We start from the raw sequence: 56024 nt of genomic DNA on the forward strand, positions 1-56024 counted from the left end.
GGCGCTGCTCGGCATCGGCTTCCGCGTCTTCTGGCTCAAGGCGCCGCGCTGGCTCTACGTGCCGCTCTACATCGCGCTCGGCTGGGCAGCGATGATGTACATCGTCGACCTCGTCAACGCGAACGTCGCGATGATGGTGCTCGTGCTCGTCGGCGGCGTCGCCTACACCGTGGGCGCGGTGTTCTACGCGCTCAAGAAGCCCAACCCGGCGCCCGGCGTCTTCGGGTTCCACGAGCTGTTCCACGCGTGCACGGTCATCGCGTTCCTGTGCCACTGGACGGCGATCCTGCTGATCGTGCTGGATCCGGCATACGTCTGATCGTCGCTGGTTTCGACACGGCGCTGCGCGCCTACTCAACCAGCGGGGTGATCCGGGTGACCGCTGGTTGAGTAGCGCCGAAGGCGCGTGTCGAAACCAGCTCGACGTCTACTGCTTCTCGTCGTCCTTCTCGGCGGCAGCCGCCTCCTCTGCGTCGAGGCGCTCGGCGATGAGGGCGCGGTTGTTCACACGGCGGATGCGGCGCGTCAGGCTCACGAGCAGGAGGATCGTCGCGACGATGAGGCCGAGCGTCACCAGGAACCCCACGACGCCGGGCGTGACGAGGTTCGCGTCGACGCCGCTCGTCGGGCTGGGGGTGGGCGTCGCCGCCCAGAGGAGAGGGAGCACGGTCGGCCTTTCCGAAGCGAATAACCTGGGATCAAGCGTAATCGGCCCCCGGAGCACCCCATGACCCAGAACCTCGACGAGAGGTACGGCCGCACCCCCGCCCACCGGGCCCGGATGCGGCTCGTGGCGATCGCCGCGGCCGCGGGCGTCGCGGTCGTGGTCGTCGCGTGGGTCGTCTGGGTGGGCCTGCTCGGGCCGTCGGCGTCGATCGAGGCGAAGGACGTCGGATTCGGCGAGCTCACCGACACCTCGGTCGAGGTCCGCTGGCAGCTGACCGCCCCCGCGGGCGCCGAGGTCTCGTGCGCCGTGAAGGCCGTGAGCGAGAAGCACGCCGTCATCGGATGGCGCATCGTCGAGGTTCCGCCGTCGGACGAGGCGACCCGCCTGCTGCGCGCGACGCTGCGCACGAGCGAGCAGGCCGTGGGCGGCTCGGTGCACCGCTGCTGGCTCGCCGACGACGCCGCGGCGGCGGATGCGGTTCTCACCGATCTGTCCTAAGCTTTCCGGAACGCATCACCCTGTAGAGACCGGCCGAGTGCCGGTCTCGATTGTTTGTGAGGAGCACCATGCCCGAGACCACGACGTGGCTCACCCAGGAGTCCTACGACCGCCTGAAGGCGGAGCTGGCCGAGTTGGAGGGTCCCGCGCGCATCGACATCGCAAAGAAGATCGAGGCGGCGCGCGAGGAAGGCGACCTCAAGGAGAACGGCGGATACCACGCCGCGAAGGACGAGCAGGGCAAGATCGAGGCGCGCATCCGTCAGCTCACCGAGCTGCTGCGCACCGCCACCGTCGGCGAGGCGCCGGCCTCCGACGGCACGGTCGCGCCGGGAACGCTCGTGACGGCGAAGATCGCGGGTGACGAGACGACGTTCCTGCTCGGCAACCGCGAGATCGCGGCCGACAACGACGACCTCGACGTCTACCCCGAGTCGAGCCCCATCGGGCAGGCGATCCTCGGGCGCAAGCAGGGCGACAAGCTCAGCTACACGGCCCCCAACGGCCGCGACATCGCCGTCGAGATCGTGAAGGTCGAGCCCTACGCGGGCTGAGCCCTCTCCTCGCCTCGACGCTCGCGCTTGCCGCGGGCGACCTCGGTCGCGAGGGCGTCGAGCGGGTTGGCGAGCGGCGCGAGCGGATCGACGAGGGCCGTGAGCCACGCGCGCGCGGCGTCGACGGCATCCGGGTCGAGCGCGTAGAGGCGACGCGTGCCCTCGGCGCGCACCGTCAGCAGCCCCGCGTCTCGCAGCACGCGCAGGTGCTGCGAGACCGAGGGCTGCGAGATGGTGTGCACGCGCTGCACACCCTCGACGAGCGCGCCCGCGGGCTGCTCCCCCGCCGCCGCGAGGCGCACGATGAGCCGCCGCACGGGGTCGCCGAGCGCCTCGAAGACGGGGTCCGCGTGCGCGATCGACTCGGGCACGGCGCTCACGACTCGGGCGCCGCGGTCGTGTAGAAGGCGTAGGCGCCCTCGCCCGCGGCGCGCATGGCGTTCGGGTCCTCGCCCGCGGCGATCGCCGCATCCGTCCAGCCGTCGGCGGCGGCGCGGTAGAACGCGCGCCCCTCGTCGGTGAACGGCAGCTGCTCGGCCTCCTCGCCCGTGACGGTTTCGCCCGTCTCGACGTGCAGGCCGAGGCCCATGAGGGCGCCGTCCCAGCCGATGCCGACGGCGCCGGGACCGTAGACCGACCAGAACTCCTCGGGCACGTGCGCCTCGTGCACGAGCTCGAGCTCGGTTCCGGATGCGGTGGGGGCGAGCGTGACGGTGACCCACGAGGGCGCGCCCATCATCTCCCACGTGATGTCGAAGCGGCGCGGGGCGTCGCAGCGCTCGACCGTGCCGGAGGCGTTGCCCGTGAGCTCGTAGCGGCCGCCGACGCGGAGGTCGCCGCTGATGGGCAGGAACCAGCGCGGGATGCGCTCGGCGTCGGTGAGCGCGTTCCACAGGTCGTCGGGCGTCGTCGCGTACTCACGGCGGGCGACCGCGATGCGGGTGGGCGCGCCGTCGCGCTCCCCCGTGCGCAGCTCACGGGTGACGAGGCCGGCGACCTGTGCGGGGTTCTCGAGGAGGGTCATCGCCGCATCCTTTCTATAGGTTGCCGCCTATACTACCCCCGCGTCCCCGTCCGCGAAAGTACGTACTTCTCGCGAAAACGGCGACCTTCGGGGCGAAAAGTACGTACTCTCGCGGACCAGCGGGTCAGGCGTCGACGCGCGGCCGGTAGCCGGCCTCGCGCAGGCGACGCAGCACGAGCTCCGCGTGCTCGGCGCCGCGCGTCTCCATGTGGATCTCGATCTCCACCTCGCTGATGTTGAGACCGACCCCGTGCCGCGTGTGCAGCACCTCGACGACGTTCGCGTTCGCCTCCGCGATGAGCTCGGCGATGCGCGCGAGCTGACCCGGGCGGTCGGGAAGCGGGATGTTGACCTTGAGGTAGCGATGAGACGCCGCGAGACCGCGGCCGATGACGCGCTCCATGACCATCGGGTCGATGTTGCCGCCCGAGAGCAGGATCACGGTCGGGCCCTCGAGGGCGAGACGCCCCGAGAGCACGGCGGCCGTGCCCACCGCGCCGGCCGGCTCGACGACGAGCTTCGCGCGCTCGAGCAGCACGACGAGCGCCTGCGCGACGTCGTCATCCGGAACCGTCACGACGGTGTCGACCGCCTCGCGCACGATCGCGAAGTTGAGCTCGCCCGGCTTGCCCACAGCGATGCCGTCGGCGATCGTCGGCGAGGTCGGGATGGCGCACGGCTCTCCCGCCTCGAGCGAGGGCGGGTAGGCGGCAGCGTTCTCGGCCTGCACGCCCACGACCCGTACGCGGCGACCGAGCTCCGGCTCGAGCTGCGCGAACGCCGATGCGATGCCCGCGATGAGCCCGCCGCCGCCGATCGGCACGACGACATTCGCGACGTCGGCGACCTGGTCGAGGATCTCGAGCGCGAGCCCGCCCTGGCCGGCCACGACATCCGGGTGGTCGAAGGGCGGGATGAGCACAGCGCCCGTGCGCTCGGCGAACTCGGCGGCCGCCTGCAGCGTCTCGTCGACGACGTGCCCGTGCAGCACGACATCCGCACCGTAGTCGCGCGTCGCCTGCAGCTTCGGAAGGGCGACGCCGATGGGCATGAAGATCGTGGCGGCGATGCCGAGCTCGCGGGCCGCGAGCGCGACGCCCTGCGCGTGGTTGCCGGCGGAGGCCGCGACGACGCCGCGCTCACGCTCCTCGGCGGTCAGCTGCGAGAGGCGGTTGTAGGCTCCGCGAATCTTGTACGAGCCCGTGCGCTGCAGGTTCTCGGCCTTCAGGTGCACGGGCGAGCCGACGACCTCGGAGAGGAAGCGCGAGTACTCCATGGGGGTCACGGATGCGACCTCGGCGGCGCGCGCGCGGGCGGCGCGGATCTCGGCGAGGGAGGGGCCGGGCAGCTCAGTCACGGACGATGCGGCCTCTCGTGGGCGGGACGACATCCGCGACAGACGGATGCGGGTTGACGCGCCAATCGCCGCGAGCCATGTAGACGATCATGGCGTTGAGGGTGGCGACGAGCGGGACGGCGAAGAGGGCGCCCGGGATGCCGGCGAGGAAGCCGCCGGCCGCGACGACGATGACGACCGCGAGCGGGTGCACCTTGACGGCGTTGCCGACGAGGAACGGCTGCAGCACGTGACCCTCGAGCTGCTGCACGCCGATGACGATGAGCAGCATGACGAACGCCTGCCACGGCCCCATGAAGACGAGCGCGATGAACACCGCGAGCGCGCCCGACACGACCGCGCCGACGACGGGGATGAACGAGCCGAGGAACACGAGGATCGCGATCGGCACGACGAGCGGGAAGCCGTTGTAGAAGAGGCCCAGGATGAACGCGCCGAGGCCGATGCCGACGGCGTCGATGAAGGCGACGAGCACCTGCACGCGCACGAAGGTCGAGAGCGTGATCCAGCCGGCCTCGCCGCCGCCGATGAGCGCGGCGCGCGCCTTGCGCGGGAAGATGCGCACGATCCAGTGCCAGATGCCGCGGCCGTCGATGAGGATGAAGAGCGTCGCGAAGAGCACGAGCAGGAAGCCCGCGAGGAAATGGCCGAGGCCGCTGCTGACCGAGAGCGCGCCCGTCCACAGCGAGCTCGAGTCGGCCTGCAGCGCCTCGATGAACTGGTCGGCCCAGTTCTGGATGTCGGCTTCCGAGAGGTGCAGCGGCGACTCGAGCAGCCACGCCTTGAGCTCTTCCCAGCGCTCGAGCGTCTGCTCCTGCAGTGCGGGGTAGCCGCTCATGACGGTGCGGACGGTGAGCCACACGAGCCCGCCGATGACGGCGAGCACGCCGACCTCGCTCACTGCGATCGCGAGCCACTTGGGCCAGCGGTGCCTCTGGAGCCAGTTCGAGAACGGCACGAGGAGCGCCGCGAGGAGCATCGCGACCATGAGCGGCACGACGATGTAGCGCAGTTGGATGACGAGGAACACGATGAGCGCGAGAACACCCGCGATGACGAGGATGCGCCACGACCAGGCCGCGGCGATCCGCATCCCGGCCGGCATCGCATCCGCCACACGCGCGTCGACGGCGCGGCGTGCCTCCTCGTCGCGAGCACGGTCGCTGCGGAATCCGAAGGCCATTCGTCAAGTCTAGGCATCCCGTATTCCTCGACGCGCGTCGCGCAGCGATCACCGGGACGGCACGGAACGTTCACCTCCGGCGCACGGACCGGACACCGACGCTGCCTACCTTCGGCCCCGTCGCCACGAGCGCGACCGAGCACGAGCGCGGACCAGCGCGAGCGCTCGTCCACCGAGAGGAACAGCACCCATGACATCCCTTCTCCGCACGCCTCAGCTGACCGTCGGCCTCGCGGCCGTGGCGGTGGCGTCGATCGCCCTCACCGGCTGCGCGGGCGCACCCGCGTCGGCGGGCGACAGCGACGCCGCGACGGCGACGAGCGTCGCCGACTTCGGCACCTTCGCAGAGCTCGAGGTCGCAGCGAAGGCCGAGGGCGCGCTCAACGTCATCGCGCTTCCCCGCGACTGGGCCAACTACGGCGCGGTCATCGACGCGTTCGCGGCCAAGTACCCCGAGATCACGGTCAACGAGAGCCTGCCCGACATCTCGAGCGCCGAGGAGATCCAGGCGGCGAAGACGAACGAGGGGCTCGACACGGCACCCGACGTCTTCGACCTCGGCCTCACGGTCGCGCTCCAGAACACCGACGTGTTCGCGCCCTACAAGGTGCAGACGTGGGATGACATCCCCGACGCCCTCAAGGAGCCGAGCGGCCTCTTCGTCGGCGACTACGGCGGGTACATGTCGATCGGCTACGACTCGTCGAAGTTCCCCGAGCCGGAGTCGCTCGAGGACCTGCTGAGCTCCGACTACACGGCGTCCGTCGCCATCAACGGCGACCCGACGCAGGCGGGTGCGGCGTTCGCGGCGGTGGGACTCGCGGGCGTGCAGTCGGGCGGCGACCTCGACGACTTCCAGCCCGGCGTCGACTTCTTCGCCGAGCTCAACAAGGCGGGCAACCTCCTCAAGCTCGACGTGACGAGCGCGACGATCGCGAGCGGCGAGACCCCCGTCGTCTTCGACTGGGACTACCTCAACGCGACGCACGTGGCGGACAACCCGGCGTGGAAGGTGCGCGTCTTCCCCGGCACGGGCTACGCGGGATACTACAACCAGGCCATCAACAAGAACGCCCCGCACCCCGCGGCCGCGCGCCTGTGGCAGGAGTTCCTCTACAGCGACGAGGGTCAGAACCTGTGGTTGAAGGGCGGCGCACGCCCCGTGCGCATGGAGGCCATGACCGAGGCGGGCACGATCGACGCTGCTGCGGCATCCGCCCTGCCGAAGGCGCCCGACACCGTCGTGGTGCCGACCGAGGCCCAGTCGACCGCCGCGGGCAAGCTCCTCGGAGAGAAGTGGGCGGCCGCGGTCCAGTGACCAGAACCCGCCTGTGGGCGGCGAGCGGCCTCGTGCCGTTCGCCGCCTACGTCCTCCTCTTCCTCGCCCTGCCGACGGCGCTCGCACTCGCATCCGGGCTCGTCGACGGCGACGGGGCGTTCACGCTCGACAACCTCGCCGCCCTCGCCGACCCCGTCATCCTGCAGACCTTCTGGAGCTCGACGTGGCTGTCGCTCGTGACGGCCGTCATCGGCGCGGTCGTCGGGGCGCTCGTCTGCTACGCGCTGCTCGGGATGCGGGAGTCGGGCCCGGTGCGTACGGCCGTCGATGCCGCGGCAGGCGTCTTCGCGCAGTTCGGCGGCGTCATGCTCGCCTTCGCGTTCATCGCGACGATCGGGCTGCAGGGTGTCGTGACGCAGCTGCTCGCGGGCATCGGCATCGAGCTGTTCGCCGACGGCCCCTGGATCTACGAGCTGCCGGGCCTCATCCTGCCCTACGTCTTCTTCCAGGTCCCCCTCATGGTCATCACCTTCATGCCCGCGCTCGCGGCCCTCAAACCGCAGTGGGCGGAGGCGAACCTCACCCTCGGGGGCACGCGCTCCTCGTTCTGGATGCGCGTCGGGATCCCCGTGCTCGCGCCCTCGTTCCTCGCGTGCACGCTCCTTCTGTTCGCGAACGCGTTCTCCTCGTATGCCACGGCCGCGGCCCTCGCGAGCCAGGGGTCGCAGATCGTGCCCCTGCAGATCCGCACCGCGCTCACGAGCGAGACGGTGCTCGGACGCGAGAACCTCGCCGGCGCGCTCGCGCTCGGCATGATCGTCGTCGTCGGAGTCGTGATGTCGCTCTACTCGCTCATCGAGCGCCGGGCCGCGAGGTGGCGCGCATGAACCGGCTCGCGGCATCCCGCGCCACCCGATGGATCATCGGGCTGCTCGTCGGCGCCTTCTTCGTCGTGCCGATGCTGTCGACATTCCTCTACACGCTGCGCGACGGCGACGGCTTCTCGCTCGTGCACTGGGCGGCGCTCGCCGACCCCGCGAAGGCCGCGCTCTACCGGCCGATCTGGGTCGGGCTCGGCAACTCCCTCGTGCTCGCCGTCGTGACGGTCGCGATCGTGCTCTTCCTGCTCGCGCCGACGATGATCCTCGTGCACCTGCGCTTCCCGCGCCTGCGACCCGCTTTCGAGTTCCTCGTGCTCCTGCCGATCTCGATCCCCGCGATCGTGCTCGTCGTCGGCCTCGCACCCGTCTACCAGCAGATCGGCCGGATGCTCGGAACGGGCGCGTGGACGCTCGCCTTCGCGTACGGCATCACCGTGCTGCCGTTCGCCTATCGCGCCATCCAGGCGGCGATCGACGCCGTCGACATCCGCACCTTGGCCGAGGCGGCGCGCACGCTCGGCTCGGGATGGGGCACCGTGCTCCTCGGGGTCATCGCGCCCAACCTGCGAAGCGGTCTGCTCGCGGCATCCCTGATCTCGGTCGCCGTCGTGCTCGGTGAGTTCACGATCGCCTCGCTCCTCAATCGGCAGGTGTTCCAGACGGCGCTCGTCGTGGTCAAGAACACCGACGGCTATGCGGCCGCCGTCTTCACCCTGCTCGCGCTCGCCTTCGCGTTCGCGCTGCTCATCGTTATCGGATTCGCGGGCCGCGCCCGCACCGGAAAGGCCCGACCATGACCTCACCCGTCCCCGTGCGCGCACTCCCCCGCACCTCCGAGAACTCGCTGCTCGCCGACGCCGGAACCGGCACGCGCGCCGAGTTCCGCGGCATCGTCAAGGACTACGGCGCGACGCGCGTGCTCCACGGGCTCGACCTCGACATCGCGCCGGGCGAGTTCGTGTCGCTCCTCGGGCCCTCCGGATGCGGCAAGACGACCGCCCTGCGCGTGCTCGCGGGACTCGAGCAGGCGAACGGCGGGGCGGTGCTGCTCGGCGGCACCGACGTGTCGGCGGTTCCCACCAACCGCCGCGACATCGGGATGGTCTTCCAGTCGTACTCGCTCTTCCCGCACCTGCGGGTGGCCGACAACACCGCGTTCGGGCTGCTGCGGCGCAAGGTGCCCCGCGCCGAGGCGGCGCGCCGCGCATCCGACGCCCTCGCGCTCGTGGGCCTCGACCACCTCGCCGACCGCTATCCGCACGAGCTCTCCGGCGGGCAGCAGCAGCGCGTGGCCCTCGCGCGCGCCCTCGTGACCGAGCCGCGCGTGCTGCTGCTCGACGAGCCGCTCTCGGCGCTCGACGCGAAGGTGCGCGTGCAGCTGCGCGACGAGATCCGCCGAATCCAGCTGCGGCTCGGCATCACGACGGTGTTCGTGACGCACGACCAGGAGGAGGCGCTCGCCGTCTCCGACCGCATCGCCGTCATGAACGCGGGGCGCATCGAGCAGATCGGCACGCCGGAGGAGCTCTACCTCGCCCCCGCGACGGCGGGCGTCGCCGCGTTCGTGGGCCTCTCGAGCCTCGTTCCGGGCGTCGCCGATGGTGCCGAGGTGCGCGTGTGGGAGTGGACGCTCCCCGTCGCGGGCGAGCCGGTGACGGGCGAGGTGGAGGTTTTCGTGCGGCCCGAGAACGTGCGGCTCGTCGCGTCGGGCGGCGTCGAGGCTGTCGTGCAGGAGTCGACGTTCCTCGGGAGCTTCCGCCGCACGCTCGTGCGCACGACGGATGGGGCGCTCGTGCGGGTGCAGCATCCGGCAGCCGAGCGCGTCGCGTACGACGACCGCGTGCGGATCGCGCTCGCCCCGGAGCCGGTCTCGGTGCGCCTGGCGTGATGCCCGGGAGCGCTCGCGGTCGGAGGCGGCGGCTAGGGTCGCATCCGTGGTCGACAGCATCTCCCCCGCCGCCGCGCGCCGGATCGCGCTCGCGGCGCAGGGCTTCGGCCGCGGGCGCCCGGACGCGGTCGGCACCCGCCAGCTCAACCTCCTGCTCGAGCGCATCGGGCTGCTGCAGCTCGACTCCGTCAACGTGCTCGAGCGCAGCCACTACCTGCCCGTGTTCGCGCGGCTGGGCGCCTACGACAAGGCGCTCCTCGACCGGCTGACGTTCGCGAGGAGGGGCCCGTACCGCGAGTACTGGGCGCACGAGGCCGCGCTCATCCCGCTCGATGACTGGCCGCTGTTCCGGTTCCGCATGCAGGACTTCCGCGACTACTACGCCCGCACCGCCGACCCGTGGCTCGCCGCCCACGCCGACACGCTCGCGTGGCTGCGGTCGGAGCTCGCCGAGAAGGGACCGCTGCCTGCGTCGAAGATCGAGCGCGACGCCGCCGCGCCCCGACGCGGCAGCTGGTGGGAGTGGGACGAGGTGAAGCGCGGTCTCGAGCGCATGTTCCGCGTCGGCGACGTCGTCTCGGCGGGGCGCTCGGGCTTCGAGCGCACCTACGCCCTCCCCGAGCACGTCATGCCGGAGGGCCTCTGGGAGCGCGAGGTGCCGCGCGAGGAGGCCGTTCACCAGCTCATGGAGCGCGCGGCACGCGCCCACGGCATCGGCACGCTCTCCGACCTCGCCGACTACTACCGCCTCAAGACGGTCGACGCGAAGCCCGCCCTCGAGCGACTCGTCGACGAGGGCGTCGTGCGCCGCGTCGAGGTGCCGGGCTGGAAGAAGGCGGCATTCCTGCACCGCGACGCCCGCATCCCGCGGCGCATCGAGGCCACGGCCCTGCTCAGCCCCTTCGACCCCGTCGTGTGGGAGCGCGAGCGGGCGCTGCGCATGTTCGGCTTCCACTACCGCATCGAGATCTACACGCCCGCGCCCAAGCGCGTGTACGGGTACTACACGCTGCCCGTGCTCGTCGATGAGGCGCTCGTCGGCCGCATCGACCTCAAGAACGATCGCAAGCGCGGCGTGCTGCGCGTGCAGTCGGCGTGGCGCGAGGAGGGCGTGACGGATGCCGTGGCCGAGCGCATCGTGCCGGCCCTGCGAGAGCTCGCGGCGTGGCAGGGGCTGGGCGAACTCGAGGTCGTCGACCGCGGCGACCTCGCACGTGCGGTGGCGGCGGAAGCTCAGGCGCCCCTCGTCGACCAGCCGATCTCGGTCACGACCGGGTAGTGGTCCGAGGGCGGCAGGCCGCCCGGCTCGTCGCGCACGATCCACGTGCGGTGCGCCCGCGCGCCCAGGTAGCCGGGCGTGTAGAGGATGTGGTCGATGTGCCGGTCGTACTGGTCGACGGCCTCGGCGGGCGCGAAGCGGTTGGTCGAGCTGAGCGTGCGCGGGTCGGTGTCGTGCTCGGCGGCGTCCCACGCGTCGAGCAGCAGCAGCCCCTTGAGCGGCTGCTGCGTGCGGTCGTAGTTGAGGTCGGCGAGCAGGATGCTCGGGAGGGCGCGCGTGGAGGCGTCCTCGCGCACGAGCCGCTGCAGGTAGTTCACCTGCAGGGTCGTCTCGACGACGCGGTCGGGCTCCCAGCTCGTCGCACCCACGACGACGCGCAGCGGGCCCTCCGGATGCGCGACGCGCGCGAGCAGCGCCGCGTTCTCCCGCCCGTCGCTCGGCAGGCTCGCTCGCAGTACGCGCGTGATCGGCCAGCGGCTGACGAGCCCGAGGCCCATCGTGACGCCCTCCTGCTCGGCGTACTCGGCGGGGTCGGGCACGGGCGGGAGGCCGACGGGTACGAAGGCGGCGTGGAACCCGAGCGCCTCCGCGATGACGTCGGCCTGCGTGCGGCCCTCCTCGCCCCAGCACTCCTGGATGCCGAGCAGGTCGGGTTGCTGCTCCTCCACGAGCTGCAGGATGCCGGGCTCGCGTTCGGCCCAATTGCCGCCGAAGCGCCACCAGGTGTTCCAGGTCATCGCGCGGAGTGTTCCCACCTCTGGCACGCTACGCCCGCCGGCGCGCGACCTGAACCCCTTGCGGCGGCGCGGATGCCGTGCTCTGCGAGGGCGGGCGCGGCGGGCTAGAAGCGGTCCGCGCTGCCGAGCAGCCGCGAGATGCGGTCGTCGATCGGCGGATGCGTCGCGAACAGCCGCTGCATGAAGCCCGGCTTGTTGGGGTCGGAGATCCACAGGTGCGACATCGAGGAGTTCGTGCGCGCGACGGGACGTCCGTAGACCTTGAGCTTCTCGAGGGCGCGGGCGAGCGCCTCCGGGTGCCGCGTCGTGAGCGCGCCCGTGGCATCCGCGAGGTACTCCCGCTGACGCGACACCGCCGCCTGGACGACAGCCGCCAAGAGGGGCGCGATGATGACGGCGACGAGGCCGATGACGAGCATGACGATCGCGGCGGGGCCGCTGTTGTTGTTGGAGCGCCCGCGCCCGCCGAAGATCGTGACGCGCAGGGCGATGTCGGCGAGCAGACCGATCGCGACGACGAGGCCGAAGACGATGAGCGAGACGCGGATGTCGTAGTTCTTGACGTGCCCGAGCTCGTGCGCCATCACGCCCTGGAGCTCGGCGTCATCCATGATCTGCAGGAGGCCGGTCGTCGCGGCCACGACCGCGTGCTCCGGGTCGCGGCCCGTCGCGAATGCGTTGGGCGCCGGGTCGTCGATGACGTAGACCTTCGGCATCGGCAGGCCCTCGGTGATCGCGAGGTTCTCGACGACGCGGTAGAGCCGCGGGTTGTCCCACTTCGAGATCTCGACCGCGCCCGTGAGCGCGAGCGTCTCGCTCGTCGCCGCGAAGTACTGGATGACGGCGTAGACCGCAGCCCCGACGAGGGTCAGCCCCGCGATCCACCAGTTGTCGGTGATCCACGCCGTGAGCGCGCCGAGGGCGCCGATGATCACGATGAAGATCGCGATGATCAGCACGGTGTTGCGCTTGTTCGCGGCGATGGCGGAGTACATGGGGGTTTCCGGGTTACTTGAGGCGATCGAGGAGCGCGCCGCGCAGCGGCACGCGTCTCGAGATCACCGAATCAGAATTGCACGCGCGGCGGCTCGGCGATGGCTGCGGCATCCGCGACCTCGAAGAACTCGCGCTCGGTGAAGCCGAGCCCGCGCACGAAGAGGGTGTTCGGGAACAGCTTGATGCGCGTGTTGAGCTCGCGCACGCCGCCGTTGTAGAAGCGGCGCGAGGCCTGGATCTTGTCCTCGGTGTCGACGAGCTCGCCCTGCAGCTGCAGGAAGTTCTGGTTCGCCTGCAGCTGCGGGTAGGCCTCGGCGACGGCGAAGATCGACTTGAGGGCGTTCTGGAACAGGCCCTCCGCCTGCGCCGCCTCGGCGGGTGTCGAGGCGTTGACGGTCGCGGCGCGGGCGGCAGTCACCTGCTCGAACACGCCCTTCTCGTGGGCCGCGTAGCCCTTGACCGTCTCGATGAGGTTCGGGATGAGGTCGGCGCGCCGCTTGAGCTGCACCGTGATGTCGCTCCACGCCTCGTCGACGCGCACGTTGAGCTTCACGAGTCCGTTGTAGGTCGACCAGAGGTAGATGCCTGCGATCACGACGACGAGGACGACGAGACCGATGACGACGAGCGCGATGGGGTCCATATCCGCATCCTACGGCGAGGCGGCATCCGCCCACCCGCCCGTTCGCTGTGGGCAAGCGGCCCTTCGCCGCGGCTCTACGCCCCCAGCACGCGGTCGAGGTAGGCGTTGCGGAAGGTGCGGTCGGGGTCGAGCCGGTCGCGCACCTTGAGGAAGTCGCCGAACCGCGGGTAGCGCTCCGCGAAGATCGACGCGTCGAGGTAGTGCATCTTGCCCCAGTGCGGCCGTCCGCCGTGCGCGAGGAAGATCTGCTCCGCGGCGCGGAAGTACTCCTCCGGGTCGTCGCGCAGGTAGCGGTGCACGGCGATGTAGCCCGACTCGCGCCCGTGCGCGGTCGAGAGCCAGTTCTCGTCGGGTGCGGCGGCACGCACCTCGACGGGGAACGAGATGCGCCATCCGGATGCGTCGATCATCGCGCGCAGCTCGTGCAGCGCCGCGGGGATCTCGTCGAGCGGCAGCGCGTACTCCATCTCGCGGAAGCGCACGCGACGCGGGGCCGTGAACACCTCGTAGGAGTAGTCGGTGTACTCGCGGTCGCCGTAGACCCTCGTGGCGAGGCGGTTGATCGAGGGGGTGATCTTCGGCGCCAGGTGGCCGACGTTGCACATCGCGGCGAGCGCGCCGTTCGACATGACCTCCTCCTCGATCCAGTTCGCGAAGCCGCCCACGGGGGCGCGGCCTGCGTCGAGCGGCAACCGCGTGTTGGTCTTCGTCATCACGCGATCGGTGTGCGGCCACCAGTAGAGCTCGAAGTGGTCGGCGGCCTCGACGCGCGCACGGAACTCGTCGATGACCTCGAAGGGCTCGGGATGCTCCACCGCCTTGAGCAGGTACGCGGGCACGCACTGGATCTCGAGCTCGACGAGGACGCCGAGCGCACCGAGGCCCAGGCGCACGGCGGGGAGCAGCTCGGCGTTCTCGCGCTCGTTGACGCGCAGGATCGAGCCGTCGCCCGTCACGAGCACGGCGCCCGTGATGGTCGTCGCGAGGCCGCCGAACGCGAGCCCCGTGCCGTGGGTGCCCGTCGACGTGGCGCCCGCGATCGACTGGCGATCGATGTCGCCCATGTTCTGCAGCGCGAGGCCCCACGGCGCGAGCAGCTCGGGCAGCTGGTAGAGGCGCGTGCCCGCGGCGAGCGTCACCCGGCCGGTCTCCGAGTTCGCCGTGACGACCCCCTGCAGTCGGTCGAGGTCGACGAGGATGCCGTCGGTCGCGGCGATCGCCGTGAAGCTGTGGCCCGCCCCGACGGTCTTGACCGGCATCCCGCGCTCACGCGCCGTGCGCACGACCGCCTGCACCTCGGCGACGGTCGACGGCGAGGCGCGGAACGCGGGGCGCGACGCCTCGGACCGGCCCCAGTTGCGCCACGCGCCGGACGCGCGCAGCGGGGCCTGCGTCGTGCGGCCCTCCGTCGTCGCCGTCACAGGAACACCTTCCCTTCGCCGCGGTACGTCGGGATCCGGTCGAGGATGCGGCCGTCCTCCACCAGCAGGAACTCGTTCAGGTGCTCGGAGAGCTCGCCCGCCTTGACGTGGCGGAAGAACACGCGGTCGCCGATCTTGAGGTCGGCGGCCGCGGGTCCCGTGACGGGCGTCTGCACCTCGCCGGCCTCCTCGCGCGGCAGGTACTTGAGCCCCTCGGGCCACGCGGGCCGCGGCAGTCGGTCCTGTCCGGGCGGGCCGGATGCGATCCATCCGCCGCCCAGCACGGTCGCGATGTCGGCGGTGGGCCGCCGCACGACGCTCAGCGCGAAGGACGCCGCGGGCGCGGGCTGGAAGTGCTCGTAGCCGTCGAAGAGCAGCGGCCCGAAGAGGCCGGAACCGGCCGCGATCTCGGTGACCGAGGTGTCGTCGTGGGTCGACTCGAGCGAGCCCGTGCCGCCGCCGTTGACGAACTCGAGGTCGACGATCTTGCGCACCTCGGCGACGGCGGCTCCGCGGCGCTCGCGCAGCTCGGCCGCCGACGCCTTCTGCATGGCGCGCACAGCGACATTCGACATGCCCTGGTTGCCGACGCCCGCGATCTGCGCCTCGTAGGCCATCATCCCCACGAGCGAGAAGCCCTTGCGCTTGACGATCGCGGCGGCGAGCGAGGCGGCCTCGGCGACCTCGTGCACGGGCGAGCGACGCACGCCCACGTGGCCGAGCACGGGGTTGCGGTACGAGGCGTCGAGCTCGAGGCACACGCGGATGGTGGCGCGCTGGTCGGGCGGCGCGATGCGGTCGACGAGGTCGAGGTGCTTGAGCGAGTCGACCATGAGGGTCACGCGCGAGGCGAGCTGCTCATCCGCTGCGAGGCGTGCGATCGCGAGGCTGTCGGCCGTCGGGTAGCCGACCACGACGTCGTCGTGCGTCTCGGCGAGCCACAGCGCCTCGGGCAGCGTGTAGGCGAGGATGCCGCGATACCCCGGCAGGGCGAGCACGGCATCCAGCACCCCGCGCACGCGCACCGACTTGCTCGCGACGCGGATGGGCGTGCCCTGGGCGCGCGCGAGCATGTCGTGCGCGTTCGCGGCGAGCGCCTCGACCGAGATCACGCCGTACGGCGGCTCGATGCCGTCGGTCGCGGCGGCGAGCTTCGGCCACCACTCGGCCGGGGTCTGCCACGGCCGGTCGGTGCGGGGTTCGAGCGCGAGGGTCACGGGGCTGCTCCTGGACTACTTGACGTCGCGCACGAGCGAGACGACGACGGCGCCGAGGATCGCGGCGAGCGCCGACAGCATGAACACGCCGCGGAAGCCGTCGAACGACGCGACGACGAGGGCGCCCAGCAGCGGGGCCAGGGCTTGCGGCACCTGGAACGCGATGTTCATGATGCCGAGGTCCTTGCCGCGGTCGTGCGGGTCGGGCAGCACCTGGGTGGCGAGGGCCTGGTCGACCGCGAGGAACGCGCCGTAGCCGAGGCCGAGGAGGCCTCCGGCGACGAAGGTGGCCTCGTAGCTCGGCGCGAACACGAGCACGAACGCCGCGATCGCCTGGGCGAGCGAGCCCCAGATGACGAAGACCTTGCGGCGGGCGAGGCGGTCAGACAGGTAGCCGACGGCGAGGGCCGAGATCACGACGCAGATGAGGTAGACGACGATGAGCGGCAGGAGCGCGTCATCCGCCTTGTCGATGCCGATGTCGAGGCCGAACGCGAGGTAGTAGAGCAGCAGGCCCGTGCCGAGTGCGTTGCCCGTGTTGACGAGCACGCGGCTCACGAGCGTCCACGCGAAGTCGGGGTGCTTGCGCGGGGAGATCCAGAGACCGCGCACGAGGGCGGCGCCCGAGAACTCCGGACGCTGCTCGCGCGTGATCGGGATCTCCTTCGTGACGAGCACGACCGGCACGACGAGGATGAGCAGGCCGACCGCCATCGTGAGGTAGCCGGGCAGCATCTCCGACTGGAACAACTCGGTGATGATGAGCACGCCGAGGATGATGCCGACGGCCTGCGGGGCCGACATCCAGCCCGACACGAAGCCGCGCTGGCGCACCGGCACGAGGTCGGAGATGAGCGCCGTGAGGGCGGAGGCGAGCACGCAGAAGCCGACGATCGCGAGCGACCACAGAACCGCCACGGCGACGATGTCGGATGCGACGCCGAGGCCCGTGAGCGCGAGGGCGAAGAGCACAGCGCCGCCGATGATCCACGGGCGACGGCGGCCGAGCCGCGAGGTCGTGCGGTCGGAGAGGAAGCCCGTGACGGGGAACGCGACGATCGCGCACGCACCCGCGATGCCCGAGATCGTGCCGAAGGCGAGCACCGCAGGGATCCACTCCTCGGCGCCGACGCCGATGCCCGTGCCCTCGGCGACCTGCAGCGGCAGCAGCACCTGGAACGGGCCGAGCTGCGCCATCCACACGCCGAGCCAGGCGGCGGCGAAGGCGGTGATCCAGCGTCCGGTGACCGCGCGCTGCGGTTCGGCGAACGCGGCCGGCGCACCGGTGGTGGTGTACTGCGGTGTCGTCATGGCGGCTCCCGGGATTCGTGGTGGAGATCAGGCGGACGGGGCGGATGTGGCTGCGGATGCGGATGCGGGCTCCGCGAACGGCGCGAGGGCTCTCGCGGCGAGGTCGATGGTGCGCTCGGCGGCGACGTCGTCGCGGTCGGCGAGCCAGCCGAGCGTCACGCCGTCGGTGATCGTGACGACGAGGCGCGCGAGCTCGGCGACGGGCACGGTCCAGCGGATGCCGAGATGGGCCTCGGCGGCGCTCAGGATCTGGGCCGCGAGGCCGTGGTAGCGCGCGTACTGCTCGGGCGGCAGGTCGGAGAGGTCGGGCGTGCGCAGCGCGTACTGCGTGAGCTCGAACATGGCCTGCTCGCGCCCGGGTGCCGCGCGCACGTGGTCGAGGTAGGCGGTGAGGGTGCGGCGGATGGCGTCGGCCGGGTCGACCGCGTCGGCGAGCAGGGCCGCGAGCGCGGCATCCCCCTCCCCCTCGACGACGAGCTCGACGACGTCGCGCAGCAGCTCGTCGCGCGACGGGACGGCGTAGTGGAAGCTGCCGAGCGGCATCCCCGCCTCGGCCACGATCGCGCGCGTCGTGGCGGCGTGCACCCCGTCGCGTTCGACGACGACGAGTGCCGCGCGGGCGAGCGCCGCCCGACGTTCGGATGCCGACATCCGTGCCACGCGCGCCCCCTCTCCCCTGCGAGCCCGAAGTTGGTCAAGTGTCCCAGACACGCGACCAGGACACCAATCCCCCCGTTGTGGTGCGGGCGCGCGCACCCGGTGCTCGAGGAGCGCCGACCCCCAGGTGGTCGAGGAGCGCCGCGCAGCGCCCCACCCCAGGTGGTCGAGGAGCGCCGCGCAGCGACGCGTCTCGAGACCACCGAACCGGCAGTAACGCCCCCTCAACCCCCACAGGACGGGTCGAAACTGCCGTCACACCCCCGCCCGGGCAGAATGAACCCACGCCCTCGTAGCCCAATCGGCAGAGGCAGGCGACTTAAAATCGCCTCAGTCTGGGTTCGAATCCCAGCGAGGGCACGCGGAGCGTGTGGCCTACTTTCCTTTATTTCCGGGGCAGAGCGACCACGGGAGCCCCCTCGCCCCCACCGAGCCCCCACATTTCCCCCACAGCTGCAGCGGAGCGCGGTCGAGCGCCTCGGCGACGGTGTCCTGGTCGCTCTCGAAGAGGTCGGCGTAGGTGTCGAGCGTCATGGCCGCGGATTTGTGCCCCAGCATCCGCTGCACGGCCTTGACGTTCGCGCCCGCGGAGATTGCGAGCGAAGCGGAGGTGTGCCGCAGGTCGTGGAGGGTGAGCGTCGGGAAGGTGGGGTCGATCTCCTTGGCCGCGGCGATCGCGCGGACGTACCAGCCGCCGTTGCTGGTGGGACGTCGCAGGTGGTTCGTCCCGTTTCCGAAGTTGCCATGGCGATGACCCAGCTCCACCCGATGTACCGGTGAGGACGGTCGCCTCTCTTCCGCCGGAGGAGTTGTACGGCCCCCAGCAGGAGTGCGTACGACACCGTGATGGCGTGGATGAGGATCAGCGGGTCCCAACGTTCGAGCATGGCGCGAGGTTACTGAGCCACGGCCGCGTGACGGCGGTGGCGGAGGGGAGCGGCGGTGAGCATGTCAACCTTTCGGTCGGTGCGGCGCGGTTGAGTACCGAACCTGGCGAGGCGAGGTGGTGGGAGCGGCGTCAGACCGAGCGGCCGGCGCGGGTCATCGCGTCGGCGAACCCGTCGAGGAGCAGCTCGAGACCGTATTCGAATTCGGCCGCGTCATCCTGCGTGAAAAGGATGGGGCTGACTTCGGTGACAAGCGGAAGCAGTTTGCCCGTCGTCGGTGTGTCGATGGTGTCCCGACTGTCCGAGGTGACGGCACGTGCGTCGGGTGCGAAGTACCCGCCGAGTTCGATGTCGATGGTGCCGAGAGAGTACGCGGCGAGAGCGCGGTAGCAGCGGGCGGTGCTGAGTTCGTCGAAGCCTGCGCGGCGGAAGCTGCGGAAACCTGCTTCGACGAAAGCCAGCGCGTCGGGGGTGTGCGGAGGAAAGCGATTGATGAGCCGCGCAGCGTTCGGGTGACGCATCGCCACGTGCCGCACGGACCGCATGATGAAGCGCATTGCGTCACGCCAGTGCACCTCCTCGGGCGGAGTCTCCACCTCCGCCATGAGAAGCTGCGCGACTCCGTCCAGCAGCGCCTCGCGGTCGGGGAAGTAGGTGTAGAGACCCATTGGCGAAGAGCCGAGATGCTGTGCCAACTTCCGCATCGTCAGCGCGTCGATGCCCTCGGCGTCGATGACGTCCAGTGCCGCTTGCGCGATGGCCCGCTGTGAGAGCTTTTCTGCCATTGTCTGTACCTCCTGCTTGACAGCGTACATCGTACGCTCCAGTATGTACCTCGTATCCGTACAACGTACGGGCCTACCGGAACAGCGTAAGGAGAGGTCACCATGGTGGAAATCAGGGAAGCTACCCCCGTCGACGCCTCAGTGCTCGACGAGATGGTGCGTGAACTCGCGGCGCACGAGGACTCGCTCGAGCACGTGCATGTGGACGCCGATGCGTGGCGGCGCCTTCTCGTACGGCCGGACGTGACCGTGCTGATCGCGGAATCCGACGGGGCCGTGATCGGGTTCACCTCGACGGTGCGCCGCTTGCACCTGTGGAGCGGGGGCGACCTGCTGGCGCTGGACGACCTCTACGTCCGCCCCGAGCACCGCGACAAGGGAGTCGGCGGCGCGCTGATGTCCGCGGTCGCCCGGCTCGCCGCCCGCGATGGCCTCTCCGTCATCTGGGGAGTGCGCTTGGACAACCACTCCGGGCAGCGGTTCTACGCCCGCCTCGGCGCCACCCTCAACACCAAGATGACCGCCAGCTGGACACCCGACAGCTACCGCCGCCATCTCACCACGACCGCCCGCTGATCAGAAACGACGAAGCCATGACGTTCCAGCACGCCATCGAGGCCACCGGCCTCGTCAAGACCTACGGCACGGGACCCACCGCGGTCCGCGCCCTCGACCACGCGTCCCTCAGCATCGGCCGCGGTCGATTCACCGCCATCATGGGCCCGTCCGGCTCCGGCAAGTCCACTCTCATGCACGCCATGGCGGGACTCGACACCGTCGACGCCGGCAGCATCCGGCTCGGCGACCTTGAACTGGTCGGGCTGAGCGAGAAGAAGCGGACGCTGTTGCGCCGCACTCGCATCGGCTTCATCTTCCAGTCGTACAACCTCATACCCGCTCTCACCGCCAAGGAGAACATCGAGCTGCCCCTGCGCCTAGCCGGTAAGAAAGCCGACAGCGGTTGGTTGCTTGAGCTCGCCACCACCCTCGGGATCGCCGACCGGCTCACCCATCGCCCTTCCGAGCTGTCCGGGGGACAGCAGCAGCGCGTCGCCGTGGCCCGCGCCCTCGCTGCCCGCCCCGAGGTCGTCTTCGCCGATGAACCCACCGGTGCGCTGGACTCCCGCGCCAGCACGGCGCTGCTGACCTTCCTCCGTCGTGCCGCGCACGACCTGGGGCAGACCATCGTCATGGTCACCCACGATCCGGTCGCCGCCGGCTACGCCGACAGGGTGGACTTCCTCTCGGACGGGCGGGTCGTGGACGGATTCGACAGCCCGACTGCCGCGTCCGTGCTCGACCGGATGGCTCGGTTCGACATGGAGCGCGACGAGGTGTCAGCATGATTCGGTTCGCGTTCGCGCAGGTTCTCGCGCACCGGGTCCGACTGGTACTGACGGTCGTCGCCGTCATGCTCGGGGTCTCCTTCGTCTCCGGCGGCCTCGTGCTCAGCGACACCGCCCAGGAGCTGTTCGACGACCAGTTCGCCACCGCCACCGCCGGGACCGACGTGACAGTGCGCACGGCGACTGCCTTCGACTCCGGCATGGGCGTCGAGGTCGAACGCGACCCGATGCCGCCCAGCGTCCTCGCCGACGTCACCGCGCTCGACGAGGTCACCACGGCGGTGCCCGTCGCGAAGGGGACCGCCCGGCTGCAGCAGCAGGGAACGGACCTCGGCAGCTTCCAGTTGACCACCTGGGTCGACGAGCCCATCGGGTCCTACCCGCTCCTCGAGGGCAACGCGCCGAACCGACTCGGCGACGTCGTCATCGACAAGGCCGCCGCGACCACGCTCGGCCTAAGCATCGGCGACACTCTCACCGTCGCTGGGGCAGAAGCGGTGGACGCGCACATCGTCGGGCTAGCAGGGTTCGGCGACAGCGACGGACCGCCGGTCGGGTCCGTCGCGCTCACCACTCTGGCCACCGCTCAGCAGGTGCTGGCAGTGGGGGACGGGCACAGTGAGATTCTCGTCACCTCGGACCTTCCCGTCGTGGAGATCCAGAGTGTGCTGGCGAACGAGCTCGGCTCCGACATTCAGGTCGCCACTGCCCAGGACCTCGCCGCCGCGGGCGCTGAACAGGCCGCCTCCAACCTGGAAATGCTGCAGATCGTGCTGGTTGCGATGAGCGTGGCCGCCCTCATCATCGGCGCCTTCCTCATCGCCAACACCTTCAGCATCGTCATCTCCCAGCGAACCCGCGAGCTCGCCATCGTCCGGGCCGCCGGTGCTACCGGAAAGCAGGTGCTCGCCTCCGTGCTGGTGGAGGCCCTCATCGTCGGAGCGGTCGCCTCCGCCGCAGGCGTCGCCCTCGGAATCGTCAGCACCTACGGCCTACGCGCCCTCGCCCGTACCTTCGACGTGAGCATCCCAGACGGCGACCTCATGATCCTGCCTCGGACCATCATCATCGCGGTCGCAGTCGGCGTGGCCGTCACCGTGGTCGCCGCGATTGGGCCCGCCCGACGGGCCGCTGCGGTCTCACCGCTGGCGGCGATGCGCGCGAGCGCCGCCGAGGCGCGAGGTGTCGGGCGCTCCCGCAGCATCGCGGGAGCAGCCCTGCTGGCGGTCGGGGCAGCCGGTTCGGCTGCACCCTCCTTCGGCGCCCCGATGCTCCTGTTGGGTGCAGGGCTCGTGCTCGCACTCGTCGGCGTCGTCATGGTCGCTCCGCTCGCACTGCGCCCCGTGGTCGCACTGGTCGGGCGCGCCGGCGCTCGCACGGTCCCCGGACAGCTGGCGCGCGACGCCGCCCTGCTCGCGCCGCGCCGCACCGCCGCAACGGTCATGGCTCTGGCGTTCGGACTTGCCCTGATGGTGTTCGTGTCAATCGTCGGCGACTCCGTGAAGACAGCGACCGGTGCGCAGTACCGCGAAGTCATCTCCGCCGACGTCGTCATCGAAAGCGCCGGCCAGGAGATGCTCGGCGGCGTGCACTCGGCCGTGTACGACGAGGTCGTGGAGATCGCCGAAGTCGGCGACGCGACACGGCTGAAATACGGGCACTGGAAGGACGGCAAGACAACCAGCGCGCTTACCGGCCTCGACCCTGACGCCATCTTCACGGTCGCTCGCATCCAGATGGTGGACGGGGACATCGCGGACCTCAACGACGGCGGCGTGGTCATCGCCGAACGAGTCGCCACGGACCGGGACCTCACCGTGGGCGACCAGCTTCCGATGACGTTCGCTCGCACCGGCGAGCAGCGGCTCCCCATCGTGGGAATCATCAAAGACAGGCCGGCGCAAGCCCTTCAGACGGACTACTTCGTCTCCCTCGACACCTACGCCGCGCTCTTCACCGAAGACATGGACGCCAGCATCTTCGTGCTCGCCGGTGACGAGACCACCCCCGCAGAGCTCACCACGGCGCTGCAGGCGGCATTGGAAGGCCACCCGACGGTGCAGGTGCGCGACCAGGCCGCCGTCATCGCTGGCCGCACGCAGACCGTGGACCAGATCCTCGGCCTGGTGACAGTGCTTCTCGCTTTCGCCATGGTCATCGCCGTACTCGGCATCGCGAACACCCTCGCCCTGTCGATCCTGGAACGCACTCGAGAGATCGGCCTGCTCCGCTCCATGGGAATGTCCCGCGGATCGGTCGCGCTGATGGTGCAGGCCGAAGCCGTCATCGTAGCCGTCGCTGCGGTCGTGACCGGTCTCGTGCTGGGTGTCGCCGGAAGCTTCGCGGCGGTTGGTGCGCTGTCCACCATCGCTCCGCTCAGCATCATGATCCCCGTGCCGCAGCTGTTCGTCATCGCCGGGATCGTGGCGGTAGCGGGGCTGCTGGCTGGCCTGGCCCCTGCCCGGCGGGCGGCCGGGCTCCCCGTCCTGGAGGCCCTCGCTCATGCGTGAACGAACCCGCCTGTACGTGCTCATCGCGGCGCAATTCGTGGTCATGCTCGACACCGCCGTCCTCAACGTCGCGCTGCCGACCATCGGGAGGGCGCTGTCGATGGACCCCGTGGCCACAGCATGGCTGCTGAACGCGTACTTCCTCGTGTTCGGCGGGTGCCTGCTTGTCGCAGGCCGCGCCGCCGACGTCTTTGGCCGACGCCGCATGTTCCTCATCGGCGCCGCACTCATGGTCGCCGGAGCGGCAATCGGGCTCACCAGCTCGACTGCGGCCACCCTCATCGCCGCCCGCCTGGTGCAGGCGCCGGGCGCCGCGGCGCTCAGCCCGGCGGCGATGTCGATGATCCTTGCGTCCACTGACGGGCAGGCTCGGGCGCGCGCCATGAGCGCGTGGGGTGCCGCATCGACGGTGGGCGGAGCGACTGGCGTCGCGGTGGGCGGTCTGGTCACCGCGGCGCTAGGGTGGCCGGCCATCTTCGGGCTCACCGGGGGTGTGGCCGCGCTGGTCCTCGCTTTCGGGTTCTGGCTCCTTCCCGCCGGCGGACCCGGACCGCGGCGGCCATTCGACGGTCCGGGCGCCACGCTGGTGACCGCTGCGGCGTTCGCCATCGCGTTCGCCGTGCTCTCCGTCCCGCAACAGGGCTGGCTGTCCGCCCCGGTCCTCACCGCGGCGGTGTGCTCGGTGATCCTGGTCGGGCTGCTCGTCATCCGCGAACGCCGTGCCCCGGACCCGCTGTTCCCCGGCACGGTGATGGGAAGCGCCCGCGTGGCGGTGACGCTGGTCGTGAACCTGCTGGGTGGTGCCGCGCGGATTGCATCGTTCGTGCTGGTGGCGTTCCTCCTGCAGCGCGTCCTGCGCATGGAGCCGGGCCCGGCGGGGATGGCGATGCTTCCCAGTTCGCTCATCGGGTTCGCTGTCAGCGTCGCCGTGTTGCCGAAGTTGCTTGCTCGATTCGGGCCGGAACGTGTCGTCACCGCCGGCTGCGTCTCCCTTACCGCCGCACACCTCATCTTCGCCGCAGCCGCTCCCGGCAGCTCGTATGCCGTGCAGGTGCTGCCTGGGCTCGCCCTGGCCGCGGCTGGCGTGGCGCTGAGCTTCACACCCACCACGCTGATCCTTGCCCGCGAGGTCAGTCGCCGCGACGCCGGCGTGGGCTCGGGACTGGCGTCGGCCAGCGCCCAGCTCGGTGGGATGTTCGGTATCGCGGTGTTCGGCGCGGTTGACGCCGCCGCCACAGCAACGACGGGCTCTGCCGCCGGCGTGTCCGCTGCGTTCATCGTCGCCGCGGCTTTCGCCGCTGGTGCCGGTGTCCTGATGGTGGTCCAGCTGCGGTGGGACCGGCGGGCCATCCGCGTCGAACATGAAATCCCGGCGAGCCTGTTGGATCGTCCGGCTCGTCAGGCGGCCGCGCAATGAGCGACACGAACGGTGCCGTGCCGCACGTGCGACGAGTCGGCAGCGACGATCTGGCGACCATCGCGGACACCCTGGCCGCGGCGTTCATCGACTACCCGTGGACACGATGGACCGTCCCGGGCTCCGAACACGACCTGCCACGGCTCCGGAGGTTGCAGGAGGCCTATCTCACCGCCTTCGCGCTCCCGTACGGCGCCATCTGGGCGACCTTGGACCTGAAATCGGTAGCAGTGTTCGTGCGCAACCCGGCAGCTACACCCGAGACGGCGGACTGGGACCGCATCACCTTCCTGCACGGCAGCGACGGCATCGCACGCGTTGAGCAGCACGAGCAGGCCGCCGCACCGCTCCGCCCTCATCACGACTGGACTCTGGCGACCGTCGGCACCCATCCCGACTACCAGGGCCGCGGATACGGTGCAGCCGTCATCACCGCAGGGCTTGCCGACCTCGACGCACATGGCGGAACCTGCCTTCTCGAGACCTCCACCGACGACAACATCCGTCTCTACCAGCGCCTCGGCTTCCAAACGGTCACCACGGTGGCCGCTCTCGCGGGCAGCCCGCCGGTCACGATCATGCTCCGGCGCCGCAGCGGACCGGCATCATGAGCACGCCCGTCGTCCAAGCCGCGCTCAGAAGGGCGACGGAGTGGGAACGTCTCGCGCTATCGGAGATCGGGGACGGTCAGGCCGTCGCAGCGTTCGCCATCCCACCCACGTACCTGCTGGAAGCGGTGCGCTCCGTAGACGAGGCGGAATCCGCTCGTCTGCGGCGGGAAATGCGCGAGCGTTCGGACTCGCCCAGCGCACTTCTCACGGACCGGTTCGTTCGGTGGCTGCTGCGCCGGAACCAATTCCTGCCGCTCGACCCCCGCACGCGCCGACGGATCCAGGACACCTACGACCGGGGCTTCCTACGCGCACTGCGGCTCCACGAGCATGCGACCCGGCGCGACCTCGCCGGCCTGATCGAGGACCACGGCAACGCGCTCCGGTCGCTGGTTACCGATATCACCGGCGGAGCGCCGCGGGACGTCGTCTCCGGCGAATACAGCCCCGCCACGCAACTGGCCGTGCTCGGACTCACCATGGCTTCCGTCCGTGGCCCGGTCCTCGACATCGGCAGCGGTGAACATGCCCTCCTGGTCCACCACCTGCGGTCAGCGGGAGTGGAAGCGCACGGCATCGACCACCTCGCGGACGGCGCGATGCAGGCGGACTGGCTCACCTTCGATCCCGGACGCAACCGGTGGGCGACGATCACCGCGCACCACTCCTTCACCCTGCATTTCCGCCACCACCATCACCGCGCGGACGCCGGCGACACCGCATCGGCGTATGCCGAGGCCTTCATGCGATACCTGTTCGCACTCGAAGTTGGGGGCACTTTCGCGTACGCGCCAGCCGTCCCCTTCTTTGAAGCGCTCCTTCCTCCCGACCGCTGGCTGGCCCGGCCAACCGCCCGGATCCTCAACGGTGTGACGACCACCTCAACGCAGATCACCCGGAGGTACTGATGAACTCGCCCGATCTCGTCTCTTTCATGCCCGCCCGTGCTGCCGCGCCCGACGGCTACCGGGGCGCGCTGGACGCCTACATCGCAGGAACCAACACACACGACTTCGACCACGTCCGCCCGCTGCTCCACCCGGATGTCGTCTTCCGATTCAGCGACACCGACTGCACCACGCTGCTCGCCGCCCAGCACTATTTCGAGAACACCTGGTCGGTCGTCCAAGACGAGCACTACGAAGCAGTCGACGTCGCGTGGCGGGTTCCGACTCCGACAACCGCCATCGCGTCCTACACCTACCGATGGGCGGGAGTCATCGACGGCGAACGCCGGAGCGGCAGCGGACGCGCCACGAACGTCTTCGTCACCGGTACCGACGGCCGCTGGGTGCTCGCACACGAACACCTCAGCCCAGCCCCTTGACGACTCCTTCTCGAAGGTCGCGCCCGGTTCTGCAGCAGCTAGACGCCTGATGCGGGGCGACGCTCTGGCGTCGGTACCGGTGCACGCACGCCGAGCTGCGCCCACGCGTCGGCGAGCATCCGCACGCCCTGCTCGAGCTCCTCGGGCGGGCTGGTCATGGGCAGGCGGAGGAAGCGCTCGAGGGAGCCGTCGATGGAGAACTTCGGGCCGGGCACGAGCGACATCGTCGGTGGCCACTATTGGCATACGACGGAGTCGTACAACGCGGGAGACACCGCCCGAATACGGGCATTGTTGGAGTACATCGCCGCGTCAGAGTGCGTCTCTCTGGTGGCCGTGCAAACGGACGTCATCAACGGCGATCTGGAGCACGCCCGGAGAGAGTGCCTCGCCGGCCTCTTGGCCGCCCTTTCGCAAGCCGGCGTGCGGCTAGTGGTACTCGAGCGAAGGCGAACTCAAGCGGAGCGCAACGCAGATTCGGCGCTTATACGACGGCTCGTGGTCAGCCAGCGAGCCGGACGCGTCGAGGCGGTCCAGGCAACCCCTTCCGCCGAGGAGTTACTCTGGGCACCCGACGTCGTGGGCTGGGCGATGCGCCGTGACCTCGCTACCGGCGATCCGGTGTGGTTCGATACCGTCGAGTCGTGCGTTCAGGTTGTGCACGCCTGCGACGGGTTTCGCCTTAACGCGAAGAGGCCGGATCATGCCGCAGCAGTTGATTCCGGCCCCGACGAATCCACCGTCCTTGCGGATAGGGGGAAGCGACGTTCTTCGCGTTCAAGTGTGCCACTCAAGCGCGACCCATCGCAACGCCTCTCGGCCTTTCTCAGTGAGCTCTCACATGCGACGTCACGTGAGACATATGCGGCGACTCGCGCATGGATTCTCGAGGAGTTCCCGCCGTAGTGCAGCAGGTGAGCTACTTCACTTTCGCGACGAGCGCGATGACCGCGGCGCCGATGGCGGTGAGGAAGCCGGCGAGCAGGAAGAGCCCGGAGAAGCCGCCGACCGCGGCGACGATGAGGGCACCGAGGAGCGGCGCCATCGCGACCGGCACCTGGTAGGCGACGTTCATGATGCCGAGGTCCTTGGCGCGGTGGTGCGCGTGCGGGATCACCTGGGTGGCGAGCGCCTGGCCCGCGGAGAGGTAGGCGCCGTAGCCGAGGCCGAGGAAGACCGCCGCGGCGAAGGTGATCGTGTAGTCGGTGAAGAAGGCGAGCACGAGCGCCGACAGAGCCTGCAGCAGCGCGCCCCAGATCACGAACACTTTGCGGCGCGCGATGCGGTCGGAGACGCGGCCGAGGATGAGCGCCGACGCGACGACGCACACGAGGTAGACGACGATGAGCGGCAGGAAGGCCTGGCGGGCCTGGTCGCCGAACTCGAGCTCGTGCGCGATGTAGTAGAGCAGCAGGCCCGTGCCGAGCGCGTTGCCGGCGTTCACGAGGAAGCCGCTCACCCAGGTCCAGGCGAAGTCGGGGTGCTTCTTGGGCGAGACCCACATGCCCGCGAGGAGCGACCCGGCGGGGCGCTGGTCGGCCGTGATGGGCGTCTCCTTGACGAACAGCATCACCGGCACGACGAGCACGACGAGCGCGACGGCGAGCACGACGTAGCCGACGGTCACCGTCGTGAACACGAGCGTGAAGAGCACGGCGCCGAGGATGATGCCGACGGCGCGGGGCGACGACAGCCACCCCGAGACCCAGCCGCGCTGGCGCACCGGCACCTGGTCGTTGATCAGCGCCGTGAGGGCGGCGACGACGGCGCTGAAGCCGACGAGCGCGAGCGCCCAGAGCACCGTGATGAGCACGAGGCCCTGCACGAAGCCGAGCGCGAGGAGCCCGACGGCGAACAGGATCGAGCCGCCGAGGATCCACGGGCGGCGGCGCCCCAGCTTCGAGGTCGTGCGGTCGGACAGGTAGCCCGCGATCGGGAACGACAGGATCATCGCGGCGCCCGCGATGCCCGACACGACGCCGAAGGCGACCACCGGGTCCGTCCAGTTCGCGGTGCCGTCGACCTCGGCTGCGACCTGCAGCGGCAGGGCGACGCGGAACGGCCCCAGCTGCCCCATCCAGACGCCGACCCAGGCGGCGGCGAAGGCGGCGATCCAGGCGCCGGTGACGGCCCGCTGGGGCTCCACGAACGGCGCGACGGACGGGGGCGTGGACACGGATGCGGCGTGCGACACGGCGACTCCTCTTCTTCGAGCAGACCTCCACTGTCGCAACATTCGAACGGCCCGTCGCCCCCCAGAGAGAGGGTGCGACGGGCCGTCCAGTAGAACGAGTGCGTTACGCCTTGGGGCGCGACGCGAAGGTCTCGAAGGCCTCGCGCGGCACGTCGCGTGCCGGGATGCCGACGAGGTCGCGCTGGAACAGGAAGTTGACGATCCAGTTGCCGAACACGCGCGCCTTGCGCTCCCACATGGGCATCGCGAAGCCGTGGTAGCCGCGGTGCATGAACCAGGCGATGAAGCCCTTGATGGCGAGCTTCTTGTACTGGTACACGCCGCGGTAGAGGCCGATGCCGGCGACCGCGCCGAGGTTCTTGTGGAAGTACTCGACGGGGGCGTCGCCGCGGATCTCCGCCACGAGGTTCTTCGCGAGCAGCTTGCCCTGACGCACGGCGTGCTGGGCGTTCGGCACGCAGAAGCCGCCGACGCCGGCACCCGTGAGGTCGGGCACGGCGGCCACGTCGCCCGCGGTCCACGCGTCCGGCACGACGTTCCCGTTCTCGTCGATGACGCGCAGGTCGGCCTGGGCCCGGATGCGGCCGCGCTCCTCGAGCGGAAGGTCGGTTCCGCGCACGACCGGGTTGGCCATGACGCCCGCCGTCCACACGATGAGGTCGGACTCGAAGGTCTCGCCCGTGGAGAGCTCGATCTTGCCGTCGACGGCGCTCACGAGCTGGGTGTCGAGGTGCACCTGGGCGCCGCGGCTGTCGAGCTCGCGGAGCACCCAGTGGCTCGTCGGCAGCGACACCTCGGGCATGATGCGGCCCATCGCCTCGATGAGGTGGAAGTGGGTGTCGTCGAAGGTGAGGGTGTCGTACGCGCCGACGAGCGAGCTCGCGAGGCTGCGCAGCTCGCCGAACACCTCGATGCCCGCGAAGCCGCCGCCGACGACGGTGACCGTGAGCAGGCGGTCGCGCTCGGGACCGGCGGGGAGGTTCGACGCCTTCGCGAAGTTGTCGGTGAGGCGGTCGCGGATCGACGCGGCCTCCTCGATCGTCTTGAGGCCGATGGCCTCGTCGGCGACGCCGGGGATCGGGAAGGTGCGCGAGACGGCGCCCGCGGTGACGACGATCGTGTCGTAGTCGACGGTCCACGGCTCGCCGACGGCGGGCGTGAGCTCGGCCGTCTTGCTGGCGTGGTCGATCTTGGTGACCTTGGCCGTGATGACCTTCGTCTTCTTGAGGTGGCGCCGGTGGGCGACGACCGCGTGGCGGGGCTCGATCGAGCCGGCGGCGACCTCGGGCAGGAACGGCTGGTAGGTCATGTAGGGCAGCGGGTCGACGATCGTGACCTCGGCCTCTCCGCGGCGCAGATGCTTCTGCAGCTTCTTGGCGGTGTAGAAGCCGGCGTAGCCGCCGCCGACGATCAGGATCTTGCGCACGCTGGGGGCACTCCTCGCTGGGGGAAAAAGTCGCCTCCAATCTACCGTGCGCCGCGACCCCGTCTGTACGAGATGACGAGACCGGCCAGGAACCCGCCGACGATGAACGCCACGAGCAGCACGCCGAGCAGCGGTGCGCCGACCCGACTGAGCAGCATGGGGCTCGGAAGCAGCACGCCCACGGGGTCGAACGGGCGCGCGGTGCGCTCCTCGCGTGTGACCGGCGCGGGGCCGGGACGGATGCCGGTCTCGCCTCCCTCGTGGGGCCGGTTGACGCGGATCCACTCCGCGAGGTCGCCCATGGGGTTCTCGTCGACGGGGGCGACCTGGGCGCGCACCGCGGCATCCGCGTCGAGCAGGCCGAAGCCGTAGGCGACGTCGGGCCCGGGCTCCCCCGCGTCGCGCGCCGTCGAGGTGATGCGGTTGATGACGTCGGCTGCGCCGAGCTCCGGATGCGCCGCGCGCACGAGCGCGACGACTCCCGACACGATGGGAGCCGCACCGCTCGTGCCGCTCCACCTGACGTGGCTTCCGTCGGGCATGACGCCGACGAGGCTCTCGCTCGGCGCGGCGACGCCGATCGTGACGCCCTGCGTCGAGGCGTTGTGGCTCGGGGCGCCCGAGGTATCGACGCCCGCGACCGTGAGCACGCCGGGCATCGTGGCGGGGGCTCCCACGACATCCGTTCCGGAACCGCGGTTGCCGGCGGCCGCGACGACGACGACCTCGTGCTCGGCGGCGTAGCCGAACGCGTCGTCCCAGCTGACGGGCCAGTCGAGGGTGTTGCGCGTGAGCGACATGTTGATGACGTCGGCGCCGTTGTCGACCGCCCAGCGCACGGCGTCGGCGATCTGGTCGTCGGAGTCGTCGCCGAAGCCGATCGAGATCGCGAGCACCGACGCCTCGGGTGCGCTGCCGATGACGCCGGAGCCGTCGCCCGTGCCGCGGCCGGCCGCGAGCGACGCGACGAGGGTGCCGTGGTGTCCGTCCTCCCCGACGGGCGCGCGGCCGTCGGACGAGCCCTCTCCCGAGACATCGGTGCCACCGACGACCGCGCCCTGCAGCTCGCGGGGGTTCGCGACCCCCGTGTCGATGACGGCGATCGTGACGCCCGCCCCGCGCGTCACCTGCCAGGCGCTGCGGATGCCGTACGCGTCGAGCCAGTACTCGGCGTCGCGCACGGCGTCGGCGGGGGCGTGGGGTGCGTGCGGCGCGTGCGGCGCCGCCGCCGCGGGGGCGACGGATGCCGTGCTCGCGACGGCGATGGCGAGCGCGACGGCCGTGAGCGCGCGACGCCGCGGCATGTCAGCCCTCGAGGGCCGCGCCCGGCTCGGCGCACTCGCAGCGGTCGGGCGACCAGCTCGCGCGCGCGAGGGCCGCGTCGCCGACGGGGTTGACGCCCGGGCCGGCCGCGAGGGAGTGCGCGGCGAGGGCGTGCAGGCACTTGACGCGGTCGGGCATGCCGCCCGCCGAGAAGCCCGCGATCTCCGGTACGACCTCGATGCTCTCGCGGTCGGCGAGGTAGGAGGCGTGCGCGGCGCGGTAGGCGTCCGCGGTCTCGCCCTCGAGCTCGGCGGCGAGCTCAAGCATGACGCCCGTCGCCTCGAGCGTCGACAGCGCGGCGGTCGCCGCGGGATGCGACAGGTAGTAGAGCGTCGGGAAGGGCGTGCCGTCGGGCAGGCGCGGGCTCGTCGCGACGACGGTGGGGTTGCCGCACACACAGCGCGCGGCGATGCCGATGACGCCGCGCGCGGGGCGTCCGAGCTGGCGCGACACGACCGCGACCTCGGCGTCGGTGGGCGGTGTGAAGGGCGGGCGGGTCATCCGGCGTTCCCCTGGTTCGGGCTCTCGAGCTGGTCGGGCGTGGCCTCGGTGAGGCCCGCGGTGTACACCGACGAGAGCAGGGCGGTGACCCAGTCGACGCGCGTCGTCTCGATGCTGTCGCTGATGGGCTGACCGTCCGTGACGGTCGGGGCGTCGCGGTCGGCGATCACGAGGTAGGCCGTGTCGCCCGGGTAGATGTAGTACAGGCGGTCGCGGGCCTGCGACTCGATGTAGGCGGGGTCGCTCCAGCGGGCCACCTCGGCGTTGATGTCGTCGAGCTCCTGCTGGGCGCGGTCGACCTCTGCCTCGAGCTGGGCGATCTGCTGCCGCTGCTCGACGAGGGTCTTGAGCTGCGGCGCGAGCACGACGAGGGCCGCGACGATGAGCGCGAGCACCGTGAGCGCGAACCCGGAGAGCCGGAAGTTGCGCAGCCACAGCGCGGCGCGCGGCGGCTCCGCCATGGCGACGGCCACGCGCTCGGCGCGCGGCGTGCGACTCTTCGGGCTCACTCCCCCAGGCTAAGCGACGTGCCCCGTCCCCGACGTCAGGCCGAGCGCGCCGCGCAGCTCGCACCGCAGGGAGACACAGCAGCAGGAGCGGCGGATTCCTTTGCGAGTCGCTGGCATCGGGCCGGGCGGGAGCGCGCCGTCCAGGCGCGCGGGGGCATGCGACTCGCGAAGGGATCCGCCGCTCCTGCGGCGTCAGAGGGTTACGCGCGGAACGCCGCACGACCCGCGTAGACCGCGGCGTCGCCCAGCTCCTCCTCGATGCGCAGCAGCTGGTTGTACTTCGCGACACGCTCGGAGCGGGCGGGGGCGCCGGTCTTGATCTGGCCGGCATCCGTCGCGACGGCGAGGTCGGCGATCGTGGTGTCCTCGGTCTCGCCGGAGCGGTGCGAGAGGATCGCGGTGTAGCCGTGGCGCTGGGCCTTGGAGACGGCGTCGAGGGTCTCGGTGAGGGTTCCGATCTGGTTGACCTTCACGAGGATCGAGTTGCCGGCGCCGCGGTCGAGGCCGGTCTGCAGACGCGCGGGGTTGGTGACGAACAGATCGTCGCCGACGAGCTGCACCTTGCCGCCGAGCTGCGAGGTGAGGGCGACCCAGGCGTCCCAGTCGTCTTCGGCGAGCGGGTCCTCGATGGTGAGGATCGGGTAGTCGGCGATGAGCTTCGCGTAGTACTCGATCATCTGGTCGCCGCTGAGCTCCTGGCCCTCGTAGCGGTAGACGCCATTCTCGAAGAACTCGGTCGACGCGACGTCGAGGCCGAGCGCGATCTGGTCGCCCATCGTGAAGCCCGCCTTCTCGACGGCGCCCGTGATGAAGTCGAGCGCCTCGCGCGCGGTCGCGAGATCGGGGGCGAAGCCGCCCTCGTCGCCGAGGCCGGTCGCGTAGCCGTTCGCCTTGAGCTCCGACTTGAGGGCGTGGTAGACCTCGGCACCCCAGCGGAGGGCCTCGCGGAAGGTGGGGGCGCCGACCGGGAGCATCATGATCTCCTGCGCGTCGAGGCCGTTGTCGGCGTGCGCGCCGCCGTTGATGATGTTCATGAGCGGCACGGGGAGGGTGTGTGCGTTGGGGCCGCCGAGGTAGCGGAAGAGCGGCAGATCGGCCGAGTCGGCGGCGGCCTTCGCGACGGCGAGCGAGACGCCGAGGATGGCGTTGGCGCCGAGGCGCGACTTGTTGTCGGTGCCGTCGGCGGCGATGAGCTCGGCGTCGACGAGGCGCTGGTCGGAGGCCTCGAAGCCCTCGATGGCGGGTCCGAGCACGTCGAGCACGCCGTCGACGGCCTTCTCGACGCCCTTGCCCAGGTAGCGGCCCTTGTCGCCGTCGCGGAGCTCGTAGGCCTCGAACGCGCCGGTGGAGGCGCCGGAGGGGACTGCGGCACGGCTGACGGTGCCGTCTTCGAGGAGCACCTCGACCTCGACGGTCGGGTTGCCTCGGGAGTCGAGGATCTCGCGGGCGCCGACGGCCTCGATTGCAGACACTGGGGAACTCCTTAGGGGTGTGGTGTTGCGGGCGAACGCCCACGGCGATCCTACCGACCCCCGTGGTCTCGAGACGCGTCGGACTAGCTCAGCGGGCGGAGGTCGAGGTCGTCGACGGATGCGGGGGCGTCGGCCCCGAGGAACGCGAAGCTCGTGAAGCCCTGCTCCGCGAGGCCCTCGAGCTGCAGCTTGGTGTTCTTGGCGCGCTTGACGAGGCGGGCGCGGTCGCCGCGGCCGACGAGCGCCGTCTGCAGCGCGAGCAGGGTGCCGAGCGGCGCATCCGTGTCGTGCACGAGTGCGACGGCCGCTCCCCCGGTGGCGGCGGGCGGCTCGACGAGCTCGACGAGGCGCTCGAAGCCGAGCGAGAAGCCCGTGGCGGGCACGTCGCTTCCGAGGAAGCGGCCGATCATGCCGTCGTAGCGGCCTCCGCCGCCGAGCGAGTAGGGCACGCTCGGGTGCGCGAGCTCGAAGATGGGACCCGTGTAGTAGCCCATGCCGCGCACGAGGAACGGGTCGAAGACGAGCGGGGCTGCGTCCTCGCCGCGCGCCTGCGCGACGGCGTCGCCGATCGCGACGAGCCCCGCGACGACGACGTCGTCGGCGCCCTCGGGCAGGGCCTTGCGGATGGCGCGCTCGCCGAACCGTAGGAACTCGCGCGTCTGCGGGCGCGTGAGGAACGCGCGGAACGCCTCGACGGCATCCGCGTCGGCCCCGCGCTCGCGGAGCTCGGCGATGACGCCGTCGGGGCCGAGCTTGTCGAGCTTGTCGATCGTGATGAGCACCTCGTCGTGGGTCTCGGGCGCGAAGCCGAAGCCCGTGAGCATGCCGATGAGCAGCCGGCGGTCGTTGACGCGGATGGTCGCGTCGCGCAGGCCGAGAGAGTCGACCGTCGCGAGGGATGCGACGAGCAGCTCCGCCTCGGCCTGGATGCCCGGCTCGCCGATGATGTCGATGTCGCACTGCACGAACTGGCGGTAGCGGCCCTTCTGCGGGCGCTCGGCACGCCAGACGGGCGCGACCTGGATGGCACGGAAGACGGCGGGCAGCTCGGCGCGGTGGGTCGCGTAGAAGCGCGCGAGCGGCACGGTGAGGTCGAAGCGGAGGCCGAGGTCGACGAGGTCGAGCGGTGTCTCGGCGGCCTGCAGGTCGTCGCGCGTGAGTCCGCGCTTCTGCACGCCGAACGCGAGCTTCTCGTTGTCTCCGCCGAGGCCGGCGTGCAGGCGGCTCGAGTCCTCCATGACGGGCGTCTCGATCTCGTCGAAGCCGTGCGCGCGGTAGGACTCCTTGATCACCTGGAGCACGCGCTCACGGCGCGCCTTCTCTGCCGGGGGGAAGTCCCGCATCCCGCGGGGAGGGTTCACCTGCGTTGCCACCCGTCGATTGTGTCAGGTGGCGCGGGGTCGTCCGTCTGACGGATGCTCGGCATCATCCGCGCGGGGGACGCGGGGCGGCATCCGCCCGGCCTAGGTTCTCCCCATGAGCAGCCCCGAGGCCCTCCCCCGCCCCGACGCCGCAGCGGCGCCCGCCGACATCCGGGTGACGGATGCCGCACGCTCGTTCGGCGACGTGCACGCCGTGCGCTCCGTCACCTTCGAGGCCCGCCCGGGCGAGGTCACGGGCCTCGTGGGGCCGAACGGCTCGGGCAAGACGACGCTCCTGCTCATGCTCGCGACGCTGCTCGCGCCCGACCGCGGCGAGATCCGCATCGCGGGCCTCGACCCCGTGACGCAGCCGGCCGCGGTGCGCGCGCTGCTCGGCTGGATGCCCGACGTGCTCGGCTCGTGGCCGAACCTCACGGTGCGCCGCAGCCTCGAGCTCACGGCGCGGCTCTACGACATCCCGCGCCCCGCGGCGGCGGACCGCGCCGAGGAGCTCGTCGCGCTCGTCGACCTCGAGGAGCTCGCCGACCGGCCGACGCGCGTTCTGTCGCGCGGGCAGAAGCAGCGCCTGAGCCTCGCGCGCGCCCTCGTTCACGACCCGCGCGTGCTCCTGCTCGACGAGCCGGCATCCGGTCTCGACCCGGGGGCGCGCATCGCCCTGCGCCTGCTGCTGCGGCGGCTCGCGGCGGAGGGCCGCACGATCGTCGTGTCGAGCCACGTGCTGTCGGAGCTCGACGAGCTCGCCGACCGCGCCGTGTTCCTCGACGCGGGCTCGACCGTGAGCGACGAGCGCGTCGCCGCGGCGCGCGGCACCGAGCGCGGCTGGCGCGTGCGGGCGCTCGACGGCGCCGGCCTCTACAAGGCGCTCGTCGAGGCGGGTGTCGATGCGGCGCGCATCGTGACGGAACCGCAGGGGCTCGTCGTGCCGATCGCGGGCGAGGAGCGCGCGGCCGAGCTGCTCGCGAAGCTCGTCGGGGCGGGCATCAAGGTCGTGACCTTCGCACCCGCCGTCGGCGACCTCGAGCACACCTTCCTCGATCTCAGCAACGGCGGGGAGGAGGCCCGATGAACTCCATGACCCGGATGTGGACGGTCGCGTCGATCGAGCTGCGGCAGCGCGTGCGCGGTGCTGCCTGGTACGTGCTGCTCGGCGTGTTCGTGTTCATCGTGCTCGTCGTCACGCTCTTCACGACGATCGGCACCTGGAACACCGAGGCGCCCGGCGCCGTGCTCTACTCGGTCATCGTCTACTTCGTGCTGCTGCTCGGCACGCTCGTGACACCCGCCCTGAGCGGCAACGCCGTCAACGGCGACCGCGAGAACGGCACCCTCGCGACGACCCAGGTGACCCTCGTCTCGACGACGCAGCTCGTGCTCGGCAAGTTCGTCGCCGCGTGGATCACGGCGCTCGCCTTCCTCGCGGCCGCCCTGCCGTTCCTCGTGTTCGCACTCGTGCTGGGCGGCGCATCCGTCGACACGGCGATCGTCTCGATCCTCGTGCTCGCGGCGGAGCTCGGCGTGGTGGCGGCCGTCGGCGTCGGGGTCTCGGGCCTCATCCGCCGCCCGCTCTTCTCGGTCGTGACGACGTACCTCGTGGTCGCGCTGCTCTCGATCGGCACCCTCATCGCCTTCGGGCTCGGCGGCATGGTCGCCCAGCGCGAGGTGACCGTGGTGAACGAGTCGATCGACTGGGACGCGTCGACGGGCGACATCGACCCCGACACCGGCCTGCCCGAGAACCCCGTCTGCGAGCCGTACGAGTACACCTACACCGTGCCGGGCTTCGACGCCGTGTGGTGGACGCTCGCCGCCAACCCGTATGTGCTGCTCGCGGATGCGGCTCCCACCCACTTCGACCGCTACGGCAACCCCGACGACCTGTTCGGCTCGATCAAGTACGGCGTGCGCCAGGCGCAGCTTCCGCCCGAGCTCGGTCAGGGCTGGTCGGAGTGCGAGCCCCAGTACCCCGTGTACGACCAGGACACGGCACGCGAGGTGCTCGACAAGACGGTGCCGAGCTGGGCCGTGGGCCTCGGCATCCACGTGCTGCTCGGTGTGGGACTGCTCGTGGGCGCGATTTCGCGCACGCGGGCGCCGGCGCGGAAGCTCGCCGCCGGGAGTCGCATCGCCTGAGTCCGCTCCCAGGTACGCGGGCGAGGCTGGGGCTTTCCGTCCAACGAGGGAAGGACCCCCCATGGCCACCTACGATGTCGCGGATCGCTCCGCGATCGTCACCGGCGGCGGCAGCGGCATCGGCCGCTCCGTCGCGCTGCTCCTCGCCGCGAACGGCGCGAGCGTCGTCGTCGCCGACCTCAAGAGGGAGTCGGCGGATGCCGTCGTCGCCGAGATCGAGGCGGCGGGCGGCACGGCCGTCGCGCACGTCGGCGACGTCTCCGATCCCGGCGACGCGGTCGCCGCGGTCGAGGCCGCGCAGAAGCTCGGCCCGCTGCGCATAGCCGTCAACAACGCGGGCATCGGCGGCCCCTCCGCGCCGACGGGCGAGTACCCGCTCGACGGCTGGCAGAAGGTCATCGACATCAACCTGTCGGCCGTGACCTACGGGATGCGGGCGCAGCTGCCCGCGATGGTCGCGAACGGCGGCGGCTCGATCGTCAACGTCGCGTCGATCCTCGGCTCGGTCGGCTTCGCGAACTCGGTCGCCTACGTCGCCGCGAAGCACGGCGTCGTCGGAGCGACCAAGAACGCGGCGCTCGAGTACGCGGCGCAGGGCGTGCGCGTGAACTCGGTCGGACCCGGCTTCATCAAGACGCCGCTCGTCGAGTCGAGCCTCGACGCCGACACCATGAAGTTCCTCGAGGGCAGGCACGCGCTGGGCCGCCTCGGCGACCCGGATGAGGTGGCCGCGCTCGTCGCGTTCCTCGCCTCCGACGCGGCCTCGTTCATCACGGGCAGCTACCACCTCGTCGACGGCGGCTACACGGCGCAGTAGCGCCGCGCATCCGCTCCCCTACGTTCGGGAAGAGGACGCGCCGTGCTCGGTGCCGGCCGGCGCGTCGTCCTCCCGAACGAGCACGGGTTCGGGGTCGGATGCGGGCAGCGGCTCGGGCGTGGGCGACGCGGCCGCGGGCTCGAGGCGCACGAGCACGATGCCGCCGAGGATGAGGGCGGCGCCGACGAGGCCGAGCGGCGCGATGGCCTCGCCGAGGAAGATCCAGCCGACGACGCCCGCGAAGACGACCTCGCTGAGCCCGAGGAACGACGCGACGCGCGTGCCGAGGAGCGTGATCGACGTGATGCCCGCGACGTACGCGAACGCCGTCGACACGACGCCGACCGTCGCGAGCGGCACCCACCAGGCGCTGCGCATCCCGAAGAAGTCGACCTCGCCGAACGTCGCCTCCATCGGCAGCACTCCGATGAGGCCCGCGAGGCCGAGCGTGAGGGCGCCGATCACGAAGCCCGCCCACGCGAGCGTCACGGGCGGCACGCCCTCCGGCACGCGGTCGCCGACGACGTAGTAGAAAGCGACGCCGATCATCGCGACGGCGGCGAGCGCGAGACCGAGCGGGTCGAGCGTGCCCGAGCCGGTCGGTCCGATGACGAGCACGAGGCCGCCGAGCGCGAGGGCCGCGCCGATGAGCACGATGCGGTGCGGCATCCGGCGCGTGCGCGCCCACGCGAGCAGCAGCAGCGCGACCGGCGCGAGGTACTCGATGAGGAGCGCGATGCTCACGGGGATGCGCTCGATCGACGCATAGAACGCGAGCTGCACGCCCGCGACGGCGAGCACGGCGTAGGAGAGCACGATGCGCCAGCCGCGCAGCAGCGGGCGCACGTCGAACCGCACCGCCACGAGCGCCGGGATCGCGAGCACGACGGCGGCGACGAGCAGGCGCCCGAACACGGCGGCGCCCGGACTCCAGCCCTCGGAGAAAAGCGGCTTGACGATCGTTCCGCCCGCTCCGAAGGCGAGGCCGGCGGCGAGGCCCATGACGACGCCGAGCACGCCGCGGCGGGGTGAGGCGATGAGGCGTTCCACGGGGGTGCTCCTGGCTGATGTCATGGGCTAAGTTGAGTTCAGTCGTGACAGTATCGGCCGCGGAGGTCAGGAGTCAAATGCTTTTCACCCATGACACCGAACTGAATCTCACCTTCCTCCAAGCGCTGCTCGACACTGTCGCCGAGGCGTCCGAGAGCGGGTCCGATGAGCTCTCCACGACCGACGACCTCGCCGCGCTGCTCTCGCGCTGGACCTTCACGGGACGCATCGACCGCGACGAGCGCGAGCTCGCCGAGGTGCGCGACACCCGCGAGCGCGTGCGGGCCATCTGGGGCGCCGACGAGGACGCCGTCGTCGCGTGGGTCAACGAGATCCTCGCCGAGGCGAAGGCCGTGCCGCGCGTCGTCGACCACGACGGGCTCGGCTGGCACATCCACGCGATCGGCGACGATGCACCCCTCGCGAAGCGGCTGCTCGTCGAGGCCGCCATGGCGTTCGTCGACGTCGTGCGCGCCGGGCGGCTCGACCGCCTGCGGGATTGCGAGGCCGACGATTGCGAGGGCGTCTTCGTCGACCTGTCGAAGAACGGCTCGAAGCGGTTCTGCTCGGCGCGCTGCGGCAACCGCATGGCGGTGCGGGCGTACCGGGCGCGGACCACCGCTGGTTGAGTAGCCCGCGGAGCGGGCACCCCCGCTGTTTGAGTAGCCCGCGGAGCGGGCGTGTCGAAACCAGCCCGACGGATACCGCGAGGCTGGTTTCGACACGCGCCTGCGGCGCTGCTCAACCAGCGGTGAAGCGGCGGCGCTCCTCAACCAGCGGGGTTCTCCGCCGTGCGGATGTCGTCCTGCAGGCGGCGGAGGGCGTCGCGCAGGGCGCGCTCGGGGTCGAGGCCCGCGGTGCGCGCGGCCACGACGGTCGCGAGCAGCTCGTCGCCGAGCTCCGCCTCCGTCTGGGGCACGGCATCCGCCGCGGCGGGTACGACGCCGACCTTCTCGGCCTTGCCGACGAGCTTCGCGGCGAGCGCGAGCGCCGGCATCCCCTGCGGCACGCCGTCGAGCACGCTCTCGCGGCCCGGCTTCTCGACGCGCTTGAGCTCGTCCCAGCGGGCCATGACGGCATCAGGGGTGTCGGCGACGGCGTCGCCGAAGACGTGCGGATGCCGGCCCACCATCTTCGCGGTCATGTGCGCCGCGACGTCCTCGAGGGTGAAGCGCCCCTCCTCGGCCGCGATGTCGGAGTGGAAGATCACCTGGTAGAGCACGTCGCCGAGCTCCTCGACGAGCTCGGCGTCGTCGCCCGCCTCGATCGCGTCGACGAGCTCGTAGGTCTCCTCCACGAGGTACTGCACGAGCGACGCGTGCGTCTGGTCGCGATCCCACGCGCATCCGCCGGGCGCCCGCAGGTGCTCGAGCACCGCGATGAGCTCCTCGAGCTTCGGATGCGGCGTGGTGGGCACGACGGGGGCGTCCGGCTGGCTCATGCGCCCCAGACTGCCAGACTCGTGCCGTGAAGACCGGTCGCAGCGCCCTCGGGGTCGTGCTCGTGGTGGCGCTCGTCGCGCTCCTCGCGATCGCGTGGGAGCAGGGCTTCCTGGGGCTGCCCGCGCCGGAGACCGCAGCACCTGCCGCGCCCGCCGCATCCGCACCCGCCGAGCCCGGCGAAGACGCCGGCTCCCCCGCCTCCGGCACCCCGGCCGTGCCCGCGGATGCCGCAGAGGCGTGGATCGAGTACGTGCACGACGGCGACACCCTCTTCCTGACCGATGGCCGCAAGGTGCGCCTGCTCGGCATCGACACCCCGGAGGTCGGCGAGCACGCCGAGTGCTGGGGCGACGTGGCACGCGAGCGGCTGCGCGCGGTGCTGCCCGAGGGCACGCACGTACGCACGGTCGCCGACGTGCGTCCGCTCGACAAGTACGGCCGCTCGCTGCTGTTCCTCTTCACCGACGACGGCGCGCTCGTGAACCTCGACCTCGTGCGCCAGGGCTACGCCGAGACCGTCGTGCTCGAGCCGAACGTGCTGTGGAGCGCCGAGTTCGAGGCCGCAGAGGACGCCGCACAGGCCGCGGGCCTCGGCATCTGGAGCGCCTGCTAGCTGACCTCGGGCACGGGCCCCGTGACGGGGGCGGGCTCGGATGCGGGGGCAGCGGATGCGGCTCCCTCGCGGCGCTCGCGCGGCATGAGCAGCGCGAAGAGCAGCATGAGCACGCCCACGATCGCCGCCCCGACGAAGACGGCCGTCGACGCCGCGACGATCGTCGCGGGGTCGGTCTCGTCGCCGCCGTGCGAGGCGATGACGGCGTTCGCGACGGCACCGAGCACCGCGGCGCCGATTGCCTGGCCGACGGAGCGCGTGAACATGCTTGCGCCCGTCACGACGCCGCGCTCCTCCCAGCCGACGCTCGACTGCGCCGCGACGAGGGTCGGCACGGCGGCGAAGCCGAAGCCGAGCCCGATGACGAAGGCGACGGTCGCGACGGACCACACGGAGGGGTACGGGCCGAGCAGGGCGAGGGCCGCCGTGCCGACGACGACGATCGCGCCTCCGAGGAGCGCCGTCGAGCGGAACCCGATGCGCAGGTAGAGGCGACCCGACAGCGAGGCGGCGATGGGCCATCCGATCGTGAGCGTCGCGAGAGCGAGCCCGCCCACGAGCTCGCTCACCCCGAGGCCCACGACGAGGTAGGTCGGCACGAAGGCCGTGAGACCGATGAGGGCCGCGCCGACCGTGAAGCCGACGAGGTTCGTGGCGCGCAGCAGCGGCCGCGTCGCGACCCACAGCGGCAGAACGGGCTCGGCGGCGCGCCGCTCGACGAGCACGAACGCCGCGAGCAGCACGATGCCCGCCCCGAAGACCGCGAACGACGTCACCGAGAACCACGCCCATCCGTTGCCGCCCTCGAGCACGCCGACGAGCAGGAGGGTGAGGGATGCCGTGAGCAGCACCGCGCCCGCGTAGTCGATGCGGTGCCGCCGCGGCGTGAGCTTCTCGTGGTAGCCGCGGGCCAGCAGCCACATCGCGACCGCGCACAGCGGGACGTTGATGAAGAAGATGCCGCGCCACACGTCCCACATCGCGAAGAGGCCGCCGAGCGCGGGGCCCGCGACCGCCGCGATCGCCCACACGCTCGCGACGTAGCCCTGCACCTTCGCGCGCTCCTCGACCGTGTAGATGTCGCCGACGATCGTGATCGTGATGGGCAGCACGGCACCCGCCCCGATGCCCTGCAGGGCGCGGAACGCGATGAGGCTCGGCATGTCCCATGCGAGACCGCACAGGATCGACGCGAGCAGGAACACCCCGAGGCCGAACAGGATGACGCGCTTGCGTCCGATCTGGTCGGCGAGCTTCGAGTAGACCGGCACCGTCACCGACTGCGTCAGCACGTACACGGAGAAGAGCCACGGGAACTGCGAGAAGCCGCCGACGTCGGCCACGATCGCGGGCACCGCCGTCGACAGGATCGTCGCGTCGATCGCGACGACACCCGTCGCGACCATGACCGCCAGCAGGATGGGCCCTCGCTCGGACCGCAGCCCGACACCGTTATTCGTCATCGTCGTTAACCCAAGCACCGGATGGCCCTCCGCATTCCCGGCAGAATGGCCCGATGGACCTCCAGCTGCTCGCCCTCCTGCTGGTGGTCGTGACCCTCCTCGTGTGGCGCGCGGTCAACCGCGAGCGCCGCGAGTACGCGCAGTTCAAGCGGATGCGGGCCACCGCGCGCCGTCAGAAGGTCATGCGCAGGTGGCTCGTCGAGTCCGCGCTCGTGTTCGGCGGGCTCTCGGGGGCCGTGCTGCTCGCGACGTGGGACCTCGTGCCCGTCGCGCTCGCCGACGCCCAGGAATGGGCGCCCATCGCCGCATCCCGTGCCTTCTTCCTCGACACCGTGATCGGCCGCGTCCTCGTGATCGTCGGCTGGGTGCTGCTCGCTGTGGCGCTCGTGCTGCCGTTCCTGCTGCTGAGGAACGCGGATGCCGACGACGTGCCGAAGCTCGGCGACATCGGCGCCCTCCTCCCCCGCACCCGCGGCGAGCTGCCCTACGGCGCCGGCCTCGCCCTCTCGGCGGGCGTCTTCGAGGAGACGATGTTCCGCCTCGCGCTGCCAACGCTGCTCTTCGGGATCGTGCCGAACGGCCCGCTCGCGTTCGCCATCGCATCCATGCTGTTCGGCGCCCTGCACCTCTACCAGAAGTGGGTCGGCGTGCTCACCGCGACCCTGCTGGGCGTCGTTTTCGCCTACCTGTACCTCGTGTCCGGCACGATCCTCGTGCCGATCGTCGTGCACGTGCTCGTCGACCTGCGCTCGCTCGTGCTGCTGCCGCTCGTGCTCGGGAAGGTGTGGACGAAGCCCTGATCAGCCGGCCGGGCGCTCGTCGACCGGGCGGTCGTCGGCGTGCCGCGCGAGGTGGCGGGCGTAGCGCTCGGTGAGCTGCACCATGAGGTCCGGGGTCGAGCGGTCGAGGCCGAACACGTAGCCCGGGAAGTCGAGTCCCTGCTGGATCGCCCAGATCTCGTCGTGCCTGTCGGGGCTCAGGATGCTCGGCGGGTCACCCACCGCGACCCACGCGATCGGCACGGTCGAGCCCTCCGGCAGCACCGTGCGCAGGTGCACGACGGCGTTGATGCGCACCTCGCTGCGGGCCCCGATGCGCGCGCCGTTGAACACCCGCGAACCCGTCGCGAGGAACACCTCGTCGCCGATCGTCGCGCCCGAGACGGATGCCATGGGGCCGACGAGCACGTGGTCGCCGATGTGCAGGGGGTCGGTCGAGCTCGCCCGCAGGAGCGCGTTCTCCATGACGATGCTCGACTCGCCGATGGTGATCGGGCCGCCCTCGGACGTGATGATCGCGCCGTGCAGCACCTGGCATCCGGGGCCGATCGTGACATCGCCCGACACGACGGCGGTCGGCGCGATCACGGCGGACGGGTCGACGCGGGGGCTGTGGCCGAGGTGCTCGTACAGCATGGCGTCAGGGTAGACCCGGACGCCGAGTTGGTCGAGGAGCGCCCGCGGAGCGGACGCGTCTCGAGACCACGGTCGGGTGCGATCGGGTGTCGGTGATCTCGAGACGCGTCGCCTGGGGCGGCGCTCCTCGATCACCTCAGTGTTGCGCCGCCGAACCGGTCGCCGCGGTCAGCAGCTGGCCGACCCACTCGATGAGCTCCGCATCCGAGGCGCCTTCGGGCATGGGCACGTTGACGGCGTGCTGCGCCGCGAAGAACTTGACGCCCGGGTACATGCGCGTGAGCCGCACCTGGATCGAGTCGGGCGGGTCGAGCGGTGCGAGGCGCATCCGCCCGCCCATCGCGACGACCTCGCCGAGGCCCGCCTTCTGCGCCTGCCGCCGCAGCCGCGAGACGGCGACGAGCTGCTGCACGGGCTCGGGCGGCGTGCCGTAGCGGTCGGTGAGCTCCTCCACGACGCGGTCGAGGGTGTCGTCGGGCGAGAGCGGGGCGGATGCCGTCGAGAGCTTCTGGTAGGCCTCGAGCCGCAGGCGCTCCGACTCGATGTACTCCTCGGGGATGCGCGCGTCCACGGGCAGCTCGAGCCGCAGCTCCGTCTGCCCCTCCGCGACGTCGCCGCGGAACGCCGACACGGCCTCGCCGATCATGCGCAGGTAGAGGTCGAAGCCGACGCCCGCGATGTGCCCCGACTGCTCGCCGCCGAGCAGGTTGCCGGCACCGCGGATCTCGAGGTCCTTGAGGGCGATCTGCATGCCGCCGCCGAGCTCGTTGTTGGTCGCGATCGTCTCGAGGCGGTCCTGCGCCGTCTCGGTGAGCGGCTTCTCGGGGTCGTAGAGGAAGTACGCGTAGGCGCGCTCGCGGCCACGGCCGACGCGGCCGCGGATCTGATGCAACTGGCTGAGTCCGTACTTGTCGGCCTGGTCGATGATGAGCGTGTTCGCGTTCGCGATGTCGATGCCGGTCTCGATGATCGTCGTCGTCACGAGCACGTCGAAGCGTCGCTCCCAGAAGTCGACGATCACCTGCTCGAGCTGGTGCTCGGTGAGCTTGCCGTGCGCGACGGCGATGCGCGCCTCGGGCACGAGCTCGGCGAGCTCGGCCGCGACGCGGTTGATCGACGAGACGCGGTTGTGCACGAAGAACACCTGGCCCTCGCGCAGCAGCTCGCGGCGGATCGCGGCCGTGATCTGCTTGTCGCTGCGCGGCCCGACGTAGGTGAGGATCGGATGCCGGTCCTCGGGCGGGGTCGCGAGGGTCGACATCTCGCGGATGCCCGTGACCGCCATCTCGAGCGTGCGCGGGATGGGGGTCGCGCTCATCGCGAGGATGTCGACGTTGGTCTTCATCTTCTTGAGCGCGTCCTTGTGCTCGACGCCGAAGCGCTGCTCCTCGTCGATGATGACGAGCCCGAGGTCTTTGAAGCGCACGGCCTCGGAGAGGATGCGGTGGGTTCCGATGACGACGTCGACCTCGCCGCGCTCGAGCCCCTCGATCGTCTCCTTCGACTCCTTCTCGGTCTGGAACCGGCTGAGGGCGCGCAGGTGCACGGGGAACCCGGCGAAGCGCTCCTGGAAGGTCTCGAGGTGCTGCTTGACGAGCAGCGTCGTCGGCACGAGCACGGCGACCTGCTTGCCGTCCTGCACGGCCTTGAAGGCGGCGCGCACGGCGATCTCGGTCTTGCCGTAGCCGACGTCGCCCGAGACGAGGCGGTCCATGGGGATGGGCCGCTCCATGTCGGCCTTGACCTCGTCGATGGTCTGCAGCTGGTCGGGCGTCTCGGCGAAGGGGAACGCCTCCTCGAGCTCGCGCTGCCACGGGGTGTCGGGGCTGAACGCGTAGCCGGGGCTCGCCATGCGGGCGCTGTAGAGCTTGACGAGCTCGACCGCGATGTCGCGCACCGCCTTGCGCGCCTTGCCCTTCGCGGCCGCCCAGTCCGATCCGCCCATCTTGGAGAGCGCGGGATTCTCGCCGCCGACGTAGCGGCTCAGCTGGTCGAGCTGGTCGGTGGGCACGTAGAGCCGGTCGCCCGGCTGGCCGCGCTTCGACGGCGCGTACTCGAGCACGAGGTACTCGCGCGTGACCTTCTCGTGCTGCGTGCCGAGGGGGCCGCGCGAGACGCGTCCGCCGCCCGCGACCTCGCGCGTGACGAGCTCGACGAAGCGGCCGATGCCGTGCGTCTCGTGCACGACGGCGTCGCCGGGCTTGAGCTGCAGCGGGTCGACGACGTTGCGGCGGCGGCTCGCGAGCCTCTTGGGCTGGCGCGAGTCGATGCCCGCCGCGCGACCGTAGAACTCGGCCTCCGAGAGCAGCGCGAAGCGCGCGTCGTCCTGTTCGAAACCCGCCTCGACGGATGCCGTGACGAGGTACGCGACGCCGGGCTCGGGCTCCGAGGGCACGGCGTCGACGACGCGTGCAGCGATCTCCCGCTCGGCGAGCACCTGGGCCGCGCGGTCGACGAGACCCGCGCCGGCGGCGGCGACCGCGACCGACCACTCGCCCTTGAGGAGCGCTGCGACGTGGCCGATGGCGCCCTCGGCACTGCCCGCGAAGCTCGGGATGGCGCGACCGTCGAGGCGCGTGACCTCGTCGTCGTCGGTGTCGAACGGGCTCACCGTCCACCATGTGCGCGGGCGCGCCTCGGCGCGCAGGGCCGACACCGTGAGGAAGTCGCCCGTGTCGAGGCTCGCCTGCAGGTCGATGGGCGCGGCGCCGCCCGCCGTCGCGGCGCTCCACGCGGCCTCGAGGAACTCGCGGTTCGTCTCGGAGAGGCTCAGGGCGCGCGTCGCGACGCGCTCGGGCGAGAGCACGACGACCGCCGCATCCTCGGGCAGGTAGTCGGTGATCGGCACGAGCCGACCGACGAGCGCGGGCGTGAGCGACTCCATGCCCTCGACCGGGATGCCGTCGGCGATCTTCGCGAGCATCTGGCCGATCGCCTCGTACTCGTGCTGCAGCTCCGCGGCCCGGCCGCGCACGGCATCCGTGATGAGCAGCTCGCGCGCGGGGCCGAGCTCGACGGGGCCGAGGTCGCCCGGGAGCGAGCGCTGGTCGGCGACCGAGAAGCCGCGCAGCTGCTCGAGCTCGTCGCCGAAGAAGTCCGCGCGCACGGGGTGCTCGGCATCCGGCGGGAAGACGTCGAGGATGCCGCCGCGCACCGCGAACTCGCCGCGGCGCGTCACGAGGTCGACGCGCGCGTAGGCGAGCTCGGCGAGGCGCGTCGCGAGGGAGTTGAGCTCGTAGCCGCGCCCGCCCTGCGTGAGCACGATCGGCTCGAGCTCGTCGAGACCGGGAGCGAGAGGCTGCAGCGCCGCCCGCACGGATGCCACGAGCACGAGCGGGCGGTCGCGCGGCCCGTCCTGCCACAGACGCAACTGCCGGAGTGAGCGCAGGCGACGGCCGACGGTCTCGGCGGACGGGCTCAGCCGCTCGTGCGGGAGCGTCTCCCACGCCGGGAACGGGAGCACGAGCGCGTCGGGCGCCCACGTCGCGAACGACGCCGCGACGGCCTCGGCCTCGCGACTCGTGGCCGTGATGGCGAGGAGCGCCTGGCCGCGACCGGCGGCCTCCGCGCGACGCGCGAGGAGACCGGCGAGCAGCGGAACGCGCAGACCCTCGACCGCCGAGAAGTCGGCGTCGGAGCGGGCCTCGGCGAGCGCCTCGCGGAAGGTATGGGCGCGCGCGAGCACCGGAATCAATGACGCGAGTCCCACTGGATCGAGCTTACGCGGCTGCGACGACACGCGCCCGGCCCGCCTCCCGCGGGCGCTTTACGCGCCCGCGAACCCCGCGATGCGCTCGACGGCCGTCGGCGCGTGCGGCAGGTTCATGACGTCGATCACGAGCAGGTCGACGCCGATCGCCGCGTAGGCCGCGAGGCGATCGCGCAGCGCCCCCGGGTCGACGCCGCCGAGGGCGTCGTCGCCGCCCTCGGGCTCCACGCGGATGCGCGTCGAGAGCTCCAGCTCGGAGGCGGGGCGGCCGGTGGCGCGCCTCCGCTCGGCGATGCGCTCGAGCACGGCCGCGGTCTCGACGGGGTCGAGGTCGGCGCCGAGCCAGCCGTCGCCGAGCGCGACGACGCGGTCGAGGGCCGCATCCGAGTTGCCGCCGATGAGCACGGGCGGGCCGCCCGGCCGGGCGGGCTGCGCGGGCAGGCCCATGTTGTCGACCCGCCAGAAGCGGCCGTCGAAACGCACGGCGTCGCTCGAGCGCCAGAGCTCGCGCATGAGGCGGATGGCCTCGTCGGTGCGCGGCCCGCGCTCGCTCCGCGGCACGCCGAGCGCCGCGAACTCCTCGGCCATCCAGCCGATCCCGGCGCCGAGCAGGATGCGGCCGTCCGAGAGCGCGTCGAGGGTCGCGAGCTCCTGGGCGAGCACGACCGGGTGGCGGTACGGCACGACCAGCACGTTCGTGCCGATCCGCACGCGCTCCGTGACGCCCGCGACGAGCCCCATCGTCGCGATCGGCTCGAACCACGCCCGACCCGTGCGGAACGCGATCGCGCCGCGATCCTCGGAGTAGGGGTAGCCGCCGGGCGGGGCGCCGGGCTGCAGGATGCGGTCGGTCGTCCAGACGCTGTCGGCGCCGGAGGCCTCCGCGGCGCGTGCGGTGTCGAGCACGGCCGCGCGCGACGCGACGGCGCCCTCGACGGGGAGGACGAATCCGAGCTTCACGTGAGCTCCTTCCTGCCGAGGCCGGCCACCGCGGCGACGCTCGAGAGGCCGCCGACGGCGACGAGGCCCGCGACGAACCCGGGCCACGCGCCGAGGTCGAAGACGAGGCCGAGCGCCCAGCCGAGCACGGCGGCGCCCGCGTAGTAGGCGATCGTGTAGAGGGCGGACGGCAGGGCGCTGCCGCGCCCGAGCTCGGCGACCCAGCCCGCGGCGACGGCGTGCAGCGCGAAGAAGCCGGCCGTCACGATCACGAGGCCGAGCACGATCGTCGGCACCATCTCGGGCAGCGTCACGAGCGCGCCGATCATCTGCGCGGCGAGCCCCGCCGCGACGAGGCGGTGCCGCCCGATCCGCGCGACGATGCGGCCCGAGCGCGCGGCGGTGAACGAGCCGACGAGGTAGACGACGAACACGGCCGTCACGGTGATGTCGGGCAGCCCGAACGGCTCGTGCAGTAGGCGGAATCCGATGAAGTTGTAGATCGCGACGAACGCCCCCATCTGAAGGAACGCGAGCGCGCACAGCGCGAGCACCCGAGGGTCGCGCAGGGCACGGCGCGCCGCGCCGGGGGCGTCGGGCACCTCGACGACGCGCGGCGTGAGCACGAGGAAGGCCGCCGCCGCGATCGCCGAGAGCACCGAGACCGCGACGAGCGCCATCCGCCAGTCGCCGAACGCCCCGACGACCCCGGCCACGAGGCGGCCGCTCAGGCCGCCGATCGCGGTGCCGCTCACGTACCAGCCTGCCGCGGCGGCGGCCCGCGTGCGGTCGAGCACGTCGCCCAGGTGCGTCACGGCGAGCGCGGGGATGCCGGCGAGCACGGCCCCCTGCACGAAGCGCACGAGCAGGAGGGAGACGATGCCGTCGGTCGCCGCGACGAGGGGGCTCAGCAGGATCGTCGCGATGACGGCGATGCGCAGGAGGGTGCCGCGCCGCACGCGGCGGGCCACGATCGACCACGGCACGACCGCGAGCGCGAGGCCGAGCGCGCCCGCCGACTGGACGAGCGCGGCCGACGACGCCGTGAGGGCGAACTCGCGCGCGATCGCGGGCAGGAGCGCCTGCACGCCGTAGAGCTCGGCGAACGCGACGAGGCCCGCCGCCCCGAATGCCACGACGGTCGGCGCGAAGGACGCGCCGCCGGCGGGTGCGGATGCGGATGCGGGTCTCACCGCGCGAGCCACCGGGCGATCTCCGTGTGGTCGGCTCCCGGCTCGAGCTCCTCGAGCGCGCGCCGCCAGCTCGCGAGAGTCGCCGACGCCACGGGGCTCTCGACGCCCGTCTCCTCGAGCAGGCCGGTCGCGATGCGCGCGTCCTTGACCATGAGGGCGAGCGCGAAGCCGGAGTCGAAGGTGCCCGGCAGGATGTAGCGCGGCCACTTGAGCTCGCTCGATCCGCTGCGGCCGCTCGAGCCGTTCACGACCTCGAGCAGCACGGCCGGCTCGACGCCGAAGCGCTCCCCCGCGAGCACCGCCTCGCTCGTGAGCAGCAGATGCGACGCCGAGAGCAGGTTGTTGAGGGCCTTGACGGCGTGCCCCGCGCCGACGGGTCCCACCCGCACGACGCGGCCGAACACCTCGAGCACGCCCGCGACGCGGTCGAGCAGCGCGTCGGGCCCCGCCGCCATGACGGTGAGGGTGCCGTTCTCGGCGCCCAGGACGCCGCCCGAGACGGGGGCGTCGACGAGACCGATGCCGGATGCCGCGAGCTCCTCCGCGAGCGCACGCGTGCGCGCGGGGTCGGAGGATCCTGCGTCGACGACCACGGCATCCACGGCGAGCGCCTCGCGCATCGCGGGGTCGCGCAGCACGCCCTCGACGGCGTCCGAGTCGGGCAGCAGCAGCACGACGACCTCGGCGCCCGCGACCGCCTCGACGGCCGACGCGGAGGCCCGGCCGCCCGCTGCTGCGAGGCGCTCGCGCGCCGGGGCCACGGGGTCGGCGCCGTGCACGTGATGCCCCGCCGCGACGAGCCGCGCGGCGAGCGCGCCGCCCATCCGTCCGAGGCCGACGACCGCGACGCGCGTCACTTGAACGCCAGCGCGTTCGCGGGCGATCCCGTGCCGCCGCGCTTGTTGAGCGGTGCGGACGCGAGCAGGCCCTCGTAGACGCCGTCGACGGCCGAGTCGGCTGCGAGCGCGCGCAGGTCCCACATCTCGCCGATCCCGATGCCGAGGAGCGCCGCGAGGCGGTAGTGCAGGAAGCCCTCGGAGTCGTCGCGCTGCATGGGCATCGCCTCGACCGCGGGGCAGTCGGAGGCGACGGCGACGACGCCCGAGTCCCACAGCCACTCGGCCATCTCCTCGGCGCGGTCGAGGCCCGGAGCCGGGAAGAAGTGCTCGAGGTCGTGGTCGGTCGTCGAGAAGTCCGCGCCCCGCGCGAGGCGCAGTTTCGTCTGCTCGTCGCTCGCGAGGTACCAGTCGATCCAGCCGACGTGGACGAGGAGGAACGTGCCCGGCGTGAGGGCGACGCCCTGCGCGTCGAGGATGTCCTTCATCTCGGCGACCGTGATGGCGCGCGTCGTGCCCGCGTCGATCGGCTCGCCCCGCTCGGCGAAATAGCGCTCCGCGTCGACGAGCACGAAGCGGCCCGCGAGGCCTTTGCGCGCCCACGCGTCGATGCCGAAGCGAGGCGGGTCGGCCGTGAGGTCCGCGGTCGTCCAGCCGTTGTAGGAGCCGTAGCGCGGATGCCGCACGTGCGCGAGCGCGTCCCACTGGCTCGAGGCCTGGGGGTAGAAGCAGTCGTAGCGGTCGTCGGGCCCGGAGGGGCCGTCGATGATCGTGTGCTCGAGCCGGCCGCGGCCGAGGATCGGCGGGCTCGGCTCGTCGAGCTCCCAGTTGAGCGAGAACACGGCGCCGCGGCGCACGAGGCGCGCGGCCTGGGCCGTGCGCTCGGGCGTGAGGAGGTTCATGGCGCCGATCTCGTCGTCGTCGCCCCACACACCCCACGCGGAGCGCGGCGGGTGCTCGGGGGCGATCGGCAGATCGCGGTAGGCGGGGATCTCGGTCATGATTCTCCTTCCAGGGCGAGCACGCTCGGACGGCCCGTGCGCGGGTCCACCGGGGCGGGGCTGCCGTCGTCGAGCACGATGGGGCCGGGCAGCGCCGACACGAGCTCGAGCCGCGTCCCGCTCCAGGGCTCGGCTGCGGCGAAGAACAGCAGGCGCCGGCCCTCGGCATCCGTGTTCTGCGCCTCGACGCGCACCCCCGCTGCCGTCACGCGCTCGTACTCGGCATCGAGGTCGCGGATGCCGGTGAAGGCCAGGTGGTGCACGCCCGCGTGGCGCGCGGCGTGCGTCCCCTCCCCGGTCGCCTCGAGCAGCTCGATGCGGGGACCCGGGCCGCGGGTGACGGCGAAGCGTGCGTCGTGGCGGTGCGGGCAGTCGCTCGAGTCGTCCTCGTAGCGGTCGGTGCGGTAGCGGCCCACGGGGCTGAACTCGACGTCGAGCGCACGCGTGTAGCGCGCCATGGCCTCCTCGAGGTCGAGCACGAGGACGCCGATGTGATCGACGACGGGCAGCGCCACCGCCTACTCCTGGCTGAGCCGGCGGCCGATGCTGCTGAAGGCCACGGCGGCGATGAGCAGGATGCCCTGGAACAGGAACTGCACGAACGAGGGCACGCCCACGAGTGCGAGGCCGTTGAACCCGACCGCGACCGTCACGACGCCGACGAGGGTTCCCACGACGTGGAACTGGCCCTCGCGCAGCACGGTGGAGCCGAGGAACGCGGCGGCGAACGACGACATCGTGTAGTTGTCGCCACCCGTCGGCTGGCCGCTGCCGATCGACGACGCGAGCAGCACGCCCGTGACGGCCGCGAAGAGGGCGGCGATCACGAACGCCGTCGTCGTCACGCGACCCGTGCGCACGCCCGTGAGGCGCGCGGCCTCGGTGTTGCCGCCCGTCGCGCGGAGGTTGCGGCCGAAGTCGGTCTTGTTGAGCACGACCCACAGGATGAGCAACGCGCCCGCCATGTAGAAGACGGGCTTGGGCACGCCCATCCAGTTGCCGATCGCGATCTGCAGGAACTCGGGGAACTGCGTCGAGACGGGCTGCGGGGTGCCGCCCGAGATGAAGTAGTTGACGCCGATGAGGGCGCTGCCCGTTCCGAGCGTGCCGACGAGCGCGTTGACGCGCAGCACCGTCACGAGGAAGCCGTTCACGAGGCCCACGACGACGCCCGCGAGGAGCGCGATCATGATCGCGAGGGGGATCGGCACACCCTGCAGCATGAGGATCGTGACGATGATGCCCGAGAGGCTCACCATGTAGCCGATCGAGAGGTCGAACTGCCCGCTCGCGAGCACGAGCGTGAGGCCGCCCGCGACGATCGCGGAGAGCGCCGACTGGTTGAGCACCTGCAGCAGGTTCGGGATCGTCAGGAAGTACGGCGACGCGATGCTGAAGACGATGAGCAGCACGCCGAGCGCGATGAGCGCGCCGTAGCGTCCGAGGATCGCGGCCGTGCGGCGTCCGATCCGCGACGCGAGGCTGCGCGTGTGCTCGGCGGAGGCCTGGGGGCTCTCGATGAGGGTCACGACGACGTCCTTTCCTGGGTGTAGATCGCTTCGAGCATCTGGGCCTCGGTCACGCCGGGCCCCTCGATCTCGCCGAGAGTGCGGCCCTCGACCATCACGACGACGCGGTGGCACACGGCGAGCTCCTCGAGCTCGCTGCACACGACGACGACGGCGCCGCCCTGGGCGGCGAACTCCTCCGCGGTGGCCCAGATCTGGCGGCGGGCGCCGATGTCGACGCCGCGGGTCGGCTCGTCGAGCAGCATGATCCCGATGTCGCGGGCGAGCCAGCGCGCGAACACGACCTTCTGCTGGTTGCCCCCCGAGAGGGTGCGCACGGGCGAGTGGACGGATGCGGTCTTCACACCCAGCCGCTCGACCATCGATCGCACGAGGGCGCGGGCGCGGCCGTCGGCGAGGAAGGGCAGCCACCTCACGGCGCGGGCGCTGCGCCATCCGCCCATCTTGGTGTTGAAGAGCACGCTCTCGTCCATGACGAGGGCCTGAGAGCGCCGCTCCTCGGGCACGAGCGCGACGCCGCGGGTGATCGCGTCGGAGACCGAGCGCGGACGGTAGGGGCGGCCGCCGAGGGTCATCTCGCCCGCGGCGGGGCGCTCGGCTCCGAAGATCAGGCGGAGAGTCTCGGTGCGGCCGGCGCCGACGACGCCCGCGAGACCGAGGATCTCGCCGCGACGGAGGTCGAACGACACGTCGTGCACGCGGGGGCCGCGCGCGAGGCCGCGCACCGAGAGCACGACGTCGGCGTCGCTCTTCACGGGCGCATCCGGGGTCTCGACGGTCTCGGCGACGCTGCCGGCGCCCGTGATGCCGAGCACGAGGTCCTCGCGGGTGTAGCCGCCCCGCTCGTAGGAGGCGACCGTCTGGCCGTCCTTGAACACGGTGACGGCGTCGCACAGCTCCTCGATCTCGTCGAGGCGGTGGCTCACGTAGGCGACGGCGACGCCCGCGGCCGAGAGCTCGCGGACGATGCCGAAGAGACGCTCGCACTCGACGTCCGAGAGCGAGGCGGTGGGCTCGTCCATGGAGACGAAGCGGGCCTCACCGACGAGGGCGCGGCCGATGGCGACGAGGCCGCGCTCGGCGATCGAGAGCTCGCGCACGGGCTTGTCGAGGGAGAAGCGCAGATCGAGCCGCTCGGCGACCTCGCGCGCGAGCGCCTTGCGACGGCGCGCGTCACCGAGGCCGAGGGGCGTCGTGGGCCGCACGCCGATCGTCATGTTGTCGATCGCGGAGAACTCGGGCACGAGCGCGAGCTCCTGGTAGATGAAGGCGAACCCGAGGTCCGCCGCGCGGCGCGGGGAGCCGACGTCGGTCGGCTCTCCCGCCACGAGCAGCTCGCCGGAGTCGGGGGTCACGACCCCGGCGAGCACGTTCAGGAACGTGGACTTGCCTGCGCCGTTCGCGCCGACGAGCCCGTGCACCTGACCCGGCAGGATGTCGAGACCGACGCCGCGCAGCGCACGCACCGCACCGAAGGACTTGGTCAGTCCACGGGCGCTGATGAGCGGGGATGCGGGCGCGGCGTCGGTCATCGATGTCTCCTGTCGGATGGTGAGGGGTGCGTCAGGCCGCGTACTCGGGGTGCTCGGCCAGGAACTCCTCGAGGTTGTCGGGCGTCACGATGATCGTGTTCGCGTCGACCTCCTGCGGGTCCTCGCCGGCAAGGTGGGCCTTGATGAGCTCGACGAGCTGGCCACCCTCGCCCGCGGCGTCGATGTAGAGCACCGCGGAGATGTCACCGCTGCGGAGCGGCTCGACGACCTGGTCCGAGAAGTCCCACGTGTAGATCGGGACGTCGCGGTCGGCCTGCTGGAGCGCGGCGTAGGCGCCCATGGCCGGGTCGGAGAAGCACGCCCAGATGACGAGGTCGGAGCCCTCGCTCTCGGGGTTCGCCTGCAGCCACGCGGCGGTGGCGTTCTGCGCGTCGGTCACCTGACCGGGCACGACGACCTCGTGCTTCTCGATCTTGTCGCTCAGACCCGCGGCCTCGAGCTTCTCGTCGAGGTCGGCCTCGCGCGCGCGGCAGGGAGCGCCGGGCTGGAGGGTCATGGCGAGGATCTTGAGCTTCGGGAGGTCCTTGATCTGCTCGATCATGTACTCGTTGACCGGCGAGGCGGCGGTCGTCGAGATGGCGCCGGCGACGCCGTCGGCGAGCGAGCCGGCGAGGTAGAAGACGGGGATCTGCGCGGCGGCGGCGCCCGTCATGCACTGGGCCATCTGGTTGGTGTCGAACACCGAGATGACGATCGCGTCGACCTGGCGGGTCACGTACTGCGTGCAGATGGTGTTGGCCTGAGCCGCGTCGCCCTTCGGGTCCTGGCTCAGCACCTCCCAGCCCTCGGCCTCCATGGCGGTCTTGGCACCGTCGGTCTCGGACTTCGCCGAGAGGGTGGTCGTGTCGTAGCTCACGATGCCGACGGTGTACGTGTCGTCGCCGCCGTCCTTCGAGCCGTTGCTGCTGCCGTCGATGGAACAGCCGGCGAGCATGACGCCGGCGAGCGCGAGCGCGCCCAGCGCGAGGCCGCGGCGGCCGCGCTTTCCGAATTCTGTGATCACGTCTTCCTCCTTGAAGGTGGTGTCCTCGACACCCGGGTACGGCGGACGG

The 56024-nt window shown here is 71.4% G+C and carries 56 protein-coding genes and 1 tRNA gene (1 of these 57 running past the window's edge); 22 read left to right on the forward strand and 35 right to left on the reverse strand.

Annotated features, from left to right (window positions below; translation table 11 throughout):
- A protein-coding gene (locus H4J02_RS10190) for a hemolysin III family protein (protein ID WP_187674477.1) crosses the window boundary here: on the forward strand, window positions 1–319 show its final stretch. The gene continues 422 nt to the left of window position 1, outside the view; the window shows 319 of its 741 coding nt (coding positions 423–741); its start codon lies beyond the left edge, outside the window; it ends in the stop codon at window positions 317–319.
- Window positions 320–427: 108 nt separating this feature from the next.
- Here H4J02_RS10190 and H4J02_RS10195 read toward each other — a convergent pair whose 3' ends face one another.
- On the reverse strand, window positions 428–667 hold the full coding sequence (locus H4J02_RS10195; RefSeq protein ID WP_187674478.1) for a hypothetical protein: 240 nt from the start codon (window positions 665–667) through the stop codon (window positions 428–430).
- A gap of 60 nt (window positions 668–727) precedes the next feature.
- Here H4J02_RS10195 and H4J02_RS10200 point away from each other — a divergent pair, with 60 nt between their 5' ends.
- Window positions 728–1165 (forward strand): DUF4307 domain-containing protein, encoded by a 438-nt coding sequence (locus H4J02_RS10200; protein WP_187674479.1) that lies wholly within the window; start codon window positions 728–730, stop codon window positions 1163–1165.
- Between the two features lie 68 nt (window positions 1166–1233).
- On the forward strand, window positions 1234–1719 hold the full coding sequence (gene greA, locus H4J02_RS10205; RefSeq protein ID WP_187674480.1) for a transcription elongation factor GreA: 486 nt from the start codon (window positions 1234–1236) through the stop codon (window positions 1717–1719).
- Here greA and H4J02_RS10210 read toward each other — a convergent pair.
- The 4 genes from H4J02_RS10210 to H4J02_RS10225 form a co-directional block, all read right to left on the reverse strand.
- Complete coding sequence (locus tag H4J02_RS10210) at window positions 1707–2099, reverse strand: helix-turn-helix transcriptional regulator (protein WP_262406033.1); 393 nt, start codon at window positions 2097–2099, stop codon at window positions 1707–1709. The genes greA and H4J02_RS10210 overlap by 13 nt on opposite strands.
- Window positions 2096–2743 (reverse strand): SRPBCC family protein, encoded by a 648-nt coding sequence (locus H4J02_RS10215; protein ID WP_187674481.1) that lies wholly within the window; start codon window positions 2741–2743, stop codon window positions 2096–2098. The genes H4J02_RS10210 and H4J02_RS10215 overlap by 4 nt, the downstream gene beginning before the upstream one ends.
- Window positions 2744–2867: 124 nt before the next feature.
- A complete protein-coding gene (gene ilvA, locus H4J02_RS10220; RefSeq protein WP_187674482.1) occupies window positions 2868–4133 on the reverse strand; it encodes a threonine ammonia-lyase in 1266 nt (421 codons plus the stop codon).
- Window positions 4093–5283: an AI-2E family transporter gene (locus H4J02_RS10225; protein WP_262406034.1), complete on the reverse strand. Its 1191-nt coding sequence runs from the start codon at window positions 5281–5283 to the stop codon at window positions 4093–4095. Before H4J02_RS10225 ends, ilvA begins: the two co-directional genes overlap by 41 nt.
- A gap of 190 nt (window positions 5284–5473) precedes the next feature.
- On the opposite strand from H4J02_RS10225, the gene H4J02_RS10230 reads away from it, so the two are divergent.
- Genes H4J02_RS10230 through H4J02_RS10250 form a run of 5 tightly spaced genes read left to right on the forward strand, consistent with a single transcriptional unit; the run spans window position 5474 to window position 10610 of the window.
- The gene (locus H4J02_RS10230; protein WP_187674483.1) at window positions 5474–6601 is read left to right on the forward strand and encodes an ABC transporter substrate-binding protein; all 1128 of its coding nucleotides are present in this window, start codon (window positions 5474–5476) and stop codon (window positions 6599–6601) included.
- Entirely contained in the window at window positions 6598–7449 is an 852-nt protein-coding gene (locus H4J02_RS10235) for an ABC transporter permease subunit (RefSeq protein WP_262406035.1), read from the forward strand. The genes H4J02_RS10230 and H4J02_RS10235 overlap by 4 nt, the downstream gene beginning before the upstream one ends.
- A complete protein-coding gene (locus H4J02_RS10240) occupies window positions 7446–8240 on the forward strand; it encodes an ABC transporter permease (protein ID WP_187674485.1) in 795 nt (264 codons plus the stop codon). Before H4J02_RS10235 ends, H4J02_RS10240 begins: the two co-directional genes overlap by 4 nt.
- Window positions 8237–9331, forward strand: coding sequence for an ABC transporter ATP-binding protein (locus tag H4J02_RS10245; RefSeq protein ID WP_187674486.1), 1095 nt, complete (start codon window positions 8237–8239; stop codon window positions 9329–9331). The genes H4J02_RS10240 and H4J02_RS10245 overlap by 4 nt, the downstream gene beginning before the upstream one ends.
- 46 nt (window positions 9332–9377) lie before the next feature.
- Window positions 9378–10610, forward strand: coding sequence for a winged helix-turn-helix domain-containing protein (locus H4J02_RS10250; protein ID WP_187674487.1), 1233 nt, complete (start codon window positions 9378–9380; stop codon window positions 10608–10610).
- Here the strand turns inward: H4J02_RS10250 and H4J02_RS10255 are convergent.
- The 7 genes from H4J02_RS10255 to H4J02_RS10285 form a co-directional block, all read right to left on the reverse strand.
- On the reverse strand, window positions 10565–11347 hold the full coding sequence (locus tag H4J02_RS10255; RefSeq protein ID WP_187674488.1) for an endonuclease/exonuclease/phosphatase family protein: 783 nt from the start codon (window positions 11345–11347) through the stop codon (window positions 10565–10567). The two genes, H4J02_RS10250 and H4J02_RS10255, sit on opposite strands and share 46 nt — an antisense overlap.
- Window positions 11348–11451: 104 nt before the next feature.
- Entirely contained in the window at window positions 11452–12342 is an 891-nt protein-coding gene (locus tag H4J02_RS10260) for a M48 family metallopeptidase (RefSeq protein ID WP_187674489.1), read from the reverse strand.
- Between the two features lie 71 nt (window positions 12343–12413).
- Complete coding sequence (locus H4J02_RS10265; RefSeq protein WP_187674490.1) at window positions 12414–12986, reverse strand: LemA family protein; 573 nt, start codon at window positions 12984–12986, stop codon at window positions 12414–12416.
- Between the two features lie 74 nt (window positions 12987–13060).
- Window positions 13061–14407, reverse strand: a complete 1347-nt coding sequence (locus H4J02_RS10270) for a D-arabinono-1,4-lactone oxidase (RefSeq protein ID WP_262406036.1) — start codon at window positions 14405–14407, stop codon at window positions 13061–13063.
- Complete coding sequence (locus H4J02_RS10275) at window positions 14404–15624, reverse strand: amino acid deaminase/aldolase (protein WP_187674491.1); 1221 nt, start codon at window positions 15622–15624, stop codon at window positions 14404–14406. Before H4J02_RS10275 ends, H4J02_RS10270 begins: the two co-directional genes overlap by 4 nt.
- Window positions 15625–15639: 15 nt before the next feature.
- Window positions 15640–16935, reverse strand: a complete 1296-nt coding sequence (locus tag H4J02_RS10280) for an MFS transporter (RefSeq protein ID WP_187674492.1) — start codon at window positions 16933–16935, stop codon at window positions 15640–15642.
- Between the two features lie 27 nt (window positions 16936–16962).
- Complete coding sequence (locus tag H4J02_RS10285; RefSeq protein WP_262406277.1) at window positions 16963–17586, reverse strand: TetR/AcrR family transcriptional regulator; 624 nt, start codon at window positions 17584–17586, stop codon at window positions 16963–16965.
- A 292-nt stretch (window positions 17587–17878) separates the two neighbouring features.
- Between H4J02_RS10285 and H4J02_RS10290 the strand changes: the two genes are divergently transcribed.
- Window positions 17879–17952 (forward strand) — tRNA-Leu (locus H4J02_RS10290).
- A gap of 15 nt (window positions 17953–17967) precedes the next feature.
- Here H4J02_RS10290 and H4J02_RS13940 read toward each other — a convergent pair.
- Both H4J02_RS13940 and H4J02_RS10300 read right to left on the reverse strand, forming a co-directional pair.
- Window positions 17968–18357 carry a tyrosine-type recombinase/integrase gene (locus H4J02_RS13940; RefSeq protein ID WP_397420130.1) on the reverse strand — a complete coding sequence of 130 codons (390 nt, stop codon included), beginning with the start codon at window positions 18355–18357 and terminating at the stop codon, window positions 17968–17970.
- 253 nt (window positions 18358–18610) lie between these two features.
- Window positions 18611–19264, reverse strand: a complete 654-nt coding sequence (locus tag H4J02_RS10300; protein WP_187674495.1) for a TetR/AcrR family transcriptional regulator — start codon at window positions 19262–19264, stop codon at window positions 18611–18613.
- Window positions 19265–19366: 102 nt separating this feature from the next.
- On the opposite strand from H4J02_RS10300, the gene H4J02_RS10305 reads away from it, so the two are divergent.
- From H4J02_RS10305 to H4J02_RS10335, 7 genes are read left to right on the forward strand one after another with little or no spacing between them, the layout of a single operon-like run.
- Window positions 19367–19840, forward strand: coding sequence for a GNAT family N-acetyltransferase (locus H4J02_RS10305; RefSeq protein WP_187674496.1), 474 nt, complete (start codon window positions 19367–19369; stop codon window positions 19838–19840).
- 17 nt (window positions 19841–19857) lie between these two features.
- Entirely contained in the window at window positions 19858–20610 is a 753-nt protein-coding gene (locus H4J02_RS10310) for an ABC transporter ATP-binding protein (protein WP_187674497.1), read from the forward strand.
- On the forward strand, window positions 20607–23120 hold the full coding sequence (locus H4J02_RS10315) for an FtsX-like permease family protein (protein ID WP_187674498.1): 2514 nt from the start codon (window positions 20607–20609) through the stop codon (window positions 23118–23120). Before H4J02_RS10310 ends, H4J02_RS10315 begins: the two co-directional genes overlap by 4 nt.
- Window positions 23113–24537, forward strand: a complete 1425-nt coding sequence (locus H4J02_RS10320; RefSeq protein ID WP_187674499.1) for an MFS transporter — start codon at window positions 23113–23115, stop codon at window positions 24535–24537. The genes H4J02_RS10315 and H4J02_RS10320 overlap by 8 nt, the downstream gene beginning before the upstream one ends.
- Window positions 24534–25148: an N-acetyltransferase gene (locus H4J02_RS10325; RefSeq protein WP_187674500.1), complete on the forward strand. Its 615-nt coding sequence runs from the start codon at window positions 24534–24536 to the stop codon at window positions 25146–25148. Before H4J02_RS10320 ends, H4J02_RS10325 begins: the two co-directional genes overlap by 4 nt.
- Window positions 25145–26056, forward strand: coding sequence for a class I SAM-dependent methyltransferase (locus H4J02_RS10330; RefSeq protein ID WP_187674501.1), 912 nt, complete (start codon window positions 25145–25147; stop codon window positions 26054–26056). Before H4J02_RS10325 ends, H4J02_RS10330 begins: the two co-directional genes overlap by 4 nt.
- Window positions 26056–26475 carry a DUF4440 domain-containing protein gene (locus tag H4J02_RS10335; RefSeq protein ID WP_222942169.1) on the forward strand — a complete coding sequence of 140 codons (420 nt, stop codon included), beginning with the start codon at window positions 26056–26058 and terminating at the stop codon, window positions 26473–26475. The genes H4J02_RS10330 and H4J02_RS10335 overlap by 1 nt, the downstream gene beginning before the upstream one ends.
- Before the next feature lie 38 nt (window positions 26476–26513).
- Here the strand turns inward: H4J02_RS10335 and H4J02_RS10340 are convergent, their stop codons facing one another.
- The 8 genes from H4J02_RS10340 to H4J02_RS10375 all read right to left on the reverse strand — a co-directional run bounded on the left by H4J02_RS10340 (window position 26514) and on the right by H4J02_RS10375 (window position 35243).
- On the reverse strand, window positions 26514–26690 hold the full coding sequence (locus H4J02_RS10340) for a hypothetical protein (protein WP_187674502.1): 177 nt from the start codon (window positions 26688–26690) through the stop codon (window positions 26514–26516).
- Between the two features lie 704 nt (window positions 26691–27394).
- Window positions 27395–28669, reverse strand: a complete 1275-nt coding sequence (locus tag H4J02_RS10345; RefSeq protein WP_262406037.1) for an MFS transporter — start codon at window positions 28667–28669, stop codon at window positions 27395–27397.
- A 103-nt stretch (window positions 28670–28772) separates the two neighbouring features.
- Window positions 28773–30095, reverse strand: a complete 1323-nt coding sequence (locus tag H4J02_RS10350) for an NAD(P)/FAD-dependent oxidoreductase (RefSeq protein WP_187674504.1) — start codon at window positions 30093–30095, stop codon at window positions 28773–28775.
- Window positions 30096–30136: 41 nt separating this feature from the next.
- Window positions 30137–31399 carry a S8 family serine peptidase gene (locus H4J02_RS10355; protein WP_187674505.1) on the reverse strand — a complete coding sequence of 421 codons (1263 nt, stop codon included), beginning with the start codon at window positions 31397–31399 and terminating at the stop codon, window positions 30137–30139.
- A 1-nt stretch (window position 31400) separates the two neighbouring features.
- Window positions 31401–31919 carry a DUF501 domain-containing protein gene (locus H4J02_RS10360; RefSeq protein ID WP_187674506.1) on the reverse strand — a complete coding sequence of 173 codons (519 nt, stop codon included), beginning with the start codon at window positions 31917–31919 and terminating at the stop codon, window positions 31401–31403.
- A complete protein-coding gene (locus tag H4J02_RS10365; RefSeq protein WP_262406038.1) occupies window positions 31916–32428 on the reverse strand; it encodes a septum formation initiator family protein in 513 nt (170 codons plus the stop codon). Before H4J02_RS10365 ends, H4J02_RS10360 begins: the two co-directional genes overlap by 4 nt.
- A gap of 200 nt (window positions 32429–32628) precedes the next feature.
- Window positions 32629–33900 (reverse strand): phosphopyruvate hydratase, encoded by a 1272-nt coding sequence (gene eno, locus H4J02_RS10370; protein WP_187674507.1) that lies wholly within the window; start codon window positions 33898–33900, stop codon window positions 32629–32631.
- An 83-nt stretch (window positions 33901–33983) separates the two neighbouring features.
- Window positions 33984–35243 (reverse strand): HisS family protein, encoded by a 1260-nt coding sequence (locus H4J02_RS10375; RefSeq protein WP_222942249.1) that lies wholly within the window; start codon window positions 35241–35243, stop codon window positions 33984–33986.
- A 133-nt stretch (window positions 35244–35376) separates the two neighbouring features.
- Here H4J02_RS10375 and H4J02_RS10380 point away from each other — a divergent pair, with 133 nt between their 5' ends.
- The 3 genes from H4J02_RS10380 to H4J02_RS10390 all read left to right on the forward strand — a co-directional run bounded on the left by H4J02_RS10380 (window position 35377) and on the right by H4J02_RS10390 (window position 38229).
- Window positions 35377–36348, forward strand: a complete 972-nt coding sequence (locus H4J02_RS10380; RefSeq protein WP_187674509.1) for an ABC transporter ATP-binding protein — start codon at window positions 35377–35379, stop codon at window positions 36346–36348.
- Entirely contained in the window at window positions 36345–37412 is a 1068-nt protein-coding gene (locus H4J02_RS10385; RefSeq protein WP_187674510.1) for an ABC transporter permease, read from the forward strand. The genes H4J02_RS10380 and H4J02_RS10385 overlap by 4 nt, the downstream gene beginning before the upstream one ends.
- A 61-nt stretch (window positions 37413–37473) precedes the next feature.
- Entirely contained in the window at window positions 37474–38229 is a 756-nt protein-coding gene (locus tag H4J02_RS10390; RefSeq protein ID WP_187674511.1) for an SDR family NAD(P)-dependent oxidoreductase, read from the forward strand.
- An 18-nt stretch (window positions 38230–38247) separates the two neighbouring features.
- On the opposite strand, the gene H4J02_RS10395 is transcribed toward H4J02_RS10390, so the two are convergent.
- Window positions 38248–39279, reverse strand: coding sequence for a DMT family transporter (locus H4J02_RS10395; protein ID WP_262406039.1), 1032 nt, complete (start codon window positions 39277–39279; stop codon window positions 38248–38250).
- Between the two features lie 77 nt (window positions 39280–39356).
- On the opposite strand from H4J02_RS10395, the gene H4J02_RS10400 reads away from it, so the two are divergent.
- Window positions 39357–39908 carry a CGNR zinc finger domain-containing protein gene (locus H4J02_RS10400; RefSeq protein ID WP_187674512.1) on the forward strand — a complete coding sequence of 184 codons (552 nt, stop codon included), beginning with the start codon at window positions 39357–39359 and terminating at the stop codon, window positions 39906–39908.
- A gap of 140 nt (window positions 39909–40048) precedes the next feature.
- Here H4J02_RS10400 and H4J02_RS10405 read toward each other — a convergent pair whose 3' ends face one another.
- Window positions 40049–40720: a YabN family protein gene (locus tag H4J02_RS10405; RefSeq protein ID WP_187674513.1), complete on the reverse strand. Its 672-nt coding sequence runs from the start codon at window positions 40718–40720 to the stop codon at window positions 40049–40051.
- Between the two features lie 26 nt (window positions 40721–40746).
- Here H4J02_RS10405 and H4J02_RS10410 point away from each other — a divergent pair, with 26 nt between their 5' ends.
- Window positions 40747–41334 (forward strand): thermonuclease family protein, encoded by a 588-nt coding sequence (locus H4J02_RS10410; protein WP_187674514.1) that lies wholly within the window; start codon window positions 40747–40749, stop codon window positions 41332–41334.
- On the opposite strand, the gene H4J02_RS10415 is transcribed toward H4J02_RS10410, so the two are convergent.
- Window positions 41331–42797: an MFS transporter gene (locus H4J02_RS10415; protein WP_187674515.1), complete on the reverse strand. Its 1467-nt coding sequence runs from the start codon at window positions 42795–42797 to the stop codon at window positions 41331–41333. The two genes, H4J02_RS10410 and H4J02_RS10415, sit on opposite strands and share 4 nt — an antisense overlap.
- 53 nt (window positions 42798–42850) lie before the next feature.
- On the opposite strand from H4J02_RS10415, the gene H4J02_RS10420 reads away from it, so the two are divergent.
- Window positions 42851–43597 (forward strand): CPBP family intramembrane glutamic endopeptidase, encoded by a 747-nt coding sequence (locus tag H4J02_RS10420; RefSeq protein ID WP_187674516.1) that lies wholly within the window; start codon window positions 42851–42853, stop codon window positions 43595–43597.
- Here H4J02_RS10420 and H4J02_RS10425 read toward each other — a convergent pair whose 3' ends face one another.
- From H4J02_RS10425 to H4J02_RS10470, 10 genes are all read right to left on the reverse strand, one after another.
- Window positions 43598–44212, reverse strand: coding sequence for a gamma carbonic anhydrase family protein (locus tag H4J02_RS10425; protein WP_187674517.1), 615 nt, complete (start codon window positions 44210–44212; stop codon window positions 43598–43600).
- A gap of 136 nt (window positions 44213–44348) precedes the next feature.
- Window positions 44349–47921 (reverse strand): transcription-repair coupling factor, encoded by a 3573-nt coding sequence (gene mfd / locus H4J02_RS10430; protein ID WP_187674518.1) that lies wholly within the window; start codon window positions 47919–47921, stop codon window positions 44349–44351.
- A gap of 57 nt (window positions 47922–47978) precedes the next feature.
- Window positions 47979–48881 carry a TIGR03619 family F420-dependent LLM class oxidoreductase gene (locus H4J02_RS10435; protein WP_187674519.1) on the reverse strand — a complete coding sequence of 301 codons (903 nt, stop codon included), beginning with the start codon at window positions 48879–48881 and terminating at the stop codon, window positions 47979–47981.
- Window positions 48878–50053, reverse strand: coding sequence for an MFS transporter (locus H4J02_RS10440; RefSeq protein WP_187674520.1), 1176 nt, complete (start codon window positions 50051–50053; stop codon window positions 48878–48880). The genes H4J02_RS10435 and H4J02_RS10440 overlap by 4 nt, the downstream gene beginning before the upstream one ends.
- A complete protein-coding gene (locus tag H4J02_RS10445; RefSeq protein WP_222942170.1) occupies window positions 50050–50910 on the reverse strand; it encodes an NAD(P)-dependent oxidoreductase in 861 nt (286 codons plus the stop codon). The genes H4J02_RS10440 and H4J02_RS10445 overlap by 4 nt, the downstream gene beginning before the upstream one ends.
- Window positions 50907–51890 (reverse strand): cyclase family protein, encoded by a 984-nt coding sequence (locus H4J02_RS10450; RefSeq protein WP_187674521.1) that lies wholly within the window; start codon window positions 51888–51890, stop codon window positions 50907–50909. The genes H4J02_RS10445 and H4J02_RS10450 overlap by 4 nt, the downstream gene beginning before the upstream one ends.
- Window positions 51887–52405 carry a VOC family protein gene (locus tag H4J02_RS10455; protein ID WP_187674522.1) on the reverse strand — a complete coding sequence of 173 codons (519 nt, stop codon included), beginning with the start codon at window positions 52403–52405 and terminating at the stop codon, window positions 51887–51889. Before H4J02_RS10455 ends, H4J02_RS10450 begins: the two co-directional genes overlap by 4 nt.
- 3 nt (window positions 52406–52408) lie before the next feature.
- Window positions 52409–53419 carry an ABC transporter permease gene (locus H4J02_RS10460; RefSeq protein WP_222942171.1) on the reverse strand — a complete coding sequence of 337 codons (1011 nt, stop codon included), beginning with the start codon at window positions 53417–53419 and terminating at the stop codon, window positions 52409–52411.
- Entirely contained in the window at window positions 53416–54951 is a 1536-nt protein-coding gene (locus H4J02_RS10465; protein ID WP_187674523.1) for a sugar ABC transporter ATP-binding protein, read from the reverse strand. Before H4J02_RS10465 ends, H4J02_RS10460 begins: the two co-directional genes overlap by 4 nt.
- 31 nt (window positions 54952–54982) lie before the next feature.
- Complete coding sequence (locus H4J02_RS10470) at window positions 54983–55975, reverse strand: sugar ABC transporter substrate-binding protein (protein ID WP_187674524.1); 993 nt, start codon at window positions 55973–55975, stop codon at window positions 54983–54985.
- Window positions 55976–56024: the final 49 nt, after the last annotated feature.

The sequence above is a fragment of the Protaetiibacter sp. SSC-01 genome (assembly GCF_014483895.1).
In the GTDB taxonomy this organism is placed as follows: domain Bacteria; phylum Actinomycetota; class Actinomycetes; order Actinomycetales; family Microbacteriaceae; genus Homoserinibacter.

Bases quoted from the DNA above. Each gene is read 5' to 3' on its own strand.
- H4J02_RS10360 (WP_187674506.1), bottom strand. From the start codon at position 31,919: ATGACCCGCCCGCCCTTCACACCGCCCACCGACGCCGAGGTCGCGGTC.
- ilvA (WP_187674482.1), bottom strand. From the start codon at position 4,133: ATGTCGTCCCGCCCACGAGAGGCCGCATCGTCCGTGACTGAGCTGCCC.
- H4J02_RS10355 (WP_187674505.1), bottom strand. From the start codon at position 31,399: ATGCCGCGGCGTCGCGCGCTCACGGCCGTCGCGCTCGCCATCGCCGTC.
- greA (WP_187674480.1), top strand. From the start codon at position 1,234: ATGCCCGAGACCACGACGTGGCTCACCCAGGAGTCCTACGACCGCCTG.
- H4J02_RS10380 (WP_187674509.1), top strand. From the start codon at position 35,377: ATGAGCAGCCCCGAGGCCCTCCCCCGCCCCGACGCCGCAGCGGCGCCC.
- H4J02_RS10385 (WP_187674510.1), top strand. From the start codon at position 36,345: ATGAACTCCATGACCCGGATGTGGACGGTCGCGTCGATCGAGCTGCGG.
- H4J02_RS10255 (WP_187674488.1), bottom strand. From the start codon at position 11,347: ATGACCTGGAACACCTGGTGGCGCTTCGGCGGCAATTGGGCCGAACGC.
- H4J02_RS10285 (WP_262406277.1), bottom strand. From the start codon at position 17,586: ATGTCGGCATCCGAACGTCGGGCGGCGCTCGCCCGCGCGGCACTCGTC.
- H4J02_RS10225 (WP_262406034.1), bottom strand. From the start codon at position 5,283: ATGGCCTTCGGATTCCGCAGCGACCGTGCTCGCGACGAGGAGGCACGC.
- H4J02_RS10400 (WP_187674512.1), top strand. From the start codon at position 39,357: ATGCTTTTCACCCATGACACCGAACTGAATCTCACCTTCCTCCAAGCG.
- H4J02_RS10240 (WP_187674485.1), top strand. From the start codon at position 7,446: ATGAACCGGCTCGCGGCATCCCGCGCCACCCGATGGATCATCGGGCTG.
- H4J02_RS10465 (WP_187674523.1), bottom strand. From the start codon at position 54,951: ATGACCGACGCCGCGCCCGCATCCCCGCTCATCAGCGCCCGTGGACTG.
- H4J02_RS10310 (WP_187674497.1), top strand. From the start codon at position 19,858: ATGACGTTCCAGCACGCCATCGAGGCCACCGGCCTCGTCAAGACCTAC.
- H4J02_RS10450 (WP_187674521.1), bottom strand. From the start codon at position 51,890: ATGACCGAGATCCCCGCCTACCGCGATCTGCCGATCGCCCCCGAGCAC.
- H4J02_RS10315 (WP_187674498.1), top strand. From the start codon at position 20,607: ATGATTCGGTTCGCGTTCGCGCAGGTTCTCGCGCACCGGGTCCGACTG.
- H4J02_RS10215 (WP_187674481.1), bottom strand. From the start codon at position 2,743: ATGACCCTCCTCGAGAACCCCGCACAGGTCGCCGGCCTCGTCACCCGT.
- H4J02_RS10300 (WP_187674495.1), bottom strand. From the start codon at position 19,264: ATGGCAGAAAAGCTCTCACAGCGGGCCATCGCGCAAGCGGCACTGGAC.
- H4J02_RS10335 (WP_222942169.1), top strand. From the start codon at position 26,056: ATGAACTCGCCCGATCTCGTCTCTTTCATGCCCGCCCGTGCTGCCGCG.
- H4J02_RS10390 (WP_187674511.1), top strand. From the start codon at position 37,474: ATGGCCACCTACGATGTCGCGGATCGCTCCGCGATCGTCACCGGCGGC.
- H4J02_RS10330 (WP_187674501.1), top strand. From the start codon at position 25,145: ATGAGCACGCCCGTCGTCCAAGCCGCGCTCAGAAGGGCGACGGAGTGG.
- H4J02_RS10420 (WP_187674516.1), top strand. From the start codon at position 42,851: ATGGACCTCCAGCTGCTCGCCCTCCTGCTGGTGGTCGTGACCCTCCTC.
- H4J02_RS10415 (WP_187674515.1), bottom strand. From the start codon at position 42,797: ATGACGAATAACGGTGTCGGGCTGCGGTCCGAGCGAGGGCCCATCCTG.
- H4J02_RS10305 (WP_187674496.1), top strand. From the start codon at position 19,367: ATGGTGGAAATCAGGGAAGCTACCCCCGTCGACGCCTCAGTGCTCGAC.
- H4J02_RS10230 (WP_187674483.1), top strand. From the start codon at position 5,474: ATGACATCCCTTCTCCGCACGCCTCAGCTGACCGTCGGCCTCGCGGCC.
- H4J02_RS10405 (WP_187674513.1), bottom strand. From the start codon at position 40,720: ATGAGCCAGCCGGACGCCCCCGTCGTGCCCACCACGCCGCATCCGAAG.
- H4J02_RS10375 (WP_222942249.1), bottom strand. From the start codon at position 35,243: ATGCGGGACTTCCCCCCGGCAGAGAAGGCGCGCCGTGAGCGCGTGCTC.
- H4J02_RS10200 (WP_187674479.1), top strand. From the start codon at position 728: ATGACCCAGAACCTCGACGAGAGGTACGGCCGCACCCCCGCCCACCGG.
- H4J02_RS10265 (WP_187674490.1), bottom strand. From the start codon at position 12,986: ATGGACCCCATCGCGCTCGTCGTCATCGGTCTCGTCGTCCTCGTCGTC.
- H4J02_RS10245 (WP_187674486.1), top strand. From the start codon at position 8,237: ATGACCTCACCCGTCCCCGTGCGCGCACTCCCCCGCACCTCCGAGAAC.
- H4J02_RS10320 (WP_187674499.1), top strand. From the start codon at position 23,113: ATGCGTGAACGAACCCGCCTGTACGTGCTCATCGCGGCGCAATTCGTG.
- H4J02_RS10280 (WP_187674492.1), bottom strand. From the start codon at position 16,935: ATGACGACACCGCAGTACACCACCACCGGTGCGCCGGCCGCGTTCGCC.
- H4J02_RS10260 (WP_187674489.1), bottom strand. From the start codon at position 12,342: ATGTACTCCGCCATCGCCGCGAACAAGCGCAACACCGTGCTGATCATC.
- H4J02_RS10425 (WP_187674517.1), bottom strand. From the start codon at position 44,212: ATGCTGTACGAGCACCTCGGCCACAGCCCCCGCGTCGACCCGTCCGCC.
- H4J02_RS10325 (WP_187674500.1), top strand. From the start codon at position 24,534: ATGAGCGACACGAACGGTGCCGTGCCGCACGTGCGACGAGTCGGCAGC.